Consider the following 57,587-nt stretch of genomic DNA (forward strand, 5'->3'; position numbering starts at 1 on the left):
ATTGCCGGTGCGATAGGTATGGCTGCGGCCATCGAGTATCTGGGCAATTTGGATCGCGCTGCCGTGCAAGCTCATGAAGCGGCGCTTTTGGCGGAATGTATAGAGCGCGGTGAGGAAATGGGTTTGCGCCGCGTTGCGTCACCGCGCCATGCGGCAGGTATTTACAGCTTTTTATTGCCGGGCGCACATCCTTCTGATGTGGGGACAATCCTGGATCAACAAGGCGTAGCAGTGCGCACGGGTCACCATTGTGCACAACCCTTGATGGCCTATCTGGGAGTTCCGGGTACTGTGCGAGCGTCTTTGTCGATTTACAACAATCACGAGGATATCGACCGGTTTTTTAATGCCATGGCAAAAGTGAAAAAATTTTTGCTCTAGCAATCATGTTTTCTTCATCAGGTATTCGTAGAGGTGGTTATGTCCGTCGAAACCTACAGCACTAATCCGAGAGAGTTGATCGATACCATTACAGTATCGGACGCTGCTCTTGAGCATTTTCGCCGCCTGCTGAAGAAAAACGCGAAAAAAGGCGTGCGTATCAGTTTGAAGGAAGCCGGATGCACCGGTTTCAAATACGTCATCGAAGAGGTTGATAACCCGCACGATGGCGACACTACCCGCAAGCTTGCGGATGACGTTGAGCTTTATGTGGAAACCGGTTGCCTAGCCGCTATTAAAGGACTCTCAATCGACCTGACACAGATGGGGCTCAACAAGAATTTGGTGATGAATAATCCCAATGTCAAAGACGAATGCGGTTGTGGTGAAAGTTTTAGCGTGTGATGGCAGGCTTGTCTGTAGTCGAAATATTTTTATGTGTGGATTGAAAAATGTCTGAACAAAGAGTGGTTGCCACTGTGAGGGATTGCCCCGCACGTTTGGTTCCAGTGGGGACACCCGTTACGATTCCCGCACATACATTTGTCACTGTAACCCAAGCGCTCGGCGGTAATTTTACGCTGGTCTATCAAGGCAATATGGTGCGTGTTGACGGCACTGAGGCCGACGCCTTGGGCATGGAAAAATTTGAATTGAATTTTACCGATCACGGCGATGGAAAAATTCACGAAGAGCAAATCTGGCAAGCGCTCGAAACGGTTTACGATCCGGAAATTCCCGTCAATTTAAAAAGCCTCGGATTGATCTATAACGTAGCGATCGATCAGGAAAAAGGCCATGTCAAAATCGATATGACGCTGACTGCGCCCGGGTGCGGTATGGGGCCAGTGTTGGTCGGTGATGTCAAATATCGCGTAGCCATGGTGCCCAATGTCAAATCCGTTGATGTCGAATTGGTATTCGATCCGCCGTGGAGTCGCCACATGATGTCAGAAGAAGCTCAACTGGAAACCGGGATGTTTTACTGATGAAAACCAATCCATTCGGCACTACCATTACCGTAGACGACATCATTGATACGGTGGGCTTTTTCGATAGTTGGGAAGATCGCTACAAATACATTATTGATCTCGGCAAAGAATTGCCTACTATGGATGAAGCGAAAAAAGACGATGTGCATCTAGTGCGAGGTTGCCAGAGTCAGGTATGGATCGATGGCAAATCTGTCGACGGACAATTCTGGTTCGAAGCCGATAGCGACGCTTTTATCGTAAAAGGATTGCTGGGTGTCGTGTTGGCGGCTTACAACGGCAAAACGGCAGCGCAGATTCTCGAGTTTGATATTGAAGATTATTTTGATCGCTTAGGTTTGATCAAACACTTAAGTCCAACTCGCGGTAACGGTTTGCGTGCAATGGTTAAACGAATTCGCGCAATGGCCGAAACGGCAGCTTAAATTTTGTGATTTGAGTTTTGGTCTTAAATAAAAAGCGCTGTTAAAAACAGCGCTTTTTTTATGACAACAGTTGTGCTGCGCTTAGAGCGAATAACGGAATCCCAAGCCGTAGGATGACAGTTTGTCACCAAAGCTTGCGGACAAGTTAATGCCGATATTCTGATTGATTTCGAACAAGACGTTACCAAACGCGGATACGTCATCGCCAGAATCCAAGTCGGTATAACGCACGCCGCCGCCTACTTCCAACCAATTTAACACTTGTGCCCGCACGCCTACGTCGGCGAAGTAACCATCGCTGGTATCTTCATTCAAATCATCCCAAGCATCGCCAAGACTATCGTCACCGATATCCTGGTCAGTCGCACCGAGACTGAATTCATCCAGATCGACGTCCATGTAAGCTGCTCGAACGACAAAGTCTACATTGTTGGTAATTGGAGTAAAATAACCGAGACCGACTTGCAGTGTTTTTACGTCGGTATCCTGAGGAATTACGGCTCCAGTATCGTTGATAAATGTAAAATCTGCCTTGGTTTGTGCATAATTACCAAATATGAACAGATTATTTGTGAACGCAAAGGACGCCCCAATTTTAAAACCGTCACCGTCGTCCACGTCTTCAATTATATTGTCGAACGCATCATCGTCTTCGTACATATCGACATCTTGCACAATATAATCGACTTCAAAATAGGAATAACTGATTCCTTCAGCAGCGGATGCGGAAAATGGCAGCGCTGCCAATGCCGTGATCACAGCGGTGGGAAGAAAGCTTCGATTCATAATTTGCTCCTAAATTTCTGGTCATAAATATTCTGAGGAATTCAGAATCTAGCGTTTGCTCATTTGCATTTTCGGTGCCAGCGCAAAAAATGTTTTTTGCTCCCATCCGCTCATCTGGCTACTGGTCCGCCATATGGCGTCCATTTAAGCATGGGAGTAGAATGCGCTCCGCTCAGTTACCTTTGCCGCAATGACCGGCCAGGCTTCCTATGATCCGCATAACCGAACTCTCTCTCCCCATTGATCACTCGGCTGATCAGCTCCGCCAAGCCATTATCAAACGCTTGAAAATCGCCGAAGAAGGCTTGCGCAATTTCGTGGGTTTAAGCGCAGCTATGACGCGCGTAAGAAAAACAGCGATGTGCTGCTCTTTGTCTATGTTGTCGATGTAGAAGTCGCGAATGAAAAGCAGGTTTTAAATCGGTTTGCAGAGGATAAAAACGTTAGGGTTGCTCCGGATACCAATTATTACCCGGTGGCAAAAGCGCCGCAGAATTTGCCCGAGCGTCCGCTGGGCATCGGCTTTGGTCCGTGTGGATTGTTTGCTGCTTTGACTTTGGCGCAAATGGGATTTAATCCCATAGTGCTGGAGCGTGGTAAAGATGTACGGCGTCGCACCAAAGATACCTGGGGTTTATGGCGTAAAAAAATTCTGACTCCGGAATCCAATGTGCAATTTGGTGAAGGTGGAGCCGGTTTATTTTCGGACGGCAAGTTGTACAGCCAGATCAAGGATCCGAAATTCTACGGCCGCAAAGTCATGCAGGAATTTGTGAAGGCCGGAGCGCCGGAAGAAATTCTGTATGTCAGCAAGCCTCATATAGGCACCTTCAGGTTAACGGGTGTTGTGTCGTCCATGCGCGAGGAAATTCGTCGGCTCGGTGGCGAAGTGCGCTTCGAAACCAAAGTGGATGATTTCATCATTCACAACGGACGAATTGAAGGCGTAGTGCTGGGCAACGGTGAAGAAATTCGCAGTCGTTATGTCGTCTTGGCGTTGGGGCACAGTTCGCGCGATACCTTCCGCCGTTTGCACGAACGCGGTGTTTATGTCGAGGCAAAACCGTTTGCCATAGGTTTTCGTATCGAGCATCCGCAATCCATGATCGACCAGGCACGCTTAGGAAAATTCGCCGGTCATCCCGAATTGGGGGCAGCGGATTACAAGCTGGTTCATCACGCGCGCAATGGTCGAGCGGTTTACAGTTTTTGTATGTGCCCCGGTGGTACTGTGGTGGCGGCAACTTCAGAGCCCAATAAAGTTGTCACCAATGGTATGAGCCAATATTCCCGCAACGAGCGCAATGCCAATGCAGGAATTGTGGTGGGTATTTCTCCGGAAAAAGATTATCCGGGCGGCCCATTGGCCGGAATTGCATTGCAGGAATCTTTGGAAGCCAATGCATTTATTCTGGGTGGCAAGGATTATTGCGCGCCCGCCCAACTTGTCGGTGACTTTTTAAAAGCGCGTCTGTCGACAAAATTCGGTGAGGTCATTCCGTCCTATAAACCCGGTGTTTTGCTCGGCGATCTGACCGTGTCCTTGCCTCAATATGTGATTCAGGCGATTCAGGAAGCACTGCCGGAATTCGGCAAACAAATTCGCGGATTTGATCGTCCGGATGCGGTTCTCACTGGTATCGAAACCCGAACATCTTCACCGGTGCGCATTACCCGGGATGCAGAGACTTTCCAAAGCTTGAATGTGCGCGGGCTTTATCCGGCGGGAGAGGGTGCAGGTTATGCCGGTGGAATTCTGTCAGCCGGTGTGGACGGTATCAAAGTGGCAGAAGCGCTCGCCAAGGCCATGTTGGCGGATCTCGCATAATCAAAAAATCCCCATTTCTACACCGAGTGCAAAGCCCGTGGCAAACTCTGCAGCTTTGCTGGGGAAGTCATCCCGATAGGGACCTGAGCAAATCAGCGGTGGCTGGACCTCCCTCCACCGCAGTCCAGTGGTAATACGCTTGACTGATTTCTCCGTGCCGCTGCCATCGTCCTGCCCGGCTCTTACGCAGAGGCAGTAAGGCAGCCCTTGGGTATTGTCCAAACAGTCATAGTAAATCCGGTCGAACATGTCTTTGAGCGCTCCGCTCATATAACCGAAATTTTCCGGGGTAAACAGCACTATGCCTTTTGCGTCCATAATCAGGGATGCGTCGGTTTCAAAGGGTGATACAGCCCGGTATGGCAAATTCTGCAGGGATTCATCCCAGGCGCGGGTCATGGCGGTCAGAATCGCCTGGGTATTAGGGGAGGGGGCATGAGCCACCAACAAAAGGAATTCGCTCAAGTATACCTCCATAGGGGTTCAGACTGCTGTAAATGGTGCGTTTGGGTAGGCCGCCAAAGTCTCTGGATGGTGAGACAGTCACGTATCACTGCTTACACATATACGGCTTTGTCCGTATAATTGCGCAATTTTTTGCCTGTTACACAAACGAATCAACGGGTTTGATTCAATTCTCACTCGGCTCCGCGTGTTTGCCATGACTGCGGTGCCTCATTGATATAGCTTTGAACCATTAGGAGAACCTGCATGGCTCTTGAAAGAACCCTGTCCATCATTAAACCAGACGCTGTTGGTAAGAACGTCATCGGCAAAATCATTAGCCGGTTTGAAGACGCCGGCCTGCGGGTGGTGGCGGCCAAAATGCTGCATTTGTCACGCGCCCAGGCCGAGGGTTTTTACGCTGAGCACAAAGAGCGTCCCTTCTTTGGGCCTTTGGTGGATTTTATGACGTCCGGTCCGGTCATAGTGCAGGTCCTGGAAGGTGAGAACGCCATCAAGCTCAACCGCGAGCTGATGGGCGCAACCAACCCCGCCGAAGCAGCTCCTGGCACCATTCGCGCGGACTTCGCCAAAAGTATCGATGCCAACGCCGTACACGGTTCGGACTCTCCGACCTCCGCAGCACGCGAAGTGGCTTATTTTTTCGCTGCCAGTGAAATTTACTCCCGTTAAGGGTTATCGAGCGGCTTAGACCTACAACGTGGTAAGTATTTATGGTCGATCTTCAATCTCCAAACAGTGAAACGGTTCCTGCCAAAGTCAATCTGTTGGGCCTGACGCAGGCAAAACTGGAAGATTTTTTTGCTGGACTGGGGGAAAAACGCTTTCGCGCCACGCAGCTGATGAAATGGGTTCATCAGCTGGGGGTGACCGATTTCATGGAGATGACCAACATCAGCAAAGCGTTGCGGGTCAAGTTGAGCGAAGTGGCGGAGATTCGCCTGCCGGAAGTGCTGCAGCAGTTGGACTCTTCCGACGGCACGCGCAAGTTTTTGATCCGGGTGGAAGGCGGCAACGCGATTGAAACCGTGTTTATCCCTGATGGAGATCGCGGCACCCTCTGTGTTTCGTCACAAGTCGGTTGCTCCCTGGACTGCAGTTTCTGCGCTACCGGCAAACAGGGGTTCAACCGCGATCTGTCGGCGCACGAAATCGTGGCGCAGATCTGGATCGCCGCCAAATCCTTCGGCCAGCTGCGGGAAAACGGCCCGCGCAAAATCACCAACGTTGTGTTTATGGGGATGGGCGAACCTCTGCTCAACTTCGACAACGTGGTCGATGCTGTCAACATCATGATGCACGATAACTGCTACGGCATTTCCAAGCGTCGGGTCACCATCAGTACCTCCGGTGTGGTGCCGGCGCTGGATCGCCTGGGGCAATATACCGACGCCTGCTTGGCGATCTCCCTGCATGCGCCCAATGATGAGCTGCGCAACCAACTGGTGCCGCTCAACAAGAAATATCCGATTGCGATGTTGTTGGAGTCCGCCACCCGCTATATCGAAGGTCTGCCGGATTCTCATCGCAAGATGACTATCGAATACACCTTGATTGACCAACTCAATGACCGGCCTGAGCATGCGCATCAATTAGCGGATCTGCTGCGCGATCTGCCGGTGAAGATCAACCTCATCCCGTTCAATCCGTTTTCCTTGTCCAACTACAAAAGAGTCAGCAATAACGCCTTGCGCCGTTTTCAGCAGATTCTGATGGACGAGGGCTTTACCACCACCGTGCGTACCACTCGCGGTGACGATATTGAAGCTGCCTGCGGGCAGCTTGCTGGCAAGGTCAATGACCGGACGCGCCGCAGCGCCCGTTATGTGAATACCTTGGGTACGGCCGAGGACGTTGTGCGAATACTGCCGAGTGTCTGAGGCCGATGAGCAAAATGTTGCCCGTTGGGCGAAACTTGCATCTGTAATGCGTGTAAAACATCAATAACGAAAGCATTGGGAGCAACGATTGATGAACAACTGGTACCGCAATTTGTTGGTCGCTGTTTTGATTGGCAGTTTGTCAGCCTGTGTGACGACCTCCAACAAAACACAAGCAAAACCGGATGCGGCGCATGACAAGCGCATCGAACTGGGTATGAAGTATCTGGAGGTGGGGCAGCGGGACAATGCTCGATGGCAGTTCAGCAAAGCGATGGAGCTCAAGAAAAACTCCGCGCAGGCCTATCACGGTGTGGCACTTGTCCACCAGGCCAACGGCGAATTGGATCATGCAGAAAAGGCCTTTAAAAGTGCATTCCGTTATGCCACTCCCAAAGAGCTCTCTCCTATTGCAGTGTCGTATGGGCGTTATCTGATGGAAGTGGGAGAAGCGAAAAAGGCCTGCGAACATTTTGAAAAAGCGGCGGGCGATTTCGACTATAAAGCTCGCCCGGAAGCGCTTTATCTAGCCGGTCAGTGCGCGCAAAAAACCGGCAATACCGCGCGGGTGAAACCGGCTTATGAGCACGCGATTAATCTCGACCCCCAATATGTACCGCCGATGGTGGAACTGGCGGAGATTTATTTTCAGGAAGGCGAATATGCGAAGAGCAAGCGCCTGTTGTCGCATTTCGAAAAATTGTCCAAACCAACGCCGGCAAGCTTGTGGTTGGGGATTCGTATAGAAAGGATTTTTGGCAATAAGGACAAAGAAGCGAGTTACGCATTAGCCCTCAAAAACCTACACCCTTATTCCAAGGAATATCTGGAATACCGGCGATTTACTGAACAGAACTAAGGCATTTCATGGTGGTCGTCGAACAACCTTCTTCAACTGTTGCAGCATCTGTAGGATCCATTTTGCGTGAGGCGCGCGAGCGGGCCGGCATCAGTTTGCAGGATGTGTCGCAGCGGACCTTGATTCCGTTGATCCGCCTGCGTGCACTCGAGAACGAGGATTACGCTCAGGTTGGAGCCACCACTTTTGTTTTGGGCTATACCCGCTCCTATGCGCGTTTTCTCGGCTTGGATCCCCAGCCGCTGTTACGCGATCTCGAAAAAATCCTGCCGAAACCCGACCCCTTGATGACGGAGACTCCCCCGGTTGCCCTTGCGCTGCAGGTGCAGCGCCGACCGCGGTCTCTGTTCTGGCCTGCGCTAATTATTCTGGTGATCCTGGTGGCTCTGGTGGCCTATGTAGGGGTGACGTCATCATCGCTGTTATCTTCCCCCACTGTAATAACACCGTCATCCGTCTCTATCAGAGAACCTGATGAACCAGCTGCGCGAGTTTTGCCGCTGGCAGTCCGTTTGATGAATGATTCTCAGAGAGAAACCAATGAAGCTGTTTCTCTCGCCGCTGACGACAACTTGTCCGACAGCGATTTTTCTTCCTCCGAGGTAACGGATTCTTCGCAGTCATCCTCAACAGATTTGCCTCAAATGTTGTCGACCGAGCAGTCAGAGCGGTTGCCTGCGCCGGTGACATCGGCAACGGATGAGCTGACCCTAAGCTTCAACGGCGATTGCTGGGTCAGCGTCAAGGATGCCACCGGCAAAGCTATCATTGCCCGCCAAGCGACTTCGAGCGATAATTTGCGGCTTTTTGGCCAGGCCCCCTTTGAAGTTGTGCTAGGCGATGCCACCGCGGTGGCTTCCCTCACTCTCAATGGCCAAACAATCGACACAACTCCATCGCCAGGGCGTAAGACCCGCCGGTTGACGGTGGGCGAGTAGTCGCCGAAGTCGAATTCAGGTAAGCAAAAATGCACTGTGAATCCCCTATTAAGCGTCGGAAATCCCGCCAGATCATGGTGGGCAATGTACCGGTTGGCGGTGATGCACCTATTAGCGTGCAGAGCATGACGAACACGGAAACGACCGATGTTGCAGCCACTGTGGCGCAGATCCAAAAGCTGCAGGCGGCTGGTGCTGACATAGTGCGCGTATCAGTTCCGAGTCTGGACGCCGCCGAAGCCTTTGGCGCGATTCGCCAACAGGTGACCATCCCGCTGGTGGCCGATATTCACTTTGACTACCGCATCGCTCTGCGCGTCGCCGACCTCGGCGTGGACTGCCTGCGCATCAACCCCGGCAATATTGGACGCGAAAAACGCATTCAGGCGGTGGTCGATAAAGCGCGCGATTTGAACATTCCGATTCGTATCGGTGTCAATGCGGGTTCTTTGGAAAAGGATCTGCAGAAGAAGTACGGCGAACCGACCCCAGACGCCCTGGTGGAATCCGCTTTGCGCCATGTCGAAATTCTCGATGCGCTCAATTTCCACAACTTCAAAGTCAGCGTTAAAGCTTCCGATGTGTTCATGGTGGTGGAAGCCTATCGCAAGCTGGCGCAGCAGATTGAACAGCCGTTGCACCTGGGTATTACCGAGGCTGGCGGCTTGCGCAGTGGTACCGTGAAGTCATCAGTGGGAATCGGCATGCTGCTGATGGATGGTATTGGCGATACTGTTCGCATTTCTCTCGCGGCCGATCCTGTCGAAGAAGTGAAAGTGGCCTGGGATATTTTGAAGAGCCTGAAATTGCGCTCCAAAGGCATCAATTTTATTGCTTGCCCGAGCTGCTCACGGCAGAACTTCGACGTCATCAAAACCATGAATGAGCTGGAAAGCCGGTTAGAGGACATTACAGTCCCCATGGATGTTGCGGTCATTGGTTGTGTGGTCAATGGGCCGGGAGAAGCAAAAGAAGCGGATGTCGGACTGGCAGGAGGAACACCGCGCAATCTGGTTTATGTCGACGGTGAGCCGAAAGATAAATTCGACAATGAAAATCTGGTGGATCAGTTAGAACAATTGATCCGCGCAAAAGCCGCGGCGAAAGCCGAGCAAGAAAAAGATTTGATCGCAAAAGCGGTCTAAACGCCCGTTGCAAATGTCTGTCATCGGATAAAACAAGGATTCCACTTTGAAACAAATTCAATCCGTCAAAGGCATGGAAGATCTGCTGCCGGAACAATCACCGGTTTGGCAATACGTAGAAGCGACCATAGCGGAAGTGGCGCAACGCTATGGCTATAGAGAAATCCGTTTTCCGATTGTCGAGCAGACCGAACTGTTCAAACGCAGTATCGGTGAAGTCACCGATATTGTGGAAAAGGAAATGTACACCTTCGATGATCGCAACGGCCTAAGTCTAACCTTGCGACCCGAAGGTACAGCCAGTTGCGTCAGAGCATCGGAAGAGCACGGCTTGCTGTATAACCAGACGCAAAAGCTTTGGTACACAGGGCCGATGTTCCGCTACGAAAAACCGCAAAAAGGGCGCTTGCGTCAATTTCATCAGTTTGGGTTTGAGGCCTTTGGTATGGCCGGACCGGACGTGGATGCAGAGTTGCTGATTATGCTCGCCCGCTTGTGGCGCGAGCTGGGCATAGCCGATGGTTTGAGCCTGCAGATTAACAACCTGGGAACCAGCGAAGCGCGTGCACGTTATCGCGCCGATCTGGTTACCTATCTCAGCGAGCGTGTTGAGCAGTTGGATGAAGACAGCAAGCGTCGCTTGTCTACCAATCCGTTGCGCATACTCGACAGCAAGATTCCGTCTACCCAGGCGCTGCTGAATGATGCACCGTCATTGGTGGATTATCTGGATGAAACTTCGCGCAGCCATTTTGCGCAACTGCAGCGTCTGCTGGAGAGTGCCGGGGTGGCATTCGAGATCAATCCGCGTTTGGTGCGAGGCCTGGACTACTACAACAACACAGTGTTTGAGTGGGTGACCACAAAACTGGGTGCCCAGGGAACCGTGTGTGCTGGCGGACGATACGACGGTCTGGTGGAACAATTGGGCGGTCGTCCAACTCCGGCAGTCGGTTGCGGTATAGGCCTGGAGCGACTGGTGTTACTGCTGGAAGAAATGAACGCAATCCCTGCAGGCATTCAGGAAACCGTTGATGTCTATCTGGTCGCCGTAGGCGATGTCATGGCTGATGCACTGGTCATTGCCGAGACCTTAAGATCCGAATTGCCCTGGTTGCGCTTGGTAACCAACTTTGGCGGCGGGTCTTTCAAATCGCAAATGAAAAAAGCCGACAAAAGCGGCGCTCAATTAGCGCTTGTTTTGGGTGAAGACGAAGTGGCTAAAGGTGAAGTGGGTGTTAAACCTTTGCGCTTAGATTCTGCACAACAACAGGTTGCCAGAGCACAGTTGGTAGAGACTGTAAAAGCTTTGTTGGACCAATAAATCGAATTAGGAACTAAAATTCCGAGTCTGATCGGGCAACAATAATCACGAACACTATAACAGGAGAGCCAAACAGTGGCCGCACACTTGACTGAAGAAGAACAAATCGAAGCCCTCAAGCGCTGGTGGAAAGACTATGGCACCACGGTTTTGGTGGCCGCCGTATTAGGCCTCGGTGGATTTTTTGCCTGGAACCAATATCAATCCTACAAAGTAGGCCAAGCGCAAAAAGCGTCTGTTATCTACGATAAATTCGCCACTGCAGTTGCGGAATTTGATGAATCCAGCGAGGAAGATTCCGCTGAATTAAAACGTTTGGCAAACGACGTTCTCGCCAATAATTCCTCAGGTCTTTACGCGGATTTTGCAACGCTGTATCTGGCCAAATTGGCGGTTGAACAGCAGGACTTTGCCAGTGCAAGAACTCATTTGGAAAAGGTTGCCAATCAGGGCACTAACGACGCAGTAAAAGAGTTGGCCGGTTTGCGTTTGGCGCGAGTTCTTGTCGCATCAGGTGAGGCAGAACAGGCGTTAACTCTGTTGTCATCGACTCCTTCCAGTGCTTATGCGGCGGCTTATGCGGAAGCTAAAGGGGATGTTTTACTGAGCTTGAAACGTTTGGGAGAAGCTCGCGTCGCTTATGAAACTGCCCTGCAGGCATTAGGCACTTCACAACCTATGCGCCGCAGCTTGGTGCAGTTGAAAATCGACAACACATTAACGGCTAATGATGCGCCTGTAATTCTGCCTAACCCGCATGATCCGCACGGTGCGCACAATCCCGCTCAGAATGCGGCGGAGGACGCCTGATGAAGTTTCGGCGTTCGCTGGCCGCAGCATGCTGCATCGGTTTTCTAATGGCTGGTTGCAGCAGCGTTAAAGAAGAGCTGAAACCCGTCAAACTCGAACCAATCGAGGCCCAGTACAAATTCATTCGCAATTGGAGTAGTACTACCGGGGACGGTCAGGATGCCCGTTATGCGCGCCTTCAACCAGCATACGCCGATGGCATTTTGTATGTTGCCGATGTCAAAGGAACAGTTTCCGCTTGGCGCGCCAGTGACGGTAAAAGGCTCTGGAAAAATAAGCTGCATGCTGCCATAGGTGGCGGTGTTGGAATTGCGAAAGGCTACGGTTTTGTTGGCACCCTCGACGGTCGGGTCATTGCCTATGATCTGGCAGACGGCAGCGTCAAATGGGAAGCCAAAACCTCCAGTGAAGTTGTGTCAGCTCCCCAGTCCGACGGGCAAGTGGTTGTTACCCAGGCCATTGATGGACGCGTATTTGCTTTTGCGTTCGAAGATGGTCGCCAGTTATGGAACTACGACCATCCGGTGCCTGTTCTTACGCTCCGCTCCAACGCGGCCCCGTTGATTACCCAAGGAAGTGCCTTGGTACCGTTCGACAACGGGCAGATCCTTAGCTTCGATTTGCAGACCGGCCAGTTGCGCTGGAGTGCTCGTATTGGGCAGCCGCAAGGAAAAACGGAATTAGAGCGTTTGATAGACGTGGATTCGACCCCCATCGAGATGGGGCCCTATGTCTATGGCGCTGGCTATAACGCCCGCCTAGTCGCCATAGCCAAAGGCACTGGCCGTACCGCCTGGGCTCAGGATGTGTCTACGGCTCACAATATTGCAGGTGCGCAAAATAAAATTTTTGTCAGCGATGCGAACAGTCATGTGCGTGCGTTTGATGCTTTGAATGGCTCTCTCAATTGGGAAAATGACAAGTTGCACAGGCGTGGCATCAGTGCGCCTGCGGTGTTCGACAAGCTGGTCGTGGTAGTTGATGAGGAAGGTTATTTACACGGTTTATCCATTGCGGACGGCAGCTTGATTGCTCGCACTCGCATCGGTGAACACTCAGTTGCTGCGCAGCCATTGGTGATCGATGGTAACCTTTATATCCTCGATACGGCTGGAGTTTTGTTTTCTTTCCGCACTGAGGAAACCGACTCTACTGTATCTTTCTGGGATATGCCGTCCAATCGCCACAAAGGCGCGATTTCCACCAAACCCACCGGGGTTAAATAAGTTTCCATGATTCCTGTCATTGCCCTTGTTGGGCGTCCTAATGTCGGCAAGTCGACGTTGTTCAATTGCCTTACCAAAAGTCGGGACGCGCTGGTCGCCGACTTTGCGGGCCTGACTCGCGATCGCAAATACGGCGAAGCCGAATTCCGCGAGCGCAAATTCATTGTGATCGACACTGGTGGATTGAGCGGTGAAGAGGAGGGCATTGATGCGGTAATGGCGGAGCAGGCTCGCCAAGCCATTAAAGAGTGTGATCTGGTGCTGTTTATCGTCGATACCCGCGCGGGTCTGACAGCGGCAGATGAACAGATCGCCCATTACCTCCGGCTGCAGCAAAAACCCACCATGCTGGTGGGCAATAAAATTGACGGCCAGCAGCCCGATGTTGCGGTTGCGCCGTTTTATGAATTGGGCCTGGGTGAAGTGCACGGCATTGCTGCTGCTCACGGTCGCGGCATCAATATCTTGATGGAAGAGGTGTGCAATCTGTTGCCCCCGCCTGCGGAAGAAGAGGTGGCAGCCGAAGTCGAGGCCGGCATCAAGATCGCAGTGGTCGGGCGTCCCAACGTCGGTAAATCCACTCTGGTCAACCGCATGCTCGGCGAAGAACGTGTGGTGGTTTTCGATATGCCGGGAACCACGCGCGATAGCATCTACATCCGCTATGAGCGCCATGGCAAGCCCTATACCTTGATTGATACAGCGGGCATACGGCGGCGTAAAAATATTTCGTTAACCGTGGAAAAATTTTCCATCGTCAAAACTCTCCAGGCGATCGAAGACGCCAACGTTGTTGTGCTGCTGATCGACGCCAAAGAAGGAATAGTCGAACAGGACCTGCATTTGATGGGGCAGGTGATCGACTCAGGACGTGCCTTGGTTGTCGCCCTCAACAAATGGGATGGTCTGGATGAAGACCACAAGTCCTATTTGAAAGTCGAGCTGGAGCGCCGCCTGCGCTTTGTCGATTTTGCGGATATCCACTTTATTTCCGCTCTGCACGGCACTGGTGTGGGCCATCTCTATCAGTCCATCGAAAAAGCCTACCAAGCCGCCACGGAGAAGTTTTCCACCAACTTCCTCACCCGCATCCTGCAGGATGCCGTTACCACCCACCAGCCACCTCTGGTGAAAGGCCGGCGCATCAAGCTGCGCTACGCGCATCCAGGTGGGCACAATCCGCCGATTATCGTGATTCACGGAAACCAAACCGAAGAAGTTCCGAATCACTACGTCCGCTATTTGGAAAAGACCTTCCGCCAAGCCTTGGATTTGCACGGCACGCCGATTCGTATCGAATTCAAAAACAACGAAAACCCGTTCGCCGGTAAGAAAAACAAACTCACGCAACGCCAAGTGGAGAAAAAGCGGCGTCTGATGAAGTTTGTTAAAAAGAAAAAATAAAGACGGTTTTAAAACGAAATAGGCGGCGGACTTTCTGTGCAACTTCTCGCCGCCTAACGAGTTTGGCTTGACGCACTAGTGGCAAGTACTTAAAATCGCCACCCTAATTGCAGGCCGGGTTTTCCTCCCTTGGATTATCCCAACAGCTTCAGCTGGGCCGGTAAGCGCCAAAATTTATGATGTAAGGTGCCCCTTTATGGGGTTTTTTATTATCTGTTTGGCGCTGCGCAGGGCATGTCCGTAACCGTCGCGCGGCATAGGGTCGCTCCCGGTTGAGAGTGAAATGGGCTTTAGGCCCATTTTTTGTTTCTGTAGTGGTGTGTTTTTATGGCTTCCATCCAGGAGCGTTTAACAGAGTTGTTTGAGCCCGTGGTTGAGTCGCTGGGCTGCGAGCTGTGGGGCATTGAGTACATGGCTCAAGGGCGCCATAGAGCTTTGTTGCGCATTTATATCGATAAAGAAGAGGGAATTGGCGTCGAAGATTGTGAACGTGTCAGTCGCCAAGTGAGCAGCGTGTTGGATGTGGAGGATCCCATCCAATCGGAATACACACTGGAAGTCTCGTCACCTGGAATGGACCGCCCCTTGTTCAAACTGAAGCAATTCGAAGCGAATGTTGGCGAAAGAGTGGCGGTTCGGCTGCGCCTGCCTTTTGAAGGTCGACGCAAGTTTACCGGTCTGCTGAAAGGTATCGAGAACGAGGAAGTCGTACTCGAAGTCGATAACGAAGAATACATACTGCCTTACGAGTTGATCGATAAGGCGAATATAGTCCCTCAGTTTTGAGGTGTAGTGCAGAGGCATCTTCATGAAGAAAGAAATTTTGCTGGTGGCAGACGCCGTTTCCAATGAGAAAGGTGTTGATCGGGAGGTGATCTTCCAGGCGATTGAGCTCGCGCTGGCGACAGCTACAAAAAAGCGCTACGAGGAAGAATCCGACATTGTGGTCAAGATCGACCGCAGAACCGGTGAATACGTTACCGAACGCCGCTGGTTGGTAGTGAGCGACGATACGGTTGCGCAACTGGGCACTCAGCTGACAACAGAAGAAGCACACGCCATTGATCCCAACTTGAAAGTGGGCGATGTGTATACCGAAGTCGTCGAAAACGTCGAATTCGGTCGTATCGCTGCGCAGACAGCCAAACAAGTTATAGTGCAAAAAGTGCGCGAAGCCGAGCGTGCGCAGATAGTCAACGAATACCGAAGCCGAATTGGTGAGTTGGTGTCCGGCACCGTTAAGAAAGTTACGCGTGACAACATCATCGTTGACTTGGGTAATAACGCTGAAGGTTTGTTGCCGCGGGAAGAATTGGTCGGGCGCGAAATTTTCCGTATGAACGACCGCGTTCGCGCTGTGCTGCTGGATGTTCGTCCCGAAGCGCGCGGTCCGCAGCTGTATCTCAGCCGCGCTTGCCCGCAAATGTTGATCGAATTGTTCAAGATTGAAGTGCCGGAAATCGCTGAAGAAGTGATTACCCTGCGCGGTGCTGCGCGCGACCCTGGCTCACGCGCCAAGATCGCCGTTTCAACCAATGACGGTCGTATCGACCCGGTAGGCGCGTGCGTTGGTATGCGCGGTTCCAGGGTTCAGGCTGTGTCCAACGAGCTCGCTGGCGAGCGCATCGATATCGTGCTGTGGGACGACAATCCTGCACAATTCGTGATCAATGCCATGTCACCCGCCGAAATCGAATCCATCGTGATGGATGAAGATACCCGCACTATGGATGTCGCTGTAGCTGAAGAAAACTTGGCTCAGGCCATCGGCCGTGGCGGTCAGAACGTACGCCTGGCTTCTGAGTTGACCCAGTGGGAAATCAACGTCATGAGCACCAAACAGTGGAGCGAGAAGCAGCAGGCGGAAGTCGGCAACGTCAAGAACATGTTCATGAAGGCATTGGACATTGATGAAGACGTGGCGGAAGTGTTGGTGGAAGAAGGCTTCACCACGTTGGAAGAAGTGGCTTACGTTCCGCTGGAAGAGTTCCTGGCAATTGAAGGTTTTGACGAAGACATCGCGGAAGAGCTTCGCTCGCGCGCAAAAGATGCTCTGTTGACTATGGCTTTGGCGTCAGAAGAGCAGTTGTCGAGTGCAGAACCGGCAGAAGATTTGCTGAATATGGAAGGTATGGACCGCACACTGGCCTTTAGCTTGGCAGCCCGCGGTGTCATTACCATGGAAGATCTGGCGGAACAGTCCGTCGACGATCTGTTAGAAATTGATGGTATGGATCAGGAAAAAGCTGCCGCGCTCATTATGAAAGCGCGCGAGCCCTGGTTCGCAGACTCAGCACAAACCAATTAATTGAGGTAACGAGGAAATAGAATGGCTGACGTAACTGTAAGTGAACTCGCCAAGTCTGTCGGTGCCTCGGTAGACCGACTTTTGACACAGATGGGGCAGGCGGGTCTGCCACATAAAGCGCCGAGCGACACAGTGTCGGACGAAGAAAAGCAAACTCTGCTGACTTTCTTGAAAATGTCCCACGGTGAAAATTTAGGCGCGCCGAAAAAAATTACCTTGAAAAGAAAAACCACTACCACCCTTAAAACAGGTAGTGGCAGCAGCCGCAAAACGATCAACGTCGAAGTGCGTAAAAAGCGCACTTACGTCAAGGTTCAGGAAGGCGAAGCCGAGGTTTCTTCGAATGAAGCCGATGAGCAGAATTTCGACGATGAAAACCTGAATCAGGCAGCAGTGGCTGAAGCAGAAGAAGTGCAACTGGAGCAGGAGTCTCAAGAAGCGGCTAACGAAAGTGCACCTGAGGTCACTGCAGTTGAAGTCGAGGAGACTCAACCAGAACCTGTCATCGAAGAAGAGCCTGTACAGGAAGAAGTTGTTGCAGCTGAACCTGCAATTGAAGAGCCGGTAGAAGAATCGGCTCCGCAAGCGGCTGCACCTGTGCGCGAGACTCTAACGCGTTCATCCTTTGTTGATGATGCGGAAGAACGTCGTATCCGCGCCATGGAAGCTCGTATCAAAGCGCAGAAAGAAGCCGAAGAAGCAGCGCGTCGCGCAGCGGAAGAGAAGCGCCAACGCGAGCTCGCTAAGAAAGAGGCTGGCGCCCCAGGAGCGAAAGCTGCTGATCCAGCTGCGCCGAAAAAGCCTGCGCCTGTGTTGACAGCAGAAGAGCTGGCGGCCAAAGCGGAAGAAGAAAAACACAAGCTGAACAAGAAGAAAGGCAAAGCTGCGGACTTTGACGAAGAGGAAGAAGCCCGTAAGCACAACAAAAAGGCAGGCAAGGCCGTTAAAAAGGTCGATGTTCCTGCGCCCAAGAAAGGCTCGGCTGTGTTGAGCTATCTGGATGATGGCGATGACGAAGTCGTGTTGGCCGCGGTAACGCCGGTTCGCAAAAAGGTTACGACACCTCAGCCCACATCCCGCCCGGTGATCAAAATCGCCAACAAACACGGCTTCAAAAAGCCGACGGGGAAAATCGTGCACGAAGTTGAAATTGGCGAGACCATCGTGGTGTCCGAATTGGCGCAGCGCATGAGCGTCAAAGTGGGCGAAGTGGTTAAACAATTGATGAAGCTGGGTGTAATGGCGACCGCCAACCAGCAAATCGATCAAGAAACCGCTCAATTGGTGGTTGAAGAGTTGGGACATAAACCAGTTCTGGTCAGCGCTAACGCGATCGAAGAAGATCTGAAAAAAGACTGGGTTGAAGACGAGTCTGATATGGCTCCGCGCGCGCCGATCATTACGGTCATGGGACACGTCGACCACGGTAAAACTTCACTGTTGGACTACATCCGCAAAGCCAAAGTCGCTGCGGGCGAGGCCGGTGGTATTACGCAGCACATTGGTGCTTACCGAGTTAAGACAAGCCACGGCGATCTGACCTTCCTGGATACCCCCGGACACGCGGCGTTTACCGCAATGCGCGCACGCGGTGCCCAATGTACAGACGTGGTCATTCTGGTTGTCGCAGCTGACGATGGTGTGATGCCGCAAACCGAAGAGGCAATCCAACACGCGCGCGCTGCAGGTGTCCCCATAGTTGTCGCCGTGAACAAAATCGACAAGCCCAGCGCCGATCCGGATCGCGTTAAAAATGAATTGGTTGCCAAAGGTGTTATCCCGGAAGAGTGGGGCGGTGATTCGCAGTTCTGTAACGTCTCGGCTTTGACCGGTGAAGGTATCGATCAGCTGTTGGACTCCGTTGGCGTGCAAGCGGAAATGCTGGAATTAAAAGCGCCGGTCAATGTGCCTGCGCGCGGTGTTGTTATCGAATCCCGCATGGACAAAGGTCGCGGCGCCGTTGCGACCGTATTGGTACAAGGCGGTTATTTGAAGCCTGGAGACATTCTGCTCGCCGGCCAAAGCTTTGGTCGCGTTCGCGCTATGACCAACGAGTTCGGCCAACAAGTGAAAGAAGCGGGCCCATCGGTTCCGGTGGAAATCCTCGGCTTGGATTCTGCGCCTAACGCTGGTGACGAATTCCTGGTGGTTTCCGATGAGCGCAAAGCCCGAGAAGTTGCTGAATTCCGCGCGGAAAAAGAGCGACAAGAGCGAGTGCAGCGCACGCAGATGGCGAAACTGGAAAACATGTTTGCCGGTCTGGGCAGTGGTGAGAAGAAAACGCTCAGCGTGGTATTGAAGACCGACGTACGCGGCTCTCTCGAAGCCATTTCCACCTCTCTGCTGGATATGGGTAACGACGAAGTTGAAGTGCGCATCGTCGGCGACGGTGTTGGCGGAATTACCGAAAACGACGTCAACCTGGCGCTCACTTCTGGAGCGATTATTCTGGGCTTCAACGTTCGCGCCGATAGCAGTGCGCGCAAACTGGCGGAAAAAGAATCCGTCGAGATCCGCTACTACAGCATCATTTATCAATTGATTGATGAAGTGAAAGCGGCTCTGTCCGGCATGCTGGAGCCGGAGCGTGTGGAAACAATTCTGGGTGTTGCCGATGTTCGCGATACTTTCCGCTCGCCCAAGTTCGGCCAAGTGGCTGGATGTATGGTGGTGGAAGGTACTGTGTACCGCAACAAACCGATCCGCGTATTGCGCAACAATGTGGTTATCTTTGAAGGCGAGCTGGAATCTCTGCGTCGCTTTAAAGATGACGTCTCCGAAGTGCGCGCCGGTATGGAATGCGGTATCGGTGTGAAGAACTACGACGTTAAAGTTGGCGACCAGATCGAAGTATACGAAGTCAAGGAGGTGGCAAGAGTGCTGTAATGCACTCTTGCTCAGATGTATGGCAAGAGAATTTAGTCGTTCTGATCGCGTCGCCGATGCGGTGCAACGCAGTTTGGCGCACCTGATTCCGGCCGAAATTCGCGATCCTCGTCTGGGGATGGTGAATATCAATTCGGTCGAGGTTTCGCGCGATCTTACTTTGGCCAAGATCTACGTGACCTTTGTCGGCGAAGACAATCCAAAGGCGTGTCAGGATTCGGTTTCGATTCTGAACAACGCCGCCAGTTTTCTTCGCTCCTTGGTCGGTAAGGAATTAACCGTTCGATCGACGCCGCGCCTCCAGTTTTACTATGACGAGTCCAGTGTTCGCGGTCAGGTGTTAAGTAACTTGATCGATCGCGCTATAGCAGCGGATAAGGCGAACAAACGCGATTCCAGCTCGGAAGAAGATGAGCAGGAGATTTGATTCTTGTCCCGCAAGCGCTCTATGGGACGCCCTATTAATGGCGTCCTGGTTTTAATGAAGTCTGCAGGCATGACCTCCAATCATGCCCTGCAAAAAGCAAAATACCTTTTCTCTGCTCGCAAAGCCGGCCACACCGGAAGTCTCGATCCTTTCGCCACAGGTGTTTTACCACTGTGTTTTGGTGAGGCGACGAAATTTTCCCAGTACTTGCTGGATGCGGATAAACGCTACATAGCGACTTTTCGTCTCGGTGTCGCAACCAGCACTGCGGATATCGAAGGAGAAGAGTTGGCGCGGGTTGACGCCAGCGGCCTTTCCGCCGCGCAAATCGAAAAAGCCTTGGCAGCGTTTCGCGGTGACATTCTGCAGGTTCCACCTATGGTGTCGGCGCTGAAGGTCAACGGGCAGCCGCTCTATAAACTTGCACGCAAAGGCCAAGTGATCGAGCGGCAAGCGCGGGCGGTGACGATTTATCAGCTGGATATTCTGGCCATTCGTTTGGGCCCGGTAGCGGAAGTGGACGTCGATATCCGCTGCAGCAAGGGCACCTATATTCGCAGTATCGCGAGCGATCTCGGTGAAGCGCTTGGTGTGGGTGGGCATGTCAGTAAATTGCACCGCGCCGCCGCCGGTTGTTTTACCGAAGATCAGGCTGTAACGCTCGAACAATTGATCGAAGAACTCGGCGAGCGCTCTGCAGATGTTTTGGACCACTATTTATTGCCGCCGGATGCTGCGCTTGAAGCGATTCCCAAACTGGCTCTCAGTAACATCAGCAGCCATTACTTCTGCCAAGGGCAGGCGATAATGGACATGCGGGTCTACCGTTTAGGGAACCAAGGTGATACAGTGCGCGTCTGCCGCGAGGACGGGTTATTTCTCGGCCTCGGTGAGATCACCGATGATGGGCGCGTTGCGCCGCGCAGAGTGATTGCTACTGGCACATAAGATATGACCCGTCTGTCAATATGCACGGTCGGGCCATTAACTTCCCTGGCGATGCCAGGGTGCATATTCCATGAAAATATGAGGCAATACCATGGCACTGAGTGCACAAGAAAAAGCTGAAATCGTCAAAACCTATCAGAAATCCGACTCTGATACCGGATCTCCAGAAGTACAAATCGCACTGCTTTCAGCCAATATCAACAAACTGCAAGAACACTTCGAAAAGAACAAACAAGATCACCACTCTCGACGCGGCTTGATCCGCATGGTTAACCAGCGACGCAAATTGCTGGACTACCTGAAGTCCAAAAATACTGAGCGTTACGCCGACCTCATCCAAAAGCTCGGCTTGCGTCGATAGACCTTAAAGTGCCCGCAACGCGGGCACTTCTGTTTTATAAGAACGTAAGAATGCAAAGAGAAACCTAAGGATAATAAAGTGAATCCTGTAATTAAAAAATTTCAATACGGTAAAGATACCGTCACTTTGGAAACTGGCCGCATCGCCCGCCAAGCGACGGCAGCGGTAGTTGTCACTGTTGGCCAAACCTGCGTACTGTGTACGGTTGTAGGCGCAAAAGAACCCTCTCCTGGTCAAGATTTCTTCCCGCTGTCTGTTCATTACCAGGAAAAAAGCTACGCTGCTGGCCGTATCCCAGGTGGCTTTTTTAAGCGCGAAGGCCGCCCCTCTGAAAAAGAAACTCTGACTTCCCGCTTGATCGATCGCCCCATTCGCCCCTTGTTTCCAGACGGCTACATGGCGGAAGTGCAAGTGATTTGTACCGTTCTGGCTGCGGAAAAGGATGTCGACCCAGATATAGCTTCCATGATCGGAACCTCTGCGGCTCTGGCAATCTCCGGAATTCCTTTCAATGGCCCAATCGGTGCCGCACGCGTTGGTTACACCGAACAAGACGGCTACATCCTCAACCCAGGCTATAAGCAGCTGAAAACTTCTGAGCTGGACATGGTGGTAGCGGGTACTCGCGACGCGGTGTTGATGGTTGAGTCTGAAGCGAATGAGCTGCCTGAAGACATCATGCTTGGTGCGGTTCTGTACGGCCACCAGGAAATGCAAACGGTTATCCAGGCGATTGACGAACTGGTACGTGACGCTGGCAAACCCCGTTGGGATTGGCAGCCCCCACAGCCGAACACTGCCCTGATTGCTGCTTTGGAAAAAGACTTTGGCGAGTCAATTGGCCTTGCTTATCGCATCACTGACAAAGCCAAGCGCTATGACCGTCTGAATGAACTGCGCGCGCAAGCCGTTGAACAATTGAGCGGTGAAGGCAAAGACTTCAGCGCTGACGAAGTTAAAGAGACGTTCAAAAATATCGAAATGAAAATCGTGCGCGGCCGAGTTGTCAACGGCGAGCCTCGTATCGATGGTCGCGACACCAAAACTGTCCGTCAGCTGCAAATCGAAGTTGGCGTTCTGCCAAAAGTTCACGGTTCCGCTTTGTTTACCCGTGGCGAAACTCAGGCTTTGGTTGTGGCCACTCTCGGCTCTACCCGCGATGCGCAGATCGTCGACAGCCTGGAAGGTGAGCGCAAAGAGAACTTCATGCTGCACTACAACTTCCCCCCATACTCTGTGGGTGAGTGCGGTCGCCTGGGTTCTACTGGCCGTCGCGAAATCGGCCACGGCCGTTTGGCTCGTCGCGGTGTAGCTGCGGTTCTGCCAAAAGAAGAAGATTTCCCATACACCATGCGTGTGGTGAGTGAAATTACCGAATCCAACGGTTCCAGCTCCATGGCCTCCGTCTGTGGTGCGAGCTTGGCACTGATGGATGCGGGCGTTCCTCTGCGCGCTCCGGTTGCCGGTGTTGCCATGGGCTTGGTGAAAGAAGGTGACAAGTTCGCCGTTCTGACCGACATCCTGGGTGACGAAGACCACCTGGGCGATATGGACTTCAAAGTAGCTGGTACCGCCAATGGTGTTACCGCGCTGCAGATGGACATCAAGATCGAAGGCATCACTGAAGAAATCATGGAAGTGGCGTTGGAGCAGGCATTGCAAGCTCGTCTGCACATCCTGGCTGAGATGAATAAAGTCCTGGCCGTGCCGCGCGCTACTCTGTCTGACAACGCGCCGCAAATGCACACCATCAAAGTGGATCCAGAAAAAATTCGCGACATCATCGGTAAAGGCGGCGCGACCATTCGATCCATCACGGAATCCACTGGCGCGTCTGTCGATATCGAAGACGATGGCACCGTCAAAGTGTACGCAGTGGATTCAGAAAGCCTGCAAAACGCTCTCTTCCGCATCGGCGAAATCACTGCTGAAGCGGAAATCGGTGCGACCTACGAAGGTACTGTTGTTCGCATCGTCGACTTTGGTGCATTCGTTAACTTCTTGCCCGGCAAAGACGGCCTTGTGCACATTTCTCAGATTGCTCACGAGCGCGTCAACAACGTCAGTGACTATCTGAAAGAAGGTCAAAAAGTAACGGTTAAATGTCTCGACGTAGACAACCGCGGTCGTATCAAGCTCTCTATTAAAGAGACCTTGCCACCGCCGGCTTCAGCTGAAACTCAGCAATCGGAAGCAGCACCAGAATCTCAAGCGTAGAACGCATCAGGTTCACAAATAGCCCGCTTTTTAGCGGGCTTTTTTTATGGTTTTGGAAATATCTCTACTATGCGTAAATCGTTACTTGCGCTTACCTTGATACCTGCCATCAGCTGGGCACAAGAAGACACCGCTTCACTGGAAAACAAAACCTATATGGAAGCCGGTGTTGTGCTGGTGGCTCAGGGTTCTGCGGATTATCGCGGTTCCAATCACTATCGGCCTTACGCTCTGCCGTTACCGTATTTTTTCTATCAAGGTCCGATTCTGAAAGCCGACAGGGATGGTGTGCGGGGTGATTTTTGGTCGAATACTCGAATGGAGTTCAATATTTCGGTCGATGGTTCACTAAATGGCAACAGTGATAACAATAAAAAACGCGAAGGCATGCCTGAGTTGGAAAGTGCAGTGGAATTTGGGCCGTCTTTGAATATCCGGCTCTCAGGTGACAGTTTTAAGGAGGGCTGGTCATTGCGTCTGCCGGTGCGAGCGGTGGTCACCATTTCCAAAGATGGATTGGATCATATAGGCAACGTTTTTAGTCCACGATTGACTTGGCGTCAGTCGAATTTTATTGCGGATTGGCGCGCGTCCTTTAACGCGGGCTTTATGATTGCGGATCGCTCCTATCACTCCTATTACTACGACGTAGACATGCCTTATGTCACGGAAGATCGGCCTTTCTACCGTTCCTCTGGGGGATACAGTGGCAGCTTTCTGCGTTTTTCTCTCTCGAAATCCTGGAAGGATTGGCGTTTGGGTGTTTCCGCGCGCTATGACTATCTTGAAGGTGCGAAATTTACCGACAGTTCGTTAGTGCAGACGGACCACTACGCCAGCATCAGCATAGGAGTGGTGCGTCGCCTGTGGTACTCGTTCGATTGATTTCTTCAGATAAAGAAAGAGCCCCATAAGGGGCTCTTTTGTATGTCTTAGAGATATTTCTCAATTACAGACAATCGTCTACTGCAATGTAATCAACACGCAGATTGCGGTCTTCCCCGTTGTTGGCATAGTCATTGGTGAATTCCACTCGCAGGTCAAATGTGCCGGCTGGGCCAGAGTAGATCAGCTCGTAATTGGCGTAAGCTGCAGAAGTCACTGACAGATCCCCTATAACCTGACCGCCGACACGAACCACCATTCTCGGCCAAACATTTGCTGCTATATCTCCTCTGGCGCGGACAGTGATCAAAGTGTCGTTGCCGGAAAAGGTATGGTTGGTATTTACATAGCCATTACTCCAGATATTCCAAGAAATACCGTCGCTGCTGGCACCACCTGTAGAGCGGTTGATGTTTTCCGCTTGATAAACCACAGGCGCTTGGCACTGGGGTTCTGGTTCCGGCTCAGGTTCTGGTTCTGGCTCAGGTTCCGGCTCCGGTATAGGTTCCGAGCGTGTTTTGAATTCCAGATAGTTAATATTGACGTTACCGGTTTGGTAATGCAGGCGAACCGTGTGCGCTCCTGGCGTCAAGGTGACAGGAACGACTAGGTTGCTATAGGTCTGCCAGCCGAGGAGCGGAGGTGTCAATAAACCTGAAACATCGACACCGTCGATTAAAACTCTAAACGTTTGGTTAGCCCGTTCTGTAGCCGCGCGGATCACCAAGTCAAACTGACCTCCGGAAGTTTGGATTTTATATTCCGTCCACTCTCCAGCGGCTGTAAATGCGACATTACAGCCCCCGTCTATGTCACCGGTGATCTCCGTATCCACATCTCCGCTATTACAGGCAGCCGCTCCGAGGTTGCCAGGCGTAGTGTCATAAAAAGCCGTGAAATGTTCAGCTTCTATACGCGCTGGGATGCTGACTGCTTCAACGGGAGCGGGGCCTGGGCCTGGGCTAGATTCGCTGATGACCAGATAATTCAGGTTAACTTCCCCGGTCTCAAACACCACGCGAATGGTGTGATCGCCTTCGGTAAGTTCGACCGGCACGGAAATGTCGGAGAAGTTCTGCCAGCCGCGTGACGGAACCACCAGGGAACCACTGACATCAACGCCATCCACTTCGACGTAAAAACTGATGGTACCAGCGCGGTTGGTCGATGCGCGGAAGGTCATTATGTAATTGCCCGCAGAAGGTGCGGCGACTTCGTATTCCACCCATTCTCCTGCTGTAGTCCAGGCGAGATTGCAGAGACCACCTGTGGGATCAGAAGTCAGTTCGGAATCCACATCTCCGGTGTTGCACGCGGCATCTCCTTGATTGCCTGGAGTGCTATCAAAAGCCGCAGAAAAGTTTTCGGCTTCTATGCGAGCGGGCAGCACTATAGGCTCAACTGGTTCTGGCTCTCCTCCAATCCAGGAAAAATCCAGGTAGTTGAGGTTGGCGTAGCCAGTGTCAAACACGATTCGAATGGTGTGCTCACCCTCCGTCAGATTTAACGGCACAGGCAGGTTGGTGAAAGATTGCCAGCCGTTGGTAGGTACCGCAAGAAGACCGCTGGCGTTCTCTCCATCCACTTCCACATGCAAACGAATGTTGGTGCGATTGGTGGCCGTGCGGAGAATCATTTGATAACGCCCGGTTTCCGGAGCATTCACTTTGTATTCAACCCATTCCCCTGGGGTTGTATAGGCAATGTGGCAGATTCCCGTGGTGTCCTGGGTGATTTCGGTGTCCACATAATAGTCACCGGTATAGCAGCCCGAGTCGCCTTCATTGCCGACGGTTGAATCGTGATATCCAGTGAAGTTTTCAGCTTCTAGGCGCGCAGGTAACACAACAGGACTGTATGACTCAGGCTGAGGTTGCGGGCCTTCTGGTTCCGGATTCGGATTTCCGGTGTATGGCGGTACAGGTGGATTATCGGCAGGAGCGGTTGCGGGGAACTGACCTGAACCGGCTTCACTTGTTAACGCCAACACCAACTTGCCATTGCGAACAGCGGCATTGCGGGTGACGTAGTCATTGACGGCATACTCAAAGGTCCAGTTGGCGAACCACCAGCGGTTGGTGTTGATGGAAGAGCCATCGAACTCATCTCGCCAGCGCGAAGTAAAATCCGAACCGTTGGGGCCTGCGCCAGGGGTGTAGTTGTAAACATGGATAAATTCGACATAAGTGTGAGCAGGTACGGCGCTTTGGTCGAAAGCACCAGACCATTCCCAATCTCCCGCCCATAAGCTCATGCGCAACTGAGCTGGTTCCGCACGATTGGGATCGAGTAATTTGGCGTAGCGGACAGGGTCTGTTTCTCGTCTGATCAAATGGCCGTCGACATAAAAAGCCAGATAGTTCGGCGTCCACTCCATTCGATAAGTGAAGTAATTTTCCCAGCCAGGAGTCGAGAGGGTGTGACGGAGGTTATTTTCAGTGCGCGGATCACCGGGTGTCATAACTTGGGTCTGATAGCGTCCATCCCGGCCGAATATTTCAAAATCCTGTTCCTGCCATTGGGCTCCAGGAATCTCTGAGCCATCTTTCCAGAGGAAGAATGCGGTTATCACTCCTGACCCTCTGGCGGCGCGAATGCGTGCTTCAAAAGCGCCATATTTATAGGTTTCCCGAGTAATTAACTCGGCACCTTTCCACGGTTTCGCGTGCACGGTTTGCGTCGCGAACAATATTAAAAAAACTAAAAAGACCAGGGGCCATCTGAATCGAGTCATAGTGCAATCCTTACTCATCAATCGGTGATATTAATTTTGTTACCGCGTTCCACTCGTACAGCATTGAGTCTCCGGTGAAAGTCAGCGCACCAGGAGAATGCGTGCGGATTGCACGTTGTATGCCATGCAAAAAAAATCTTTTTCAAGCGCGAAAAAGGCACAATATTTTGTTAATTGGCGTTCAATGTTTGATTGATGAATTAACGGGAGCACCTTTTAAAGGCAGGCGGGCGTGTCAGGAAAAATGAACTTTTAAGAGTGTTAAATTCTTCAACAGATAATTTGGTGGGATAAGTTACGTCAGGTTTCGCCGGAACAAATATTCGTAAATACCGCGCTGCATGCCCGGTTGAAACATGTACGTTTGCTCAAGCCGGAAGCTGCGCATCATCTTTAATAAACGACTTGAGGTTACAGGTGAGGAACAGACTTTTTTTTCAGTGCCTGCAATCTCAAATTCGCCGAGATTATTGAGTGTAAAAGATTGCGGTGCCGACGGCATTTCGCGGCCGGAGTAGACGACAGCATGGACGACTGTATTGTTCGTCAGATGGGGGGCAAGACGATTGAACAGCATTTCTATGGCTGGAGCCTCCAAAAAATTCAGCAGATCCCAGACTAGAATCAGATCAAAGCGTACATCGGCGGCGAAATTCAGCATGTGGGCTTTGAGTTGCACAGGTGCGCCATTTTTTATCTGCAGCTGCAATTCGTGGTAAATGTCTTCTGTATAGAGATTGGCTGTACGTTGATAAAGAACATCAGTGTTATGGCGATTTTTCAGCCCGAGATCCAAAACTGTGGGCTGGGTCCCCAAGCGATTGAAGACAGTGGAAAATGCTTCTGATTTGTGGCGCAGGCGTGGCCCCGAAGCATTCGGAATTACTTCCTGATCATGTAATTCTTCACTACCTTGTGGTCGGACAGTCAACGACTTATCTGGTTGAAATCGCAGAACCTGTTCCATGACACCGGGGAGCATGCCCTCATGATTCAGATAAGACCGTTCCATATAAAAGTCTTGAATCTGTTTCAGTAAGCGCGCGGTATCGAGGTTTGCGTGAGCTCGTGTTTGCCACTCGCTGGCGCGGATGGTTTGTAGTTTGTATTGATCAATAATGCGAAAAGATTGGGGGCAGGCAGGGATTTTTTGTCCAACATACTTGATCATATGGATCACAGCCCCCGGTTGGCAAAGGCTTTTGAGTTTACTGATCAGCCACTCGACATTGGCCAAACTCAAATAATTAAAAATATCCCAGGTCAGGATCAGATCGAATCGGTTATCGCCGAAGTCGCCGAGATAGTCGGCCAGTTCTTGCCTCAGGAGTGCGTCGTCGGCCAATTCCTCCTGTCGGTCCATCAGCCATTCACTAAGGTTTTCAAAACGGATTTTGCAGCTGAGCTGGGTAAAAAAATTGAAGTTTTTGGCGGAGGAGGGGCCTAGGTCCAATACTCTATGGTCCTTCGACCCCTTCATTTCGTTGTAGACGGCGGTTAGTCCCGGTGAGCGATGCTCGACAGCTGTGCGGATAATGCTTGCTGTATCGACAATATCATTCATATCGTTTGCGATGCTGAACCAATCAATAGGCTCCAGGAGGGCATTCCGCCGGTAACAATTTGACTACGGCTCTTTCTTTTCTGGCGCCGCAGTGGAAATTTTGGCTTGTCCCGATGAGTCCATGTCGATTGAGCCGCGGAATTTTGCACCGTCTTCCAAAGTGACACGAGCGGCAATCAGATTACCTTTCACATTGCTTGAAGCTTTGATTTCAATGCGCTCTTGGCCAATCAAATCGCCTTCAACGGTACCTTCGATCGTTATGGTTTTGGCTTTGAGGTTGGCTTTCACCACACCTTGTTGGCCGATGGTCAGGTGATTGCCTTTGAGATCGATGGAACCTTCGACCTTGCCTTGCACCAGCAAATCTTCTTCGCCGATGATTTCGCCTTTAAAGGTAATTTTTGGGCCTATAACCGCAGCCCAGTTTCCGGAAGAAGACTGCGCACTGGTGGATGGGCGCGCAGAAATAGGCGAGGGAACCGTATTAAAAGTGGTGGGAAGAACAGGTTCAGACGGGATTTCGAATTCGTCTTCTTTATTTGGAGTGCTTTTGCTTAAACGCATAGTGGAGCTCCTGTCTTGAGTGGGGTGGGCAGTACTGTGTGGCGCGCTCGGCCCGCTCGATTTAACGGGTTCGGCGTTGCGCGTATCAGAAACATGTTTGGGGTGGGATTTGGCATCAGCCTCCATTTTTTTGTTGGAAAAACGGAAGCTGGAAAGAATTCCTTCCATCGTTACGAACACCTGTGATTGGGCCGAAAACAGATTTAGCGGCTAGAGAATTGCTGGACGGGCCAAGTGCGAGGCAGCTGTTGCTAACCAAATACAGTGTGGTCCATTAGCAAGAGCTGAGCCAAGCGATACGACTGCAAAAAACACTTAAGCCGAAACGAATCATAGCTCAAGTTAAGCACAGCATTTGGGGATGAGAGTGTTGCGGTTCACATTTTGCGAACTTATCGGCATTGAAGTGATAGGAGAAAAATCGGGGAGATTTCGCTGGGATTTGTTGGCGAATAATAGATAACAGGCGAAGGTATATGTTTACCTTCGCCTGCCAGAGTTTTTTAACCGGTGTTTCTCATGCCGGCCGCTATACCTGCCATAGTGACTTTGAGCGCACGTTCCAGATCCGAGCTGATACTTCCTGCTTTGCGCTCGCGTTTGATCAACTCTGCCTGAAGGAAATTCAGTGGATCAATGTAGGGCTTGCGCACCTCGATAGTGCTCTGCAGCGTTGGGTCGCTGTCCAGCAGGTTTTGCTGTCCTTTGAGTTCGTTGAGCAGCTTTTCCAGCGCCTTGAGGTCGTCGCGCAGCTGTTGGCCGAGGCCGTGCAGCTCTTCGGGCACCAGTTGTTTTTCGTAGTACTGACAGATTTCCACATCCGCTTTACCCAGTACCATCTCGATCAGGTCGACAAACGCAGAGAAGAAGGGCCATTCGGCCATCATGGCAGACAGGGTCGCGTTATCTTCCTTCTGCGCGTATTCCAGCGCTTGGCGCACACCGAGCCAGGCGGGCAAATTGAGACGCACCTGCGTCCAGGCGAAAACCCAGGGAATCGCGCGCAAGCTTTCCACACCGCCAGTGGCCTTGCGCTTCGCCGGACGGCTGCCCAGGGCAAGTTTGTTGAGTTCCTGCTCCGGCGTCAGGCTGCGGAAGTAGGCTACGAATTGTGGATGACCGCGCACGATACTGCGATAGGCTTCCAGACTGGTCTGCGCCATGCGCTCAATCAATTCTCGCCACTCCGGCTTGGGTGCCGCGTGAGGAGACAGAGTCGCACGCAAAGTCGCCTGGACATAGGTCGATAGGCTCTTGAAGGCGATTTTGGGCAAACCAAATTTGTAACGAATCATTTCGCCCTGTTCGGTTACGCGAATCTTGCCGGTTACCGATCCAGGCGGTTGTGATGCCATGGCTTTTTCCAATGGGCCGCCGCCGCGACCAACGGTGCCGCCGCGCCCGTGGAACAGCATCAGGTCGACAGAGTGCTGTTCCGCCAAGCTCACCAACTGCTCCTGAGCTTTGTATTGCGCCCAGGTTGCTGCGAATTTACCTGCGTCTTTGGCGGAATCCGAATAGCCGATCATCACAGTGTGTTTTTCACCGGCGTAAGCTTTGTACCACGGCATTTGCCACAGCGTGTTCATCACCACCGGTGCACGATCCAGGTCGTCGAGCGTTTCGAACAGGGGGACAACCGGCATGTTCCAGGTCATACCGCATTCTTTCAGCAGCAGGATGACCGCCAATACGTCCGACGGCTGTTGTGCCATGGAGATGATGTAGTGGGACAGCGTCTCTTTGGGTTCAGAGGCAATCACGCGACAGGTATCGAGCACTTCCTGTGATTCCGGGCTGACCGGCCAGTTGGCGGGCAGGAGCGGACGCTTGCCGTTGAGCTGCTCCAACAAAAACTGCTGACGCTGTTCTTCATTCCATTCGCGGTAAGAGCCCATATCCAGGTAGTTGGTCAGTTCATCCAGAACTTGCACGTGGCGATCGCCGTCCTGGCGAATATCCAGCGGCACTAGGTTGATGCCAAAGCAGTAGATGCGGCGGATGGTGTCGACCAGCGGGCCATTGGCAACGAAGTCCAGGCCAACCGCTTTCAAAGAGCGATAGCAGAGCAGGAGTGGCTCAAGCAAATCTTCCCGGCTGGTAATGACGGTAGCAGGTGTTGGAACGTCTTTGCCAGCGAGAAGGTCTTCGGTCCAGTCCAGGGTTTGCTGGATACGTCGACGCAAGCTGTGAAGGATATCGCGATAGGGGGTGCGGCTCGGGCCAGGCAAATGGCTGAGCAGCTCAGAGCTTGCCGCTTGCATACTCAAATCGCCACCGAGACTGTGAATATCGCGCAGATAGAGTTCTGCCGCCATCCAGCGGCCCAGCAGGATAACCTCCCGGGTAACCGCATGAGTCACATTGGGGTTGCCGTCGCGGTCGCCACCCATCCAGGAGAACAGGCGAAACGGATGAAAATCCAACGGGAGACGTTTGCCCAAACGTTTGCGCGACAGGCGGTCCAGATGGCGAATAAAGTCCGGAACGGCCTGCCACAGGCTGTTTTCGATCACCGCAAAGCCCCAGCGCGCCTCGTCTATCGCTGTCGGGCGTTCGTCGCGGATTTCATTGGTGCTCCAGATTTCTTCAATCAATCGATGCAGGCGGCCGCGATGGCGGTCTCTCTCGTACGACAACAGATCTTTGTTGCGTCTTTCTGAAAGCTTGCTCGCGATCAGGTCGTATTTGCGGATCAGAGTACGACGGGTGATTTCTGTAGGGTGGGCTGTTAAAACAAGCTCTATATTGAGTGCCTTCACCACATCGTAGAGTGCATCTTTGCCGAGTGATTTCACGTACTGCTTGAACATCTGGTCAAGCACGTCGTCCTCTTCTGCCTCAGCGCTGGTCTGATAATCCTGATCCGCGATATTGGCGAGGTTCAGAAACTGGTTGAAGGAGCGGGCAATGGGAAGAATATCGCTGTCTTCCAGCTGAGATAAAAAGTTGATCAGCGGCTGGGAATCGCTGTCTGGAGAACGGTTGATGGCTTTGCCGAGAGTGCGGATTTCTTCCACCTTGCGAAAGACATCCAACCCTTCATGCTGTAAGAGGGTTTCCCCAAGGAGTTCCCCCAGGAGACGTACGTTTTCGCGCAATGTGTCGGGCAGATGGGTCATCAAATGGTTCTCCTAATTGGAATCGCCGCGTATTCTAGCACCGCCAACTCATATTGATTCAAGCGCCAACATGCATCTTTAATTCATTTTGGCTATAAGAAATTGCTTTATGTATAAGAGCAGATATTCGCGAGCTCTTTAATGAAACATGTGCTCTTCTGCGGGGAAGATGCCGGCTTTGACGTCCTGGACGTACTTCAACAGGGCACCTTTGATATCCGCAGTCTCGCAGAGGAAATTCTTGGAGAATTTGGGCGGATGTTCGGTTAAGCCCAAAATATCATTGATGACCAGAACCTGTGCGTCGGTATCGCGCCCAGCACCTATGCCTATGGTCGGTACTTTCAAACTGGCGGTAATGCTGCGGCCCAATGCCGCAGGTACGCACTCAAGCAGCACTATATCGGCGCCGGCCTGCTCCAAAATCAATGCATCTTCTTGCAAGATCGCGGCACTCTCTGGCGTTCGGCCCTGCACTCGGAAACCGCCAAATTTATTGACGAACTGAGGCGTCAGGCCGATATGGGCGCAAACCGGTATGCCGCGCTCGCTAAGCATCGAAATCGTGGGCGCCAGCCAGCGACCTCCTTCGATTTTGATCATATGGGCGCCAGCCTGCATTACACGGGTGGCATTGATCATCGCCTGTTCTGGTGTGGCGTAGGTCATAAAGGGCAGGTCGCCAATAATCAATGATTTTTGGTTGCCGCGTTTGACCGCTTCAATGTGATAGATCATCTGTTCCATGGTTACCGGAATCGTGCTGTCGTAGCCCAACACTGTCATTCCGAGACTATCCCCAACCAGTACCACTTCTGCACCGCATCGCTCCGCCATGTTCGCCATAGGTGCATCATAGAGAGACACTGTGACGAACTTTTCCCCTTGCTCCTTCATTTTGCGAAGAGTGTGGATAGTGATTTTTTTTGTGAGCGCTGAATCGGGCGAACCAGAATAAACCATGAAATGTCACCTGCGGATTGAGCGGCTACAGGGCCGGTCGAGGGTTGTAATAATGTCGGCCGTGGGAAATGCCGAGCAAGTAGCGCACCAAGTTGTTGTAGTCAGTGATGTTATTCACCCAGTCGATATCGGCTGCGTTGACGATCAACAGTGGAGCTTTGTCGTAAAAGTGAAAAAAACGTGAATAGGCGGCGTTGAGACGGTCGAGATAATCTCGTGTAATTTGCTGTTCTGCGCGGATCGCGCGCTTATGAATGCGTTCGAGCAACACATTGGTCGGCGCCTGCAAATAAATCACTAAATCGGGCTGTGCGGCGTTGATGGTCAGATGCTCGTACACGCTTTCATAAAGTTGCAGCTCATCGCTATCCAGTGTGACTTCTGCAAACAGCCGGTCTTTTTCCATCAGAAAATCCGCCACACGTATAGTGGCGAACAAATCTTCTTGCCGCAGTTCCTGCATTTGCTGGGCGCGTTGCATCAAAAAAAATAACTGCGTCGATAAAGCCGCATTTTTTTCCCCAGCGTAATAGCGCGGTAAAAACGGATTGCTGTCGGCGTCCTCGAATAAAGTAGCGCAATTGAGACTTTCGGCCAGCAGGCGCGCCAGAGTAGTTTTACCGACGCCTATAGGACCTTCGATCACTATGTAGCGCGGCAGACGAATATCTGTCAGATCACTGCGGTTGATGCGACGGTTTTCCATTCTCGACCTCTGGAAATTATGCGAGTCGGGTTAGTCCTTGGTTACCAATTTGCGCCGCCAAGTCTCCTATGTTACGGCCGTCCGGTAGGCGCAATTCGGGAGCCAGTTCCGCCAGGGGAATCAACACGAAATTGCGCTCAGTTAAATAGGGATGTGGAACCTGGAGGCGCTCGTGCTGAATGATTTCCTGATCAATCAACAGTATGTCGAGATCCAGGGTTCTCGGTCCCCAATGAATCAAGCGCTGCCGCCCCTGATTCAATTCGATTGCCTGTAAAGCATCGAGCAGATCCAGGGGGGCGAGATCTGTTGTTACCTGCGCGACGGCGTTGATGTAATCCGGTTGCGGCGGCCCTACAGCGACGCTGCGATAGAGCGACGAGATTTTCGCCTCTCTACACCAAGGAGCGGCTTTTAGTGTGGCCCAGGCCTGTTGAAGCTGCGCGACGGGATCGTCGAGATTGCTGCCCAACCCGATAAAAACTGTGTGCATTGAAGCGGCCATCAAGTGGAAGCGGGGGGTGGAGGGTTGGAGTTTGAGCGCCGCCGCGATTTGCGCCGCCGCTGCTGGGGTTTGCCCAGCTGTTGCACCATGGCTTCCCGTTGCTCCTCCGACGCATCCTGGAACTGAGTCCACCACAGACCGAGGCCATCAAGATGCTCACCAGATTGTTCGCGCAACAGAAGAAAATCGTAGGCCGCACGGAAACGTGGGTGCTCAAGTAACAAAAAGGCTTTGCGACCTTCTCGGCGCGGCAGGCGCAGTTGCAGCGCCCAGATCTCTCTCATGGGAATCAAAAAGCGTTTGGGAATGGCAGTACAAGTAAGTTGTTGCGAAATGACCCCATGCTCGGCGTGGCGCACCGCGTCCGCCACGGACATTTTGTCGTCGTGGACCAGCTTGCGAATGGCAGCCTGCAGTGGCAGCCATAAGAAGGCGGCATAGATAAACGCCGGTGTTACTTTTTTGTTCTGGCGAATGCGCTTATCCGTATTCAATGCAGCCTGATTGATGAACTGTAACTGCTTCTCATCGCCCAACTGTAAACACTGCTCGGTTCCCGGAAACAACGCCCCAAACAGGCCGTATTCGCGCAGGAGTTGCAGCGTGCTGGTAGCGGACCCGCTCATCATCAGCTTCAAAACTTCCTCGAACAGGCGTGCAGAGGAAACATGGCTCATCAGCGGCGCAAGGCGTTTGATTGGCTCCGCGGTATTTTCTGTTAAGGCAAAACCGAGTTTCGCGCTGAAGCGGACAGCACGGAGCATGCGCACCGGGTCTTCCTTATAGCGCGCCTCGGGGTCGCCAATCATTTGCAGCACGCGCCGCTTCAGATCTTTAAGTCCATTGGTGTAGTCGAACAAATTGCCGGTGCTCGGATCGTAATAGAGCGCATTGATGGAAAAGTCCCGCCGCGCCGCATCGGATTCTATGTCGCCGTAGACATTGTCACGCAGCAACATCCCGGTCTGGGACTGGGCGGCGTCTTTAGGGTCCAGGGATTGATCGTGGTGGGCGCGAAACGTGGTTACTTCGATAATTTCGCGGCCAAACCGGACGTGCACAATGCGAAACCGCCGACCGATGATCATGGAGTTGCGAAACAGGTTTTTCGTTTCCTCCGGGGTGGCGTTGGTTGCAACGTCAAAGTCTTTGGGTTGGCCACCGAGCAGAAGATCGCGTACGCCGCCGCCCACCAAGAACGCGGAAAACCCAGCCTCCTGCAGCTTTTCGATAACCTTGATCGCATTTGGGCTGAATTGCGAGCGCCTCAAGCCGTGTTCACTGGCGGGAATAATTTTAGGGGTCGGCATTTTGGAGAGAGTTTTTGTAGGGTTAAAAAGCTTGAGTAGGCGGTTGAGCATGTGTGAGTTAGACGTGTCGTAACGAAAACGCGAGTCTAACCCACGTGGAATGTGCAAACCATACGCTTTATGCAATGAGTGGTGGGGGAGCGGATCGGAGTTTGGCTGAATGCAGCGCAGGGGTAGACATGTTTGGCTGGACGGCCGGTAGAGATGAAGATTATTAGTAGTGTCCAAATCAAAACGGGAAGGCTTTTGGCCTTCCCGTCTATAATCAGTTTTATATGGTTATTATGTCTGCACGCTCGATAAGCGTGACATCCATGTTTCTTTTGGCGCGAGCCCTTCCTCTCAAGTCAATCTATTTTTCATCTTATTATTAGTTGTTGTTTTTATTATAAAAATTTTTTCTTGTTATTATTTATTGTTCTTATTTGTTATCGAGTTGTTTCTTATTATTCTTTATTGTTGTTATGTTGCCGAAATAAGAGCAGGATGCATGCCAGAAAAAATTTTCATCGATAAAACAACAGGTTATGTTTTTATAACAATTTGGAATCAGTCTTAAGTATGGACGAAGCGTTACCAATCCTCTCGTTTCGTGTTACCCATGTTTCCCATTCTGGTAACATAAATGCGACTTGCGTCGCAAAAAACAGGGGGTTTTTTTGGTTGTAATGGGGAACTGTTTTTAAAAGCACTGTTTATATCATGCTTTTGAATGAGAATTGGTTTGCGAGTTAATACGAAAAGAGGGGTGAGGTTAGGGGGTGTAAAGGCCATTCCTTTGGCCATAAGACAAGTAATAAATTGATGTCAGGATTTGCTGGAGACGTTCTGGCCAGATTTGTTACGCGGAATTCCCAAGCGTTGTCGACGTTCCCACAAGCACTTACGGCTTACGCCCAATTTGCGGGCCAATTCTGTTTCACTCATGGAATCCTGGTGTTCGAGCACAAAACGCTGGAAGTAATCTTCCAGTGACAGATCTTCATTGGGATCAGACGTTGTGCGTTTTTGCCGGTTTTCCCCTTGCGGAACACCCTCATCATCGTCGACTTTGATGAGATCCAGGTCGATGGAGAGGAGGTTGTGAGAGATTTCCCGCTCGTCTTCACACAGGATTACCGCGCGCTGGATAGCGTTTTCCAACTCGCGGATGTTACCGGGCCAGGTGTAAGTCGTAATGGCTTGAATGGCCTCCGGCGACAATACCAGCTGAGGTTTCTTCAGTTCTTCGCAGTAACGGCGAACAAAGGTTTCTGCCAGAGTGAGGATGTCCTTGCCGCGCTCGCGCAGAGGAGGGAGTTTCAGTTGGACAACGTTGATGCGGAAGTACAAGTCCTCGCGGAATTTACCTTCTCGCGAGAGTTTGCCGAGATCGCGGTGAGTTGCTGCTACCAGACGAACATCGACCTTGCGGGATTCGACTGAGCCTATGGGCCGCACTTCCCCTTCCTGCAGCACTCGCAATAGGCGGGCTTGCGCTTCCAGTGGTAATTCGCCGATTTCATCGAGAAACAGGGTTCCGCCATCGGCCGCTGCCACCAGGCCTTCGCGATTGCTGGCAGCGCCTGTGAATGCGCCTTTTTCGTGGCCGAACAGTTCGGCTTCGATCAGGGTCTCTGGAATTGCAGCGCAGTTTACGGAGATCAGAGGTTTGTCGGCGCGGGGACTTTCATGGTGAAGGGCTCGGGCGACCAGTTCCTTACCAGTACCCGTTTCACCATTAACCAGCACAGTAGCATTGGTTGGAGCCACTTTGCGGATCTTGGCGTAAAGCTCCTTCATTTGTGGTGAAGAGCCGATCATCCCGGCAACCGCTTCGTTACTCACGCCTTCAATGTTTTTGACTGGCGACGCCTTCTCGCTGCGACTCAACACCCGTTTCACCGCCGCCAGCATCTCGTCGTTGTCGTAAGGTTTGGCTATGTAATCCACAGCCCCCATACGCATTGAGTCTACGGCGGAGCGCAGGCTGGCGTAGCTGGTCATGATTAAAACGGGAACGTCGCCGGCGGCCTGAATGAGATCGGTGCCGGGTGCGCCGGGGAGGCGAAGATCAGAGATGATGAGGTCAAAGGAGTCCAAATTGTATTTGCTGGTGGCTTCTTTAACAGAAGCGGCCTCTTTTACATCGTACTTGTTTCGCGTCAGGTGTTTGCGCAGGGACGTACGAATGATGACTTCATCTTCAACGATGAGGATCTTACTCATAGCGGTTGTTACTTCGTTTATAAATCTCCCCTAGTGTTACTCTTCGAATCAACGGTTGCAAGTTTTAACGGTAACAGAATGATGAACCGTGTTCCGTTTCTGTGCTCTGGGCCGACGGGCGATTCAATTTCGATTCGGCCCATATGGTCTTCAATGATGGTGTACACCATAGCGAGGCCCAGGCCGGTACCTTCACCGGGATCTTTGGTGGTAAAAAACGGCTCAAAAATCCTGCTGGCGACCTCGGGCGGAATGCCGGTCCCTTCATCGGTAACGGTAATCCTCACTTCCTCTCCCTGAATGCTGCCTTCCACTACAACCCGGCCGCCCTCGGGGCTGGCGTCGCGGGCGTTGGAGAGCAGGTTGACGAATACCTGGATCAACCGCTGACTGTCGGCCTCAATCACTATGTCATCCGGGAGTTCGTTATAGAACTCGACCTGATTGCGCTCCTTCTGCAAGGAAAGCAGGTTGATCGCTTCCTGCACGCACTCTCTTGGATGGACACGGTGGAATTCATTGTCCACACGCTGACCGGCATGGGAGAAGCTGACCAGCGACTGCACTATGCGAGTCACACGCTCGGTCAGAGACAGGATCTGGTTGCCCGTTTCCAAGATTTCCGGGTCGTCTGTGTCGTATTCCAGATTCTGCGCCAGACAGGCAATACCCGTAATGGGGTTGCCGATTTCGTGCGCCACGCCTGCCGCCAGCCTTCCGACAGAGGCCAGCCGTTCACTGTGAATCAGCTCCTGTTCCAACATTTGCAGTTCGGTGACGTCTTCTAACAGGATTACTTGGCCATCGACACGGTGAGCCAGTGAGGAGGGGATCGACGCTTTGTGCAGCGTAATCCAGTGGGGGCGATTGTTGAGTAGGATCTGCCTTTTATAGAAATGCGGCTCCCGCGAGCGGGCGAACTTGGTCAATAGGCGTCCCCAGGGTTCCATTACGTCTTCCAGGTGTGAGCCTGTCACCTGATCGCTGGGGATTCCGGTAAGCTTCGCCATGGCGCTGTTCCACATCAAAATTTCCATATCTGCGCCAATGGAGCAGGTTGCCAGGGGCAGTTCTTCCAAAGTGCGGCGGTGGTAGAGCCGCAGATTGTTCAGTTCAGCGGCAAGACCGGTCAACTGGTTGCGCACTTGCCCCAGACGGCTTTCGATCAGGTTGATATCGGTCGCGCCGGGCGATTCGGGGACTTTGTAAGGCACCAGCCGATCCATGATTTCGCTCGCCATGGAGATCCCGATCAGACTGGAAAGGTTGGCCTCGATCTCATCGCGCAAACGGCGCAGCGCATAAGGCCTGCTTTCGTTCAGATTCATGCCCAGGCGCTGAAGGGCACGCTGCACCTCGGTTTGCGCTGTGGACCGGCCGATGCGGGTGCTGAGGCGTTCGATGATCTCAGTGGGGGAGCGGATATCCAGAGCGAGTCGGACCGGGTGACTCAACTCATCTTCCGAGCACAGCTCAGCGCTGTAACGCTCGTCATCCGACTGCCGGCTAAGATAAGACACCACCAGAAACACCAGGGTATTCAGGCCGAGGCTCCATAGAGTGATTTGATCCCATTGATTGATACCTATGGGAATGGGGATGTCCCAGAACGGCAAAGTGGCGCTGGTCCAGCCTTGCATCATGGGTAACATCAGGCCGAAAAACCAAATGTTGCTTCCTACCATTAGACCCGCAATAAAGCCGCGCCGGCTGCCGCGCGGCCAATGCGCAACGGCCATAACACCCGGTAGAAGCTGCAATGTGGCAATAAAGGCTACCAGGGCCAATTCCGTGAGTTTGAAGCGGTTGTTGAGCGCGACGTAGAAGAGATAGCCACTCAGCATAACGACGCCGATTAGTGCGCGGCGCATCCAGATTAATTGGCCGTATACATCGCGTTTAGCGCGCAGATGGATGATGGGCAGCAACCAATGGTTCATGATCATGGTCGCCAGGGCCAGTGCAATGGCAATCATGGCGCCAGTGGCAGCGGAAAGCCCGCCGACAAACGCAATAATCGCAAAGGTGCTGCTCTCGGCCGCCATAGGAACTGTAAGCGGGAAGTACTGAACCGGCGTATCCAACCCCAGCGCTACGCCGCCCCACAGGATTGGGAATATAGGTAACGCCATAACCAGCAGAAACAGGGGAAACGCCCAGCTGACGGTTTTTTCCGTGTGTTTAACCGGGTTTTCCACCACGGTCATATGGAAAATGTGGGGCATGGAAACTGCGGTGGCGATAAAAACCAGAAGCAGTGCGTGGATGGAGGAGTCGTCGACCGGCGTGCGCAGCGCTTCCAGTTGATCCGGGTGTTGCACCAGCCACTGATCCAGGCCGCCCATCCCGCCGAAAATGTGAAAGATCACGAAACCGCCGATCGCCACTAGGCCAAAAACCTTAACCAGCGACTCGAAGGCCATCACTGTGACCAACCCTTTATGGTGTTCCCTGTTAGAGCCAAAAACAGTGGCAAACAGTGCGATCACCACACAATAAATCAGTGCCAGCGTTTGACGAATACCGAATTCGGACAGAGCTGGACTTAGGGCTTCATGATTGCCGCGGGTGAACAGATGCATGGTATCGGCGACAGCCTGAATCTGCAGGGCCAGCAAGGGCGCCATGGCCATTAGCATGACAAGGGTGACCATGCCTCCCACTGAGTGGCTGTGGTAGCGGAATACCAGCAAGTCCGCCATAGAGTTGACCTGGAAGCGCCGCGCCAGCTCGATCAGAGGTTTTAAGGCGTAGGACGAACATAAAAAGAGCGCCCCTGTGCCCAAGTAATAAGCCAGAGCCCCGTAACCAAATTCGTGCGCGAGGTCGATTACCCCGTAAAACGCCCAGGCGCTGGCAAAGATCCCGAGGGAAAAAATGTAGGTGACCGGATGGCTGACGATTTTGTCGGACACCCAACCGCGCTCAGTGGTGTAAGCAATGGCGAACAGCACGCCCAGATAGGCGAGGCTGACGAGAGCAACTTCGATAAAGCTAAGAGTCATTGCGGTGATCGCGTCTTTGCAACAGATAGGCGCCGATGATCACGGCGATCCAGATCAGAAAAGGTTTGTACCAGCCGCTACTCGCGTCAGTGATCCAATCGAACAGGGCTGGAAAAAAAATGTAGGCGATCAATAACAGGAGTATCAGAGGACTTTGCCGGTTCATGAGGCCGCGCTGCATTAGAAAGTGGCGCGATGGTACTGAAATCCGGGGGGAATGCGCAACGAATGATGATTACAAATCAGTCAATGGAGGCATTTTGCGCAAAGGACATAGTCTCTGCAGCTTCGTTCAAAATATCCTCTATGGAACCTTCCGCTGGTTGAACTCCCAGAGCCAACAGGGCATTGCACAAATTTTGGAGAGGGGTTGCATCGTTTACGGCTGGCGCATGGTTTTGTTTGCTTAATTTATTGCCATTGCTGTCTTTGATCACCGGAATATGGGCATAGGTCGGCGGTGTGTGTCCGAGGATGTGGTAGAGGAAAATTTGTCGCGCCGTTGTATCCAGTAAATCATCGCCGCGCACAATGTCGGTGATATTTTGATCAATATCATCTACGACAACGGCCAATTGATAGGCGAACAAACCGTCTTTTCGGTGGATCACAAAATCGCCACTGGCCTCTGCGAGGTTTTCTCTCTGGAGGCCGCAAATGCGATCGTAAAATTCGATTTGGTTGTCCAGATGGCGAAACGCTGCTGGCAAATCAGTCACTTTCAAGCGCAGAGCGCAAGGCTCATTTTGGGATGGCGGATTGCGCCGGCAATATCCGCCATAACAACCGCGCAGAGGCGCTAAACGCGCGCGCGTACAATTGCAGGGATAAGTCAGATCAAGAGTTGCGAGTTTATTAAGACACTCCCAATAGGCTTCGGAGCGTGTACTTTGATAGCGCACTTCGCCATCCCAAAATAGCCCGTGAGATTCCAGAGTTCGTTTGATGGCATCGGCGGCGCCTGGGGGTTCGCGCGGCGGATCTATATCTTCGATGCGCAAAAGCCATTTGCCATTATGCTGTTTGGCATCGAGATAACTGGCCAATGCGCAGACCAAAGAGCCGAAATGCAATGGGCCCGTAGGAGAAGGGGCAAACCGGCCGACATAAGGGCGTATGACGGTTTGATTTTTCACTGCAGAATCGAAAAAGAATGTGAGTGGACTGAACGAAAAAGGGAGCCGGTGGGCTCCCTTTTTTATTAACCCATGACCTGTTTTTCTTTGATTTCGTCAATGGTTTTGCAGTCGACGCACAAAGTCGCAGTGGGGCGTGCTTCCAGACGGCGAATACCGATTTCCACGCCGCAAGCATCGCAATAACCGTAGTTATCGCTTTCGATCAACTCCAGCGTTTTGTCGATTTTTTTGATCAATTTGCGCTCGCGATCGCGTGTGCGAAGCTCCAGGCTGAATTCCTCTTCCTGGCTGGCGCGGTCTGCAGGATCCGGGAAATTGGCAGCTTCATCTTTGAGGTGGTTCATAGTGCGATCCACTTCTTCCATCAGCTCGCGTTTCCAGGCCAACAGCAACTTTCTGAAGTGCTCCTTCTGTTTGTCGTTCATGTACTCCTCACCCTGGACCAGGGTGTAGGGTTCGATACCGTGCAAAGAAAAATTTGTTGGATCGGGCATTGTTATTGAGCCTCTAAGTCTAATTTTGCTGCGCATCGCAACACCTCTCCGGATCTGGATAAGCATTTTGATGCAAAACTCGTCTGTCACTTCGGTATCGGAGACCGGTCTATAATCCCCGTGGCCGGCCGGCCAAACCGGGAAAGCTATCAGATTCGATCTGAGTGTGCCAGTCTTTTGTACCCCCGTCACAGAAGTGATTTCCCTTTGCGAATGTCTCGCTATACTCCTTGGTTTATCTAGTTTAGATGGAGTCGCTTCGTGTTGTTTCCAAGTCCTTTAGAGCAAGGGCTCCTGATTCGCCGTTACAAACGGTTTTTTGCCGATATCCAACTGGCAAATGGCGAAATTCTGACCGCCCACTGCCCGAATACAGGAAGTATGAAAAATTGCATCGTGGAAGGCGCTCCCGCTTGGTTCTCACGATCAGTTGATCCAAAACGCAAACTCAGTGCCACTTGGGAAATTGCGACTACGCCAACTGGACATCTCGCCGGCATCAATACCGGTCGAGCCAATAAATTGGTACACGAAGCCTTATTAAATGGGCTCATTGCAGAATTGGTGGATTACGACTCTCTGCGCGCTGAAGTGATTTATGGTGAAGAACGCAGCCGAATCGACTTTCTTTTGCACAAAAATGGGCAGCCTATTTATTTGGAAGTGAAAAGCGTCACCTTGGCGGAAAATGATGGGATGGGATATTTCCCGGATGCCGTCAGTCAGAGGGGGGCTCGTCATTTGCGCGAACTCGTGCAAATGGTCAAGAACGGGCACAGGGCTGTTCTTCTTTATTGTGTTCAACACACTGGAATCGAAGTGGTGGCACCTGCGGCGCATATAGATGCCGTCTATGCCGAAGCATTTCGAACAGCGGTAGCAGCTGGTGTGGAGGTTTATGCGCTGGGGGCTGATATTTCCCCGCAAGCCATTACTTTGAGTCGAAGGTTGCCAGTCAAATTGGATGGATAAACATCATTTCAAATAAATGATGTCATCGATTCGCGCAAAAGATTGTTTGACTAAAAATTGACCCGTGCACGGACCAAATACGCATTCTCCGGTATCTGGTAAAAAAAGTGCCCCGTGAGTGGCGCAGCGCAGAAACTCACCATCGGCATCCATAAATTGGTCTGGGAACCATTCCAGAGGGATGCCGAGGTGAGGGCAGCGATTTAGATAGACAAAAAGATCTTGTCCTTGGCGAACGACAATGTAGCGTTGATTGCCTATATCGAATCCGCGTGCGCAGCCGTCCGCTACTTCTTCAATGCGGCACAGCTCCATCAAGCGAGCGTATGAGCCACTTCTCCGCGCTCGAGATGTTCAGCTTCTTTTACGAGGCGTGCCTTGAGGTCTTGCGGAAGATCGTTCCAATGAACGTCCATAAGCGCGCCTTGCAGCGCATAAAGCATGACTTTTGAAACGTGAATACCGCGGGATTTGATTTTGCAGTAGGCTCGTACCGGACCCATTTCCGCCAAGTCTTCATAAGTGTTGATACCTATGGCTTGCAGAATATTTACCGAGGCCATGCCAAGGTTTTTGAGTTCGAGCAGTTCGCTATGGGCGAGGTTAACGTTGTTCATTGGTCATCCTTTATTATTATCTTGTGGCGAGGCACTAATGCCTGGGTAGGTTAGCTTGTTATTGATGCTGTCCTGGCGTGCCGCAGAGGGCAGTCAATCCATATATAACTGTAGTGCAAATTTCTGTAAGAGCCAGAAACCATGGACGACAGGTATTCTAACCACGCACTTCTAGAATCCCTTGTTATGTCGGTTTTGGAATTTACTACATTTTTCTTATAGGGAATATCAACAAACTGAGCAAAATTTGAAATCGTTCATGACATTGTTTGAAGTTGAGTATGAGTTAATCGAGTTTCAAGGTTGCAGAGTTCACAAAACGCTGCTGCATGATCTGACCAATTTGGTTGAGTCAGCTGCGTCTGCTGGATTTGAATTGCGACTCGCCAGCGGTTTTCGCTCAATTGAGCGTCAATGTCAGATTTGGAACGCAAAAGTTAGGGGCGAGCGCCCAGTGCTCGACGACCAGGAACAAGTGCTTGATGTTAATAAACTGACTTCCAGTGAACTTGTTTTTGCCATTTTGCGATGGTCCGCTTTGCCTGGCACGTCGCGCCATCATTGGGGAACCGATATAGACGTTTATGACCGCGCTGCACTTCCCCAAGGAGCCTCAGTCCAACTGACGCTGGCGGAGTGTTGCGGACCGTTCGCGCCATTTCATGCATGGTTGGACGCACGTCTTGCTGATCCCTCCGCAACCTTTTTTCGTCCTTATGTGCGCCCAAGCGGAGGTGTTGCTCCAGAGCCTTGGCATTTGAGTTTTGCTCCGGCAGCCGCGAAGTGGCAGAAAATCCTGGAAAAAACGCAGTTGTTGGAGTTGGTGATGTCGCTCGACATAGAACTGAAAGACGTTGTGGCGCGTCATTTCGACGAAATTTACGAGAGATTTATTTGGGTTCCCTGGAACCTTTATCCTGCTAAGTGGCGTAATGATGTTAGTGATTTTTGATTGTGATGGCGTTCTGGTTGATAGCGAACGTTTGTCGGCAGAAGTATTTTCTGCGCAGTTGGCTTTGTTTGGGATTGCAATGACACCTGCCGAGTGCGAAGAAATGTTTCGTGGCCACACGATGGATTATTGTTTTCAGGAATTGGAACGTTTGTATCCAAATGCGCTGCCGGAGGATTTTTTGTCGCTACTTGCGGTTGCCACCGAAAAATATTTCTCCGAGCATCTGCGACCGGTTCCCGGTGTTGAAGCAGTGCTTCAGTGGTTGCAGAAGATCAATGTCCCGTTCTGTGTGGCTAGTAATGGGTCACTGAAAAAAATACGTCACTCATTAAGTGTCGTAGGGTTTGGTGGATATTTTGAAGATCGCTGTTTTTCAGCGGAATCTGTTCCTCAAGGAAAGCCAGCTCCTGATTTATTTCTATCCGCCGCACGCCATATGGGGTTTTCTCCAAATGAAACAATCGTGGTAGAGGATTCTGTAGCGGGTGTTACAGCTGCGAAGCGAGCGGGGATGACCGTGTTTCGATACACGAGCGTGCAGGATGCAAATCTCAATGTGATTTCATTTGATCACATGTCGAAATTGCAATCGCTAATAGAAAATCATCAGCCCACGTGATGAGAGAGATCTTCCTCTTCCAGATCGCCGTTTTCACGCAACCATTCCAGAACAGCTTCTCGACTTTCCAGCATGGATTGATAGGTTTTCAAAACCGTTGAATTAGGCGTTTGCAATTTTTTTATACGCTCAATGCGATCCTGCAAAAAATGGATATCTTCAATGACTTTGGCGGCTATAGCGCTGCTGCTGTCGAGGGAAGATCGGGGCATAAGCCGGTCGATCACGGTAGGAATATGCTTGGTATTGGTAGTTGTATCAACACTCATTTAACAGGTCCCTTTTAGTCTTCGACCGATGCTGTTTCCAGCGCTTCTGTAAGTATGGTAGGAGAAGATTTATTAAGCCAGTATGACGAAAAGCTCTAAGTGTCAAACTGGGTCTGATTCTAAGAGCTGTTGGTTCTCTGAACTTCTTTCCTTCATAAACTTTTACAAAAAATTCGGCATGGATCTCTACGGAAGTTTGATGACAAAAAATAACTTCCTTAGTTTTCAGTGCGTTAGAAAAAAAGTCATTTCGGACTCAGCAGGGTTCTTTATAGACAAGGCGAGGAAAGGTGCTGGCTTTTAATGAAAAAAATATCGAATGGATCTCATTTTTTCTGTGTTTAATGCGCCTAATGTGAGGTGTTTCCCGCCTGGGTGGCAGAAGTGCGGTAAAAGTGTTTTACTTTTTTGATAGCGGTACGCAGGTGTGAGCGTACTTTCATTGATGGACGTGGCTGGTGAGTGGCCTACCCTAGGCTGGTGAGTAGTATGAGCGACGAGCGTTTTGATTTGATCTTTAGCGGCGAATTAGTCCCGGGATTCGAGCTTTCACAAGTGAAAAAGAATCTGCAGGCGCTGTTTCGCCTGGACGACGGAAAGATAAACGCCTTGTTTTGCGGCAAGCCAGTACCGCTGAAGCGAGGGGTGGATTCTGATGCGGCAAACAAGTACCGCGTCGCCATGAAAAAGGCGGGAGCGAGGGTTGATTTGGTGTTGAGCCAGCAGGCCGCTCCTGCCACACCTAAAGCTGCGCCAGCGCCAACTGCATCCAATGATGCATCAGCGCCAGCTGCCGCACCCGCTGGTCGTACAGAAATAAAATCGACGGAAACTTCTGCCAGTGGCGCAAAGTTCACTACCTCGCTCGGTGCTCAGCCACTAACCGCTCAGGCTCCTCGCCCGAATATAGTGGCGCCGAACTTCGAGGTGGCGGCAGTGGGTGCAGATGTGCTGCGGCCTGAAGAGCGACCGTCAGTAGAACCGGTTGTGGTGGACACATCTTATTTGTCGGTTGCGCCGCAAGAAGGCAACTTGGTTAAAGAAGATGAGTTGATGATCTTGCCAGGAATTGCCGTCACTATCCCCGAACTGGATGTTGCTGAAGTGGGTAGTGATCTGTTGCTGCCTTCTGAGCGGGCAAAAGTGGAGCCTGTGCAAGTGGATTTGTCAGGCTTAAGTCTTGCTCAAGTTGGTGAGAGATTAGGGCCGCCCCGACCCGTAGCGCCACCGCCTCCCAATGTGGATCACATTAAGCTGCAGAATTGACGCTAAAACAAAACAGGGCCCGCAGGCCCTGTTTTTTATTGCGCTTTTTTGTAGTTCTCGATGGAGTCGAGAATTTCTTTCTTGGCTTCGTCCGCGTCGCCCCAACCTTCAACTTTCACCCATTTGCCGGGTTCCAAATCCTTGTAGTGCTCAAAGAAGTGAGCGATTTGCTGGATCAGGATTTCCGGAAGATCTTTGTAGGATTTCACGTTGTTGTAGAGCGGAGTGGTTTTGCTGACAGGAACAGCCAACAGCTTGGCATCTTGGCCGGATTCGTCAGACATCTTCAATACGCCGATCGGACGGCACTTAATGACGCTGCCCGCTTGCAGTGAAAAAGGTACCACTACCAGAACGTCAACCGGGTCGCCGTCACCACACAAAGTGTGGGGAATGTAACCGTAGTTGCAGGGGTAGCGCATGGAAGTACCCAAAATACGGTCAACGAACAGAGCTCCGGAATCTTTGTCGATTTCGTATTTGATCGGGTCGCCGCCTTGCGGGATTTCGATAATGACGTTGACTTCTTCGGGAGGATTTTTGCCAGTAGGTACAGACTGTAAGCTCATGAAAAATTCCTGGTCAGACGTGATGAGGAAAGAAACGGGCGGCATTCTATCATAGGAAAAACAGGGAAGGCTCCCGGCAGCGAGGTGCAAGGCTCGGTCAGCTGGGTGATCCCCTTGCATCTCCGTGCTAAGCTGCGGAGCTATTTTTTCGGGGGCACATCATGCACATTCATATTCTCGGCGTATGCGGCACCTTTATGGGAAGCCTGGCGCAGTTGGCCAAAGAGAAGGGCTACGTGGTAACCGGCTGTGACCGCCAAGTCTATCCGCCAATGAGTACGCAGTTGGAACAAGCTGGCATCAGCCTTATTGAGGGGTTCGATCCGGGACAGTTGGATTTGCAGCCCGATCTTTATGTCATCGGCAACGTCGTCTCCCGCGGCAATCCCTTGATGGAAGCCATCCTCAATCGCAATCTTCCTTATGTGTCAGGGCCGCAATGGTTTGCTGAACACATTCTGTGGGATCGCTGGGTTTTGGCGGTATCCGGCACGCACGGCAAAACCACGACCACCAGCATGCTCACCTGGATTCTACATTTTGCAGGCTATGAGCCCGGATATTTGATCGGCGGTGTGCCGCAGAATTTCCCGACTTCCGCTGCTTTAGGCAAGTCATCCTTTTTTGTGGTGGAAGCGGATGAATACGACAGCGCTTTTTTTGATAAACGCTCCAAATTTATTCACTATCGCCCGCGCACTTTGATCATGAACAACCTGGAATATGATCACGCGGACATCTTCCCAAATCTGCAAGCTATTCAGACGCAATTTCATCACTTGGTTCGCACAGTCCCGGGAGAGGGATTGGTTATTTATCCCGAACAGGATCAGGCGCTCACTGAAGTGATTAAAAAAGGCTGCTGGACACCTGTACAGACCTTGGGCGGCGATTGGGCCTATCAATTACTGCAGGAAGACGGCAGAAAATTTGTCGTGCAATTTCAGGGTGAGATAGTAGGCGAGGTCAGTTGGGAATTATCCGGCCTCCACAATATTCACAATGCGACTGCGGCAGTTGCGGCCGCTCGTCATGTGGGGGTGACACCTGACGTCGCTTGCCAAGCGTTGACCCAATTTTCAGGCGTTAAACGCCGTATGGAATTGGTGGGCGAGGTAAACGGTGTCGCCGTGTACGATGATTTCGCTCACCATCCAACCGCCATTCAAACTACCTTGGAAGGCGCACGGGCACAGCATCCTGCCGCAAAAATCACCGCCATTATTGAGCCGCGTTCCAACACCATGAAGCTGGGCGTTCATAGGGACAGCTTGAAACAGGCTTGTCAGGCAGCTGACAGAGTATTTTGGTTCGAGCCGGAAAACAGCGGATGGTCGCTGACCGATGTTCCGGCAAGTGGTGAGACAGAACACCATATTTGCCATTCAACAGCGGAGATTATTACCAAAGTGGTGGATAGCGCAGTGCCTGGCGAACGCCTGGTGGTGATGAGCAACGGTTCCTTCGACGGCATCCATAAAAAATTGCTTGCTGCTTTACAGGCGCGCAATGGCTAAGACGATCACTCTTGCCATTACTGGAGCCTCAGGCGCGCAATACGGTTTGCGTTTGCTGCAAGTGTTGCTGGGCTCGGGTTGCCAGGTTTATTTGCTGATTTCCAAAGCCGCTGAAGTGGTGATTCGCCGGGAAACTATCTATGACCTGCCCGAAGGCTTGGCGGAGCAACAGGCATGGTTTGCCAAAACTTTTCCTTCTGGGCCAGGACAGCTCCGGTTGTTTGATCGAGAAGACTGGTTTTCCCCCGTCGCTTCAGGTTCAGGTGCACCAGATGCCATGGTGATATGCCCCGCCAGCGGTGGAACCTTATCGGCTTTGGCGTGTGGTGCCAGCAATAATCTGATCGAGAGAGCCGGGGATGTGGCTCTTAAAGAGCGGAGAAAATTGATTCTGGTGCCGCGTGAAGCACCTTATTCACAGGTTCATTTGGAAAATATGCTGAAGCTTACGCAGATGGGGGCAGTGATATTGCCGGCCAGCCCGGGTTTTTATCAAAACCCTAAATCCATTGAGGATCTGGTGGATTTTGTTGTGGCCCGCATTATGGACCAGTTGGGTATTTCGCAGTCGCTGCTGCCACCATGGGGCGGTCAATAATTGGGCTATTCAGAAAATAAATAGGCAATTAATCCCAGTACAGCCAAGGTCAGACCTATAGCGACAACTTTGGCAAATAGGGAAAAGCCTTGCTTTTCCTGCGGCTCTTCCTGGCGATTGCCCGGTGACGTAGGTGCTGTTTTCCAGCGTTTTGGAGTAGTGGGTTGCGCCTTGGGTTTGGGTTGTTCAGGAATAGGGATATTCAGTGCCGGGCGAATTAGGGTCTCTCTGCCATCGACGGCTTCTTTGCCGACAGATGTTGTCCGGATTTTGGCCGGCTCACTGGTTTCCTGGCGTCGCCCAGGTCCAAACACGCGAAAGCCGTAAACGTCCAGGCGCAGTAAATCACCTGAATACAATGCCCCTTCGCTGATTCGCTTGTCATTAATGAAAGTGCCGTTGGCCGACTTGAGATCCTTAACTTCGAGGCGATCTTCCCAAACCGTCAGCAATGCATGTTCCCGGGACAGATGAGTGCCGGCGAAGATCATGTCGCAGTGACTCGCGCGGCCGATTTTGATCTGGTTCGATTGAGAGCGTGAGCGGACCGGAAATTCCTGCCCGGAAAGCCAGCTCGAACAAGCCACCAGACACCACTCCGGCTGATTTTCCGGCAACGAGGGATCGATAATCTCCAGTTGTACGCTGCCCAACTGGACCTTGTCGCCGTTTTGCAAAGCCTTTTGCGTAATTCTTATGCCGTTGACATAACTGCCTGCTTCACTGCCTAGATCGTGCAGACCGTAGGAGTCATTCGCAAACACAATACGCGCATGTTGCAGCTCGATCTGCGGATCCTCCAGAACAAGATCATTGTCTTCAGCGCCGCCAATAGTCAGAGACTTGTCGACCATCCAGACAGGTTCGCGGCGTTGATCTGTGAAGAGGATTTTCAGCATGGGCAGTCAGGTCCGGGCAGAGCGTTTGCCTTGGCTTGAGGTGCGGGCGCGGGCTCGTGCGATAAATCGAAGCGCATAATAGGTTTTTGTCCGGTCTTTTCAATCATCGTTCAGATAAAAGGAGGACTGCTTCATTCATTTTAGTGTAGGCATCACAAATTCAGCGTGCTCAAGGTTTTGCACGAGTTTGCTGCCGCGGGCGGAGCAGAGTGGGTAGAATGACGCCCCTTTGATTAAAAAGGCCGGTTCAATGCAAAGCAAATCCACTACGGTTGTTATCCACTACTGCACTCAATGCCAGTGGCAGTTGCGCTCAGTCTGGATGGCTCAAGAACTGCTCGCCAGCTTCAGCGATGAACTTTATCAGGTGATTCTTCAGCCAGGCACCGGAGGAGTCTTCGAGATTCTGGTAAATGGCCAATGCATCTGGGAGCGTAAAAGAGACGGGGGATTTCCCAGCGCAAAAGAGCTTAAATTGAGAGTGCGCGACGCAGCCTTCCCGGAAAAACCGCTCGGCGCTCATATTGAGTCTCGCAGCGGCAATCACTCGCAGGACGATTAGTTTTCGATCTTTAAGGAATTTATATGATTTATCGTTTTATCGAATCGTGGCTCTTTGTTGTCACACGATTTCCCAAGTTGGTATTACTGACGCTCGCAGTTTTGGCCATAGCGGCGGCTTTGGGATTTCCCAGGTTTAAAATAGATGCCTCCGCTGATTCACTGACTTTAGAAAACGATCAAGACCTCAATTACTTTCGCGAGAAAGTCAAAAATTACAGCAGTGGCGATTTCCTCATTGTCACCTTCACGCCCAAAGAAGACCTTTTCAGTGACGCATCTTTAAAGTTACTGCGCGAGCTGCAAGATGACTTGGCTGAAATAGAAGGCGTTTCCAGCATCAACAGCATTTTGAATGTTCCCCTTTTATTCAGCCCCAAGCGGTCACTGCGCGAAATTGCAAAAGAGCCTCGCACTCTAGAAACACCGGGGATAGATCGAAATCTGGCAAAAACAGAATTTCTGGAAAGTCCCATTTATCGCGAGATGATTCTGGGGCCGGACGGCCAGACCACCGCACTGCAACTCAATCTCGCCGTTGATAAGCACTATATAGATCTAGTGCAGAAACGCGATGCTCTAAGGGCAAAGCGCGATCAGGAAGGTTTGTCGGATGCGGAAAAAGACGAGCTCGAAGAAGTCGCCCGCGTATTTCTGGAATATAGAACGGCGAGTGAAGCGCGCGCGCATGATCGGGTAGAAAAGGTTCGCGAAGTGGTCGCGCGCTACAAAGATCGCGCGCAAATTTTCGTCGGCGGCGTCACCATGATTACTGCCGACATGATTACCTTTATTAAAAAGGACTTGGTGATCTTTGGCTCTGCCGCTGCTTTGTTTATAGCGCTGGTGCTCGCCATAATTTTCCGCTCATTGCGCTTTGTCGCCATCCCTATGGTGGTTTGTATTGCGACCATTTGGTTCATGATCGGACTTGTCAGCTGGTTGGATTGGCGACTGACGGTGATTTCCAGCAATTTTGTTGCGCTTCTGCTGATTTTGACCATGTCCATCGCCATTCACTTGGCGGTGCGATATCGCGAATTTGTCGATAAAAATCCCGACTGGACTCAAAAGGACGTGGTCGCAGAAACCATTCGTTTTATGGCTGTTCCATGTCTGTATACAACCTTGACGACTATGGTCGCCTTTATGTCGCTGGTTGTCAGCGGAATTCGCCCGGTCATTGATTTCGGCTGGATGATGACGATTGGTCTGGGTTTCGGTCTGGCGTTGTCGTTTCTGATTCTGCCCGCAGCTTTGATGTTGATGCCGCGCGAAAAAGCTCGATTACATGTGCTCGGCAAAAAAGCCGAGGGCAAACCTCTGACCGCCTATTGCTCCAAATGGATTGAAAAGCACGGCACAGCATTGATTGCCATCAGCTTGCTTCTGCTTGCCCTGGGTGTGGGGGGTGTAACGCGCTTACAGGTTGAAAATCGTTTTATCGATTACTTCCATGAAGACACGGAAATCTATCAAGGTTTGTCAGTTATCGATCAAAAGCTTGGTGGCACTACGTCTCTCGACATCATCATTAATGCAAGAGCAACCAATGCCTTTACATTAGATGATGAGATCGATGCATCTAATTCCGATGAAGAAGATCCTTTTGCTGAAGCGGAAGATCCTTTCGATACGTCGAGTTCTGAAGAGGATGATCCATTTGCGGATTCCGCTGACTCTGACAACAGTAAATCCAGTTATTGGATGACGGTAGCTGGCTTGCAGGAAATCGAGAGAATTCACGACTATTTGGAAACCTTGCCGGAAATAGGCAAGGTTCAGTCTCTTGCCACGCTATATAAAGTAGGAAAAGAAATTAACGGCAGCCTCAATAATTTTGAGTTGGCGGTTATGCAACAAGCTTTGTCCGACGAGGTTCGCCAAGCGTTGGTTGATCCTTATATATATGGAGCGGAAGAAACGCGCATTACCATGCGAGTCAAGGATTCATATCCGGGCTTGAAGCGCGCGGAACTGGTCGAACGACTTCGGCAACATCTTTCGAGTGAATTGCATCTGAATCCAGAGCACTACCAATTCACCGGTCTTCTGGTTCTGTATAACAACATGCTGCAAAGCTTGTTCAACTCGCAGATTGTGACGATCGGCGCGGTGTTTCTGTGCATTATGGGAATGTTCGTTGTGTTATTCCGCTCAGTGCTGGTTTCGATTGTGGCTATCTTGCCCAACGCTCTTGCGGCAATTGTGATTTTGGGCGGAATGGGCTTGGCAGGAATTCCGTTGGATATGATGACCATCACGATCGCTGCGATCACTGTGGGCATCGGAGTGGATGATTGCATCCACTATATCCATCGATTCAAGAAAGAGGTGGCTGTAGATGGCGATTACGTAGCTGCTATGCATCGCTCTCACGCATCCATTGGCAGAGCAATGTTCTACACCTCGGTGATCATTATCTTTGGCTTTTCCATCATGGTGCTGTCGCAATTTATTCCGACGATTTACTTCGGAATACTCACCGGTTTTGCCATGCTAGTCGCTCTGTTGGGGGCGCTCTTCTTGCTGCCCAAACTGATTTTGATGGTAAAACCCTTCAAAGTGGCTGCTGTTTAAGCTTCTTTTATCCTCTCCCAAAAAGCCCGCACGATCGGGCTTTTCAGTCGCCTCGCCAGCACGCACAAGCCCACCTCATAGGGTTTGAGGCGGGGCTGGTGAGGATGCACCTTTACCTTTTCCGCCAAAGGGCTATTGTCCAGCACGATTTTAGGAACCAGTCCTACGCCAAGTCCCAGGCTCACCATGCTGACGATGGCTTCGTGGCCAGCGACCTGAGCGTAAATCTTGGGCGCGATTTTGCCTTTGCGAAACCAGGCATCCAGTCGATCCCGCGCGACACCGCGCTCCGACACTATATAAGGCACTGACTGCCAGTACTCTTTTGAGTCACTTTGATCGGTTGGCCAATCCAGGGGCTGAATAAGCAGGAGAGGGGAGTCGATGATTTTTTTGAAATGAATTTCCTGCGGCATCACATCCTGGCGCGCCGCGATCGCTACATCCTCATGTCCGGCGACCACCCGCTCTATTGCCAGAGCTGGGTCGCCAGTATGGAGCTTGAGTTCAATGGCGGGGTGTGCTTGGCGGAAGTCTTTAAGGATGTCGTAAAGAAATGAATAGCTGGCGGTGACGGAACAATAAAGGCTAAGAGAACCCTGAAGTCGGCTGGAACTCCTCTGCAGGCTGTCGCGAAGCGTTTCCCAATGTTGCAAAGTTTCCCGTGCAAAGTTGGCCAGTTGAGCGCCTTGGGGAGTTAGTGCAACGGAGCGGTTGTTTCGAATAAACAATGACACCCCGAGCTGTTCTTCAAGCTGCTGGATACAACGGCTCAAAGTCGATGGGCTGACATGGCTAAGCTCCGCCGCCCGGTTGAAGTGGAGAGTCTCGGTTAACGTCAGGAAGAGCTTAAGCGGGGTGAAATCCATAGTTTTGTTGCGAAAAATGAAATATGAAGTTCCAAATATATCATTTTACTCAACAATTTCTTGTGTCTAAAATGCGCCCGTCGCTAACTCTATGACCTGAAGAGGAATGTATGCAGATTTATTACGATAAAGATTGTGATCTTTCGATCATCCGCAGTAAAAAAGTCGCGGTAATTGGTTACGGTTCTCAAGGCCATGCTCACGCCAACAACCTGAAAGATTCTGGTGTTGACGTAGTTGTTGGCTTGCGTCCCGGTTCGGCCTCTGCGCAAAAAGCTGAGCGCGCGGGCCTGAAAGTGCTGCCTGTTAAAGAAGCCGTAGCTTTCGCTGACCTGGTCATGATCCTGACTCCCGATGAGTTCCAGTCCAAGTTGTATAAAGAAGAGATCGAGCCTAACTTGAAGCAGGGTGCTACTTTGGCCTTCGCTCACGGCTTCTCCATCCACTACAACCAAATCGTTCCCCGCAGCGACCTCGACGTAGTCATGATCGCGCCCAAAGCTCCTGGCCACACAGTGCGTTCTGAGTTTGTTAAAGGTGGCGGTATTCCGGACCTGGTGGCAATTCACCAAAATGCATCCGGCAAAGCGAAAGAAGTGGCTCTGTCATATGCCAGCGCTATCGGTGGTGGCCGCACTGGTATCATCGAAACCAGTTTCAAAGACGAAACCGAAACTGACTTGTTCGGTGAGCAGGCCGTTCTGTGCGGTGGCTGCGTTGAGCTGGTAAAAGCCGGCTTTGAAACACTGGTAGAAGCAGGTTACGCCCCAGAAATGGCGTATTTTGAGTGTTTGCATGAACTCAAACTGATCGTTGACCTGATGTACGAAGGTGGTATCGCCAACATGAACTACTCCATTTCCAACAATGCGGAGTACGGCGAATACGTTACTGGTCCAGAAGTGATCAATGAGCAATCTCGCCAAGCCATGCGCAATGCTCTGAAGCGTATCCAAAACGGCGAATACGCGAAGATGTTCATTTCTGAAGGCGCGACCAACTACCCTTCAATGACTGCACATCGTCGTAACAACGCTGCGCATCCTATCGAGCAAGTCGGCGCCAAACTTCGCGCCATGATGCCTTGGATCGAAGCCAACAAAATCATCGACAAGACTCGCAATTAATCCCTTCTTGCGCAGCTCCCCTCCCTGGAGCTGCGTTTTCTTCTTCCAATTCCAATCTCTAAGTTTGTTATCCCATAGCCAGCGAAATTGGCCTGTTATACCATGCCCATCATTTGTCTGAGCGCAGTGGTTGACTGCGACTCCCTGTTTTTAACGTCGCACAAAAAGGGCTGTATATGAACAAAACAAGCGGTGATGATCAGCAGGATAACCCGTTACTGAATATCGTGGACGAGCACGAAGAAGAGGTGGTTACATCCACTGGGCAGAAGGAACGGCATAAAGGTGTATACCTCCTGCCTAATCTGTTTACTACGGCCGCCTTGTTTGCAGGCTTTTACGCGATCATTTCGGGGATGAAGGGAAATTTTGAGGCGGCGGGATTGGCTATTATCGTGGCTCAGCTAATGGATGGCTTTGATGGCCGTATCGCGCGCCTAACGAACACCACCAGCGCGTTCGGTGTGCAATACGACAGCTTGTCGGACATGGTTTCGTTCGGTCTGGCGCCCTCCTTGGTCATCTTTAGTTGGGGGCTTGAGCCGCTAGGGAAGTTCGGCTGGGCAGCAGCGTTTCTTTTTGCCGCTTGTGCTGCTCTTCGTCTTGCTCGTTTCAATACTCAGGTTGAAACTGTCGATAAACGCTACTTTGTTGGCTTGGCCAGTCCACCGGCAGCGGCCATTCTTGCGACTACCGTTTGGCTGTGGCACGACGTGGTGCCTCCTTACGAGGTTTCGGTGTTGGTGGGAATCCTTACTGTCGTTATCGGATTGTTGATGGTCTCCAATATCCGCTACACCAGCTTTAAAGGATTTAACCTGCGCGGCAGGGTGCCTTTCGTAGTGATGCTGGCTGCGTTGCTCGTTTTCATCATTGTGGTGATCAACCCGCCCACTGTCTTGTTGGCGATGGCATGCATTTATTGTTTGTCTGGACCTGTAATGTGGTTGCTTGCTTACCGGAAATCAGTTGTAACAACTGGGACGCAGAAACCAGTTGAAGATGTGCAGATTCAGACCGAAAAAAAAGATGAAAAAAATAGTTGACGAAGCATGGGCGCATCCAGATAATGCGCCTCCCTCACGGCGGTGCAGCCAACTGACTCGATAGAAAATAGAGAGTCAGGCAAGCAAAAAAAGCTTGCAAAGCTCGAAAGAAAGAGTAGAATGCGCGCCTCACCAACGGGGTGAACCTAAAGTCCGAAGCGACTTGGGGCTGTTTAAAAATAGGATCAAGCAAAGCGTGTGGGCTCTTGTGGTTGAGTGAATTAAGAGATATTCAAACCCAAGAGACCATCAATTCAGCTTAGTAATAACGCGAATAGGTAGTCAAACGTGGTTTGAGCCAAGTTTAGAGT

Annotated in this window: 53 protein-coding genes (1 of these 53 cut by a window edge); 32 read left to right on the top strand and 21 right to left on the bottom strand. The window is 51.6% G+C overall.

Annotated elements, in window-relative coordinates; all coding sequences use genetic code 11:
- The 4 genes in view from DWB84_RS09470 to DWB84_RS09485 are tightly spaced (at most 47 nt apart) and all read left to right on the top strand, a layout consistent with a single transcriptional unit that may run on beyond the window.
- Window positions 1–381 carry the 3' portion of an aminotransferase class V-fold PLP-dependent enzyme gene (locus DWB84_RS09470; RefSeq protein ID WP_187409511.1) on the top strand. It extends 840 nt beyond the left edge of the window, so 381 of the gene's 1,221 nt are visible here — the last part of the coding sequence; its start codon lies off the left edge, out of view; it ends in the stop codon at window positions 379–381.
- Window positions 382–420: 39 nt separating this feature from the next.
- The gene (locus DWB84_RS09475; RefSeq protein ID WP_187409512.1) at window positions 421–786 is read left to right on the top strand and encodes an iron-sulfur cluster assembly accessory protein; all 366 of its coding nucleotides are present in this window, start codon (window positions 421–423) and stop codon (window positions 784–786) included.
- A gap of 47 nt (window positions 787–833) precedes the next feature.
- A complete protein-coding gene (gene sufT / locus DWB84_RS09480) occupies window positions 834–1,370 on the top strand; it encodes a putative Fe-S cluster assembly protein SufT (protein ID WP_187409513.1) in 537 nt (178 codons plus the stop codon).
- Window positions 1,370–1,798 (top strand): SufE family protein, encoded by a 429-nt coding sequence (locus DWB84_RS09485; protein WP_187409514.1) that lies wholly within the window; start codon window positions 1,370–1,372, stop codon window positions 1,796–1,798. The genes sufT and DWB84_RS09485 overlap by 1 nt, the downstream gene beginning before the upstream one ends.
- An 81-nt stretch (window positions 1,799–1,879) precedes the next feature.
- On the opposite strand, the gene DWB84_RS09490 is transcribed toward DWB84_RS09485, so the two are convergent.
- The gene (locus tag DWB84_RS09490) at window positions 1,880–2,584 is read right to left on the bottom strand and encodes an outer membrane beta-barrel protein (RefSeq protein WP_187409515.1); all 705 of its coding nucleotides are present in this window, start codon (window positions 2,582–2,584) and stop codon (window positions 1,880–1,882) included.
- A gap of 361 nt (window positions 2,585–2,945) precedes the next feature.
- Between DWB84_RS09490 and DWB84_RS09495 the strand changes: the two genes are divergently transcribed.
- Window positions 2,946–4,412, top strand: coding sequence for an NAD(P)/FAD-dependent oxidoreductase (locus tag DWB84_RS09495; protein WP_370589695.1), 1,467 nt, complete (start codon window positions 2,946–2,948; stop codon window positions 4,410–4,412).
- Here DWB84_RS09495 and DWB84_RS09500 read toward each other — a convergent pair whose 3' ends face one another.
- Window positions 4,413–4,877, bottom strand: coding sequence for an NAD(P)H-dependent oxidoreductase (locus DWB84_RS09500; RefSeq protein WP_187409516.1), 465 nt, complete (start codon window positions 4,875–4,877; stop codon window positions 4,413–4,415).
- A 246-nt stretch (window positions 4,878–5,123) separates the two neighbouring features.
- Between DWB84_RS09500 and ndk the strand changes: the two genes are divergently transcribed.
- From ndk to DWB84_RS09585, 17 genes are all read left to right on the top strand, one after another.
- Window positions 5,124–5,549, top strand: a complete 426-nt coding sequence (gene ndk, locus DWB84_RS09505) for a nucleoside-diphosphate kinase (protein ID WP_187409517.1) — start codon at window positions 5,124–5,126, stop codon at window positions 5,547–5,549.
- 41 nt (window positions 5,550–5,590) lie between these two features.
- The gene (gene rlmN, locus DWB84_RS09510; RefSeq protein ID WP_187409518.1) at window positions 5,591–6,757 is read left to right on the top strand and encodes a 23S rRNA (adenine(2503)-C(2))-methyltransferase RlmN; all 1,167 of its coding nucleotides are present in this window, start codon (window positions 5,591–5,593) and stop codon (window positions 6,755–6,757) included.
- Window positions 6,758–6,848: 91 nt separating this feature from the next.
- Window positions 6,849–7,616, top strand: a complete 768-nt coding sequence (gene pilW, locus DWB84_RS09515; protein ID WP_187409519.1) for a type IV pilus biogenesis/stability protein PilW — start codon at window positions 6,849–6,851, stop codon at window positions 7,614–7,616.
- A gap of 8 nt (window positions 7,617–7,624) precedes the next feature.
- Window positions 7,625–8,554, top strand: a complete 930-nt coding sequence (locus DWB84_RS09520) for a RodZ domain-containing protein (protein WP_187409520.1) — start codon at window positions 7,625–7,627, stop codon at window positions 8,552–8,554.
- Between the two features lie 29 nt (window positions 8,555–8,583).
- A complete protein-coding gene (gene ispG / locus DWB84_RS09525) occupies window positions 8,584–9,699 on the top strand; it encodes a flavodoxin-dependent (E)-4-hydroxy-3-methylbut-2-enyl-diphosphate synthase (RefSeq protein ID WP_187409521.1) in 1,116 nt (371 codons plus the stop codon).
- A gap of 46 nt (window positions 9,700–9,745) precedes the next feature.
- Window positions 9,746–11,023 (top strand): histidine--tRNA ligase, encoded by a 1,278-nt coding sequence (gene hisS / locus DWB84_RS09530; RefSeq protein WP_187409522.1) that lies wholly within the window; start codon window positions 9,746–9,748, stop codon window positions 11,021–11,023.
- Between the two features lie 75 nt (window positions 11,024–11,098).
- Window positions 11,099–11,833, top strand: a complete 735-nt coding sequence (locus DWB84_RS09535; RefSeq protein WP_187409523.1) for a tetratricopeptide repeat protein — start codon at window positions 11,099–11,101, stop codon at window positions 11,831–11,833.
- The gene (bamB, locus tag DWB84_RS09540; RefSeq protein ID WP_187409524.1) at window positions 11,833–13,059 is read left to right on the top strand and encodes an outer membrane protein assembly factor BamB; all 1,227 of its coding nucleotides are present in this window, start codon (window positions 11,833–11,835) and stop codon (window positions 13,057–13,059) included. Before DWB84_RS09535 ends, bamB begins: the two co-directional genes overlap by 1 nt.
- Before the next feature lie 6 nt (window positions 13,060–13,065).
- Entirely contained in the window at window positions 13,066–14,463 is a 1,398-nt protein-coding gene (der, locus tag DWB84_RS09545; RefSeq protein ID WP_187409525.1) for a ribosome biogenesis GTPase Der, read from the top strand.
- A gap of 327 nt (window positions 14,464–14,790) precedes the next feature.
- Window positions 14,791–15,249, top strand: coding sequence for a ribosome maturation factor RimP (gene rimP / locus DWB84_RS09550; protein WP_187409526.1), 459 nt, complete (start codon window positions 14,791–14,793; stop codon window positions 15,247–15,249).
- Window positions 15,250–15,271: 22 nt separating this feature from the next.
- Window positions 15,272–16,771, top strand: a complete 1,500-nt coding sequence (gene nusA, locus DWB84_RS09555) for a transcription termination factor NusA (RefSeq protein WP_187409527.1) — start codon at window positions 15,272–15,274, stop codon at window positions 16,769–16,771.
- Between the two features lie 21 nt (window positions 16,772–16,792).
- Window positions 16,793–19,657, top strand: coding sequence for a translation initiation factor IF-2 (gene infB / locus DWB84_RS09560; protein ID WP_187409528.1), 2,865 nt, complete (start codon window positions 16,793–16,795; stop codon window positions 19,655–19,657).
- Between the two features lie 19 nt (window positions 19,658–19,676).
- On the top strand, window positions 19,677–20,084 hold the full coding sequence (rbfA, locus tag DWB84_RS09565) for a 30S ribosome-binding factor RbfA (RefSeq protein WP_187409529.1): 408 nt from the start codon (window positions 19,677–19,679) through the stop codon (window positions 20,082–20,084).
- Between the two features lie 3 nt (window positions 20,085–20,087).
- Complete coding sequence (gene truB / locus DWB84_RS09570; protein ID WP_187409530.1) at window positions 20,088–21,032, top strand: tRNA pseudouridine(55) synthase TruB; 945 nt, start codon at window positions 20,088–20,090, stop codon at window positions 21,030–21,032.
- 91 nt (window positions 21,033–21,123) lie between these two features.
- Window positions 21,124–21,393 (top strand): 30S ribosomal protein S15, encoded by a 270-nt coding sequence (gene rpsO / locus DWB84_RS09575; protein ID WP_187409531.1) that lies wholly within the window; start codon window positions 21,124–21,126, stop codon window positions 21,391–21,393.
- Between the two features lie 78 nt (window positions 21,394–21,471).
- Window positions 21,472–23,610: a polyribonucleotide nucleotidyltransferase gene (pnp, locus tag DWB84_RS09580; protein WP_187409532.1), complete on the top strand. Its 2,139-nt coding sequence runs from the start codon at window positions 21,472–21,474 to the stop codon at window positions 23,608–23,610.
- Window positions 23,611–23,679: 69 nt separating this feature from the next.
- A complete protein-coding gene (locus DWB84_RS09585) occupies window positions 23,680–24,495 on the top strand; it encodes a MipA/OmpV family protein (RefSeq protein ID WP_187409533.1) in 816 nt (271 codons plus the stop codon).
- 64 nt (window positions 24,496–24,559) lie between these two features.
- On the opposite strand, the gene DWB84_RS09590 is transcribed toward DWB84_RS09585, so the two are convergent.
- From DWB84_RS09590 to dksA, 13 genes are all read right to left on the bottom strand, one after another.
- A complete protein-coding gene (locus DWB84_RS09590; RefSeq protein ID WP_187409534.1) occupies window positions 24,560–27,229 on the bottom strand; it encodes a carbohydrate-binding protein in 2,670 nt (889 codons plus the stop codon).
- Between the two features lie 295 nt (window positions 27,230–27,524).
- Window positions 27,525–28,793 carry a hypothetical protein gene (locus tag DWB84_RS09595; RefSeq protein WP_187409535.1) on the bottom strand — a complete coding sequence of 423 codons (1,269 nt, stop codon included), beginning with the start codon at window positions 28,791–28,793 and terminating at the stop codon, window positions 27,525–27,527.
- Window positions 28,794–28,856: 63 nt separating this feature from the next.
- The gene (locus DWB84_RS09600) at window positions 28,857–29,360 is read right to left on the bottom strand and encodes a polymer-forming cytoskeletal protein (protein WP_187409536.1); all 504 of its coding nucleotides are present in this window, start codon (window positions 29,358–29,360) and stop codon (window positions 28,857–28,859) included.
- 503 nt (window positions 29,361–29,863) lie between these two features.
- Window positions 29,864–32,482, bottom strand: coding sequence for a phosphoenolpyruvate carboxylase (ppc, locus tag DWB84_RS09605; protein WP_187409537.1), 2,619 nt, complete (start codon window positions 32,480–32,482; stop codon window positions 29,864–29,866).
- Between the two features lie 138 nt (window positions 32,483–32,620).
- Complete coding sequence (panB, locus tag DWB84_RS09610; protein WP_187409538.1) at window positions 32,621–33,445, bottom strand: 3-methyl-2-oxobutanoate hydroxymethyltransferase; 825 nt, start codon at window positions 33,443–33,445, stop codon at window positions 32,621–32,623.
- Between the two features lie 25 nt (window positions 33,446–33,470).
- The gene (locus DWB84_RS09615) at window positions 33,471–34,151 is read right to left on the bottom strand and encodes a deoxynucleoside kinase (protein ID WP_187409539.1); all 681 of its coding nucleotides are present in this window, start codon (window positions 34,149–34,151) and stop codon (window positions 33,471–33,473) included.
- 16 nt (window positions 34,152–34,167) lie between these two features.
- Complete coding sequence (gene folK, locus DWB84_RS09620) at window positions 34,168–34,644, bottom strand: 2-amino-4-hydroxy-6-hydroxymethyldihydropteridine diphosphokinase (protein ID WP_187409540.1); 477 nt, start codon at window positions 34,642–34,644, stop codon at window positions 34,168–34,170.
- A gap of 11 nt (window positions 34,645–34,655) precedes the next feature.
- Window positions 34,656–36,017, bottom strand: a complete 1,362-nt coding sequence (gene pcnB / locus DWB84_RS09625; RefSeq protein WP_187409541.1) for a polynucleotide adenylyltransferase PcnB — start codon at window positions 36,015–36,017, stop codon at window positions 34,656–34,658.
- Between the two features lie 756 nt (window positions 36,018–36,773).
- On the bottom strand, window positions 36,774–38,174 hold the full coding sequence (locus DWB84_RS09630; RefSeq protein ID WP_187409542.1) for a sigma-54 dependent transcriptional regulator: 1,401 nt from the start codon (window positions 38,172–38,174) through the stop codon (window positions 36,774–36,776).
- Between the two features lie 17 nt (window positions 38,175–38,191).
- Complete coding sequence (locus DWB84_RS09635; RefSeq protein ID WP_187409543.1) at window positions 38,192–41,179, bottom strand: ATP-binding protein; 2,988 nt, start codon at window positions 41,177–41,179, stop codon at window positions 38,192–38,194.
- Entirely contained in the window at window positions 41,169–41,345 is a 177-nt protein-coding gene (locus tag DWB84_RS09640) for a hypothetical protein (RefSeq protein ID WP_187409544.1), read from the bottom strand. Before DWB84_RS09640 ends, DWB84_RS09635 begins: the two co-directional genes overlap by 11 nt.
- A gap of 76 nt (window positions 41,346–41,421) precedes the next feature.
- Window positions 41,422–42,315 carry a tRNA glutamyl-Q(34) synthetase GluQRS gene (gene gluQRS, locus DWB84_RS09645; protein ID WP_370589696.1) on the bottom strand — a complete coding sequence of 298 codons (894 nt, stop codon included), beginning with the start codon at window positions 42,313–42,315 and terminating at the stop codon, window positions 41,422–41,424.
- A 65-nt stretch (window positions 42,316–42,380) separates the two neighbouring features.
- Window positions 42,381–42,812: an RNA polymerase-binding protein DksA gene (gene dksA, locus DWB84_RS09650; RefSeq protein WP_187409545.1), complete on the bottom strand. Its 432-nt coding sequence runs from the start codon at window positions 42,810–42,812 to the stop codon at window positions 42,381–42,383.
- A 261-nt stretch (window positions 42,813–43,073) separates the two neighbouring features.
- Between dksA and sfsA the strand changes: the two genes are divergently transcribed.
- Entirely contained in the window at window positions 43,074–43,784 is a 711-nt protein-coding gene (gene sfsA, locus DWB84_RS09655; protein WP_187409546.1) for a DNA/RNA nuclease SfsA, read from the top strand.
- 3 nt (window positions 43,785–43,787) lie between these two features.
- Here sfsA and DWB84_RS09660 read toward each other — a convergent pair whose 3' ends face one another.
- Together DWB84_RS09660 and DWB84_RS09665 are read right to left on the bottom strand one after the other, a co-directional pair.
- Complete coding sequence (locus DWB84_RS09660; RefSeq protein ID WP_187409607.1) at window positions 43,788–44,099, bottom strand: Rieske 2Fe-2S domain-containing protein; 312 nt, start codon at window positions 44,097–44,099, stop codon at window positions 43,788–43,790.
- On the bottom strand, window positions 44,099–44,401 hold the full coding sequence (locus DWB84_RS09665) for a TfoX/Sxy family protein (protein ID WP_187409547.1): 303 nt from the start codon (window positions 44,399–44,401) through the stop codon (window positions 44,099–44,101). The genes DWB84_RS09660 and DWB84_RS09665 overlap by 1 nt, the downstream gene beginning before the upstream one ends.
- 259 nt (window positions 44,402–44,660) lie before the next feature.
- Between DWB84_RS09665 and DWB84_RS09670 the strand changes: the two genes are divergently transcribed.
- Window positions 44,661–45,353, top strand: coding sequence for a M15 family metallopeptidase (locus tag DWB84_RS09670; RefSeq protein ID WP_187409548.1), 693 nt, complete (start codon window positions 44,661–44,663; stop codon window positions 45,351–45,353).
- Window positions 45,334–45,975, top strand: a complete 642-nt coding sequence (locus DWB84_RS09675; protein WP_187409549.1) for an HAD family phosphatase — start codon at window positions 45,334–45,336, stop codon at window positions 45,973–45,975. Before DWB84_RS09670 ends, DWB84_RS09675 begins: the two co-directional genes overlap by 20 nt.
- Here DWB84_RS09675 and DWB84_RS09680 read toward each other — a convergent pair.
- Complete coding sequence (locus tag DWB84_RS09680) at window positions 45,963–46,244, bottom strand: hypothetical protein (RefSeq protein ID WP_255428912.1); 282 nt, start codon at window positions 46,242–46,244, stop codon at window positions 45,963–45,965. The two genes, DWB84_RS09675 and DWB84_RS09680, sit on opposite strands and share 13 nt — an antisense overlap.
- 489 nt (window positions 46,245–46,733) lie before the next feature.
- Between DWB84_RS09680 and DWB84_RS09685 the strand changes: the two genes are divergently transcribed.
- Window positions 46,734–47,510: a hypothetical protein gene (locus DWB84_RS09685; protein ID WP_187409550.1), complete on the top strand. Its 777-nt coding sequence runs from the start codon at window positions 46,734–46,736 to the stop codon at window positions 47,508–47,510.
- A 35-nt stretch (window positions 47,511–47,545) separates the two neighbouring features.
- On the opposite strand, the gene ppa is transcribed toward DWB84_RS09685, so the two are convergent.
- Window positions 47,546–48,079: an inorganic diphosphatase gene (gene ppa, locus DWB84_RS09690; RefSeq protein ID WP_187409551.1), complete on the bottom strand. Its 534-nt coding sequence runs from the start codon at window positions 48,077–48,079 to the stop codon at window positions 47,546–47,548.
- Between the two features lie 161 nt (window positions 48,080–48,240).
- Between ppa and mpl the strand changes: the two genes are divergently transcribed.
- On the top strand, window positions 48,241–49,596 hold the full coding sequence (mpl, locus tag DWB84_RS09695) for a UDP-N-acetylmuramate:L-alanyl-gamma-D-glutamyl-meso-diaminopimelate ligase (RefSeq protein ID WP_187409552.1): 1,356 nt from the start codon (window positions 48,241–48,243) through the stop codon (window positions 49,594–49,596).
- Window positions 49,589–50,194 carry a flavin prenyltransferase UbiX gene (locus DWB84_RS09700; RefSeq protein WP_187409553.1) on the top strand — a complete coding sequence of 202 codons (606 nt, stop codon included), beginning with the start codon at window positions 49,589–49,591 and terminating at the stop codon, window positions 50,192–50,194. The genes mpl and DWB84_RS09700 overlap by 8 nt, the downstream gene beginning before the upstream one ends.
- Window positions 50,195–50,199: 5 nt before the next feature.
- On the opposite strand, the gene DWB84_RS09705 is transcribed toward DWB84_RS09700, so the two are convergent.
- Entirely contained in the window at window positions 50,200–51,093 is an 894-nt protein-coding gene (locus DWB84_RS09705; protein WP_187409554.1) for an FHA domain-containing protein, read from the bottom strand.
- 250 nt (window positions 51,094–51,343) lie between these two features.
- Between DWB84_RS09705 and DWB84_RS09710 the strand changes: the two genes are divergently transcribed.
- Both DWB84_RS09710 and DWB84_RS09715 read left to right on the top strand, forming a co-directional pair.
- A complete protein-coding gene (locus DWB84_RS09710; protein ID WP_187409555.1) occupies window positions 51,344–51,655 on the top strand; it encodes a SelT/SelW/SelH family protein in 312 nt (103 codons plus the stop codon).
- 23 nt (window positions 51,656–51,678) lie between these two features.
- Complete coding sequence (locus tag DWB84_RS09715) at window positions 51,679–54,234, top strand: RND family transporter (RefSeq protein ID WP_187409556.1); 2,556 nt, start codon at window positions 51,679–51,681, stop codon at window positions 54,232–54,234.
- Here DWB84_RS09715 and ilvY read toward each other — a convergent pair.
- Window positions 54,231–55,103, bottom strand: coding sequence for an HTH-type transcriptional activator IlvY (ilvY, locus tag DWB84_RS09720; RefSeq protein ID WP_187409557.1), 873 nt, complete (start codon window positions 55,101–55,103; stop codon window positions 54,231–54,233). The two genes, DWB84_RS09715 and ilvY, sit on opposite strands and share 4 nt — an antisense overlap.
- Window positions 55,104–55,213: 110 nt before the next feature.
- Between ilvY and ilvC the strand changes: the two genes are divergently transcribed.
- Both ilvC and pssA read left to right on the top strand, forming a co-directional pair.
- Window positions 55,214–56,230 carry a ketol-acid reductoisomerase gene (ilvC, locus tag DWB84_RS09725; RefSeq protein WP_187409558.1) on the top strand — a complete coding sequence of 339 codons (1,017 nt, stop codon included), beginning with the start codon at window positions 55,214–55,216 and terminating at the stop codon, window positions 56,228–56,230.
- A 176-nt stretch (window positions 56,231–56,406) separates the two neighbouring features.
- Window positions 56,407–57,276, top strand: coding sequence for a CDP-diacylglycerol--serine O-phosphatidyltransferase (gene pssA / locus DWB84_RS09730; protein WP_187409559.1), 870 nt, complete (start codon window positions 56,407–56,409; stop codon window positions 57,274–57,276).
- Window positions 57,277–57,587: the final 311 nt, after the last annotated feature.

It is taken from the genome of Saccharophagus sp. K07, from assembly GCF_014336955.1.
Lineage (GTDB): Bacteria > Pseudomonadota > Gammaproteobacteria > Pseudomonadales > Cellvibrionaceae > UBA5868.

Coding starts and splice junctions, on each gene's coding strand:
- DWB84_RS09475 (WP_187409512.1), top strand. CDS start 421: ATGTCCGTCGAAACCTACAGCACTAATCCGAGAGAGTTGATCGATACC.
- sufT (WP_187409513.1), top strand. CDS start 834: ATGTCTGAACAAAGAGTGGTTGCCACTGTGAGGGATTGCCCCGCACGT.
- DWB84_RS09485 (WP_187409514.1), top strand. CDS start 1,370: ATGAAAACCAATCCATTCGGCACTACCATTACCGTAGACGACATCATT.
- DWB84_RS09490 (WP_187409515.1), bottom strand. CDS start 2,584: ATGAATCGAAGCTTTCTTCCCACCGCTGTGATCACGGCATTGGCAGCG.
- ndk (WP_187409517.1), top strand. CDS start 5,124: ATGGCTCTTGAAAGAACCCTGTCCATCATTAAACCAGACGCTGTTGGT.
- rlmN (WP_187409518.1), top strand. CDS start 5,591: ATGGTCGATCTTCAATCTCCAAACAGTGAAACGGTTCCTGCCAAAGTC.
- pilW (WP_187409519.1), top strand. CDS start 6,849: ATGAACAACTGGTACCGCAATTTGTTGGTCGCTGTTTTGATTGGCAGT.
- DWB84_RS09520 (WP_187409520.1), top strand. CDS start 7,625: ATGGTGGTCGTCGAACAACCTTCTTCAACTGTTGCAGCATCTGTAGGA.
- ispG (WP_187409521.1), top strand. CDS start 8,584: ATGCACTGTGAATCCCCTATTAAGCGTCGGAAATCCCGCCAGATCATG.
- bamB (WP_187409524.1), top strand. CDS start 11,833: ATGAAGTTTCGGCGTTCGCTGGCCGCAGCATGCTGCATCGGTTTTCTA.
- der (WP_187409525.1), top strand. CDS start 13,066: ATGATTCCTGTCATTGCCCTTGTTGGGCGTCCTAATGTCGGCAAGTCG.
- rimP (WP_187409526.1), top strand. CDS start 14,791: ATGGCTTCCATCCAGGAGCGTTTAACAGAGTTGTTTGAGCCCGTGGTT.
- nusA (WP_187409527.1), top strand. CDS start 15,272: ATGAAGAAAGAAATTTTGCTGGTGGCAGACGCCGTTTCCAATGAGAAA.
- infB (WP_187409528.1), top strand. CDS start 16,793: ATGGCTGACGTAACTGTAAGTGAACTCGCCAAGTCTGTCGGTGCCTCG.
- rbfA (WP_187409529.1), top strand. CDS start 19,677: ATGGCAAGAGAATTTAGTCGTTCTGATCGCGTCGCCGATGCGGTGCAA.
- rpsO (WP_187409531.1), top strand. CDS start 21,124: ATGGCACTGAGTGCACAAGAAAAAGCTGAAATCGTCAAAACCTATCAG.
- DWB84_RS09585 (WP_187409533.1), top strand. CDS start 23,680: ATGCGTAAATCGTTACTTGCGCTTACCTTGATACCTGCCATCAGCTGG.
- DWB84_RS09590 (WP_187409534.1), bottom strand. CDS start 27,229: ATGACTCGATTCAGATGGCCCCTGGTCTTTTTAGTTTTTTTAATATTG.
- DWB84_RS09595 (WP_187409535.1), bottom strand. CDS start 28,793: ATGAATGATATTGTCGATACAGCAAGCATTATCCGCACAGCTGTCGAG.
- DWB84_RS09600 (WP_187409536.1), bottom strand. CDS start 29,360: ATGCGTTTAAGCAAAAGCACTCCAAATAAAGAAGACGAATTCGAAATC.
- ppc (WP_187409537.1), bottom strand. CDS start 32,482: ATGACCCATCTGCCCGACACATTGCGCGAAAACGTACGTCTCCTGGGG.
- panB (WP_187409538.1), bottom strand. CDS start 33,445: ATGGTTTATTCTGGTTCGCCCGATTCAGCGCTCACAAAAAAAATCACT.
- DWB84_RS09615 (WP_187409539.1), bottom strand. CDS start 34,151: ATGGAAAACCGTCGCATCAACCGCAGTGATCTGACAGATATTCGTCTG.
- folK (WP_187409540.1), bottom strand. CDS start 34,644: ATGCACACAGTTTTTATCGGGTTGGGCAGCAATCTCGACGATCCCGTC.
- pcnB (WP_187409541.1), bottom strand. CDS start 36,017: ATGCTCAACCGCCTACTCAAGCTTTTTAACCCTACAAAAACTCTCTCC.
- DWB84_RS09630 (WP_187409542.1), bottom strand. CDS start 38,174: ATGAGTAAGATCCTCATCGTTGAAGATGAAGTCATCATTCGTACGTCC.
- DWB84_RS09635 (WP_187409543.1), bottom strand. CDS start 41,179: ATGACTCTTAGCTTTATCGAAGTTGCTCTCGTCAGCCTCGCCTATCTG.
- DWB84_RS09640 (WP_187409544.1), bottom strand. CDS start 41,345: ATGAACCGGCAAAGTCCTCTGATACTCCTGTTATTGATCGCCTACATT.
- dksA (WP_187409545.1), bottom strand. CDS start 42,812: ATGCCCGATCCAACAAATTTTTCTTTGCACGGTATCGAACCCTACACC.
- DWB84_RS09660 (WP_187409607.1), bottom strand. CDS start 44,099: ATGGAGCTGTGCCGCATTGAAGAAGTAGCGGACGGCTGCGCACGCGGA.
- DWB84_RS09665 (WP_187409547.1), bottom strand. CDS start 44,401: ATGAACAACGTTAACCTCGCCCATAGCGAACTGCTCGAACTCAAAAAC.
- DWB84_RS09670 (WP_187409548.1), top strand. CDS start 44,661: ATGACATTGTTTGAAGTTGAGTATGAGTTAATCGAGTTTCAAGGTTGC.
- DWB84_RS09675 (WP_187409549.1), top strand. CDS start 45,334: ATGATGTTAGTGATTTTTGATTGTGATGGCGTTCTGGTTGATAGCGAA.
- DWB84_RS09680 (WP_255428912.1), bottom strand. CDS start 46,244: ATGAGTGTTGATACAACTACCAATACCAAGCATATTCCTACCGTGATC.
- DWB84_RS09685 (WP_187409550.1), top strand. CDS start 46,734: ATGAGCGACGAGCGTTTTGATTTGATCTTTAGCGGCGAATTAGTCCCG.
- ppa (WP_187409551.1), bottom strand. CDS start 48,079: ATGAGCTTACAGTCTGTACCTACTGGCAAAAATCCTCCCGAAGAAGTC.
- mpl (WP_187409552.1), top strand. CDS start 48,241: ATGCACATTCATATTCTCGGCGTATGCGGCACCTTTATGGGAAGCCTG.
- DWB84_RS09700 (WP_187409553.1), top strand. CDS start 49,589: ATGGCTAAGACGATCACTCTTGCCATTACTGGAGCCTCAGGCGCGCAA.
- DWB84_RS09705 (WP_187409554.1), bottom strand. CDS start 51,093: ATGCTGAAAATCCTCTTCACAGATCAACGCCGCGAACCTGTCTGGATG.
- DWB84_RS09710 (WP_187409555.1), top strand. CDS start 51,344: ATGCAAAGCAAATCCACTACGGTTGTTATCCACTACTGCACTCAATGC.
- DWB84_RS09715 (WP_187409556.1), top strand. CDS start 51,679: ATGATTTATCGTTTTATCGAATCGTGGCTCTTTGTTGTCACACGATTT.
- ilvY (WP_187409557.1), bottom strand. CDS start 55,103: ATGGATTTCACCCCGCTTAAGCTCTTCCTGACGTTAACCGAGACTCTC.
- ilvC (WP_187409558.1), top strand. CDS start 55,214: ATGCAGATTTATTACGATAAAGATTGTGATCTTTCGATCATCCGCAGT.
- pssA (WP_187409559.1), top strand. CDS start 56,407: ATGAACAAAACAAGCGGTGATGATCAGCAGGATAACCCGTTACTGAAT.